Below are 56,124 nucleotides of genomic sequence, written 5' to 3' on the forward strand. Positions count from 1 at the left end.
CGACCCCGGCTACTGCGGCTCCGAGAAAAGCGACCCAGTGCATCGCCCCGCCAGCGGCGAGCAGCATGAACCCGCCAGCTTGCAACGTCCAGCCGATCATGATGACAAGCAGGTACTTCGTGTAGTACGCACGGGACATGTAGAGGCTGCCGAGCAGATTGCCCACCCCGTAAAAGCCCATCAGCATCGCGAGCGTACTGCCGTTGCCTTGTTGCATGCGCTCGGCCAGAAAAGGAAAGCCGACGCTGTAGCAAACTTGCCAGACGAGAAAGCCCATGTTGCTAAACAGCAAAATCAGGAACAACATCCGGCTTTTTTTCAACTCTCGCACGCCTGTGGCAATATCGCGCACATACTGTCCGGGAGTCATTTTGGCAGCCGGACCGTTCCGCGTATCGGTCAAAGAGACGCGAATCGCATACAAGAAAACGACAGACAGCAAGTAGCTCGTAGCGTTGACAAAAAACAGAGCGGAAAGCGGAACGATGGAAGCGATAAGTCCGATTGTCATCGGCGCTGCGATCCGAACGGTGCGAAAAGTCGTGTCCAGGATGGCATTCGCGCGTCCAAGCTGTTCGAGTGACACGACGGTTTTCAGCGCGACAGTGCGGGCTGGTTGAAACAGGCTGGAGAACAAGCCGAGTAAAAATTGCGCGACCAGAAAAAAGGAAAACTGCTCGATGCCCATGGCGGCCATGATGCCAACTCCGATCGCCACAAAAATACGGGCGACGTCGGCCCCGACCATCAGCAGGCGCGGATTGTACCGATCAGCCAGCACGCCGCCGATCAGGTAAAAAAGCAGTCCGGCCACCATTTCCGGTATGGCCAGCAAGCTGAGCGCCGTCCCTGACTTGGTCGCTTGCAGCAAGTACCAGAGCAAAGCAAAACTGTAGCATTGGTCGCCGATGTTCGCAGTCAATTGCGCCAGCCACAGCTTCAAAAAAGACGGATTCTTCCATAATGATGCCGATGGGTCCACAAGTAATCGCTCCGTAATCAGAAAGTTTTGATCTTAGCGTAGCAAGGCGGAGCAGGAAAGTAAAGGAGCCAGCGGGTGTGCTTTTTTTGGCAAACGTGGACGCATGGAAAAACGGCTTCTGTGGAAGAAGCCGTTACACCGTTACCCTTGTGTGGTGTTGTCTTCGCGATTGTGCTGATTGTGTTGCTGGGAAGAGCCTTGGTTGCTTTCGGTATGCGTATCATCCGCCACCGTGCTGCTGGTCAGTCCGCTGACAGCCAATCCTTTTTGGTTCAAGTTTTTCGCGCTTTTGAATTTGGACATCGCGTGTTCCCCCTTTATAACGTGGCTTCTTTATTTACGATGTCTAGCTTGCGGCATAACTACTCGCCCCACATTTTCCCGCAGGGCGACTGTCTTTCCTAAAGGCGCAAGGTATACTATAGAAAGAAAATGCTTGAGTGATAAAGGAGGGGATGGCATGGGGAAGTGTGTCATCATCGTGGAGGGGAAGACAGACAAGGAGCGATTGCTTCGCGTACTGGCCGAGCCTGTGACCATCTTTTGCACGTTTGGCTCCTACAGTCAGGAGAAAGGCGAACAGCTTCTGGCCCAGGCAGAATCGGCGGAAGAAGTGTATTTGTTTACAGATGAAGATGACAGCGGAAAAAAATTGCGGGCGAGCTTATCCGAAGACTTCCCGCACGCCGGACATCTGCACACTCCGAAAATGTACCGGGAAGTGGCAGACACGCCACTTCCTGTTCTGGCGGAAATATTGGAACGGGCCGGATTTGCCGTGATCGTGCCGGCTCCTTGATCTGGTACAGAGATCAGGGGATAAAACCTCCCTCCATCGGCTATAACAGTAGTAAATGGATTGGTGGAGGTGCAAAGACACTTGCGCGGCTTGATGACGTTTTTGAACAGGATGAACATCCTGGTATGGCTTGTGGGTATTTTTATCGCTCATGCGCTGCTTTATCTCGCCTTGGGAACAGCTACGTGGCTGGCAACTTCCCTTTTGGCGACCGCTTTTTACGGGATTATTCTTTTGGTAGGCAAACTGATCGCCAGTCGTTATCCTGACAAGGAAGAGAGCAGATAAAAAGCCGGCTATGGCGCAGCCGGCTTTTTTCCTTTTGGCTTCACCAGCCGAGATATTGCATCGCCAAAATCAGTGCTCCCAGTACCCAGACGTAAACGGCAAAGCCTTTCATCGAGCCTGTGCTGATGATTTTCAGCATCCAGCGAATGGCGACGTACCCGGCTAGTCCGGCGCAGATTGTTCCGACGAGCATCGGGATCAGGAGGGCGGTATGGAGTGGCGCCGCCGCCAGCTTGGCTGTTTGCAGCACACATGCCCCGAGGATGGCTGGCAAGGAAATCAAAAAGGAAAAGCGGGCAGCGTCAGCCCGATCAATCCCGCGCATGAGCGCTCCGGCTATCGTCAGTCCGGAACGGGAGATGGCGGGAAGAATCGCCGCTCCTTGCAAAGTGCCGATGATCAGGGCATCCGCATAGCTGATGTCGTCGAACTTTCGCTGGCCGCGCCGCATGGACTCTACAGCCCAAAGAATCGCCCCTGTCGCGAGAAACTCCCAGCCGATGGTGATTCCGCTGCGGGAAATTTCTTCAAAATAGTCCTCGAACAACAGGCCAATCGCCGCAGTCGGGATCGTTCCGACCACGAGCAGCTTGGTCAGCTTGGACAACGGGTTCAAGACGATATAGCGGATTTGCGGCCAAAACACGATGACGACAGCGATCAGCGTGCCGAAATGGAGCATCGTGTCAAAAAGCAGCCCGACCTCCTGCATGCCAAACAGCTTTCGGAACAAGACGAGGTGGCCTGTGCTGGAGATCGGCAAAAATTCAGTCAAGCCTTGAACAATCCCGAGAAAAATATGTTCAAGAAGTACGAGCATGGATAGCGGTCACTCCTGTCTGTTGGCAAAATGAAACCGGGGTACAAGCCGGGTCTTACTGTCATATGTATGTTCGCGAAGACGAGACTTGCCTTTTTTTAGGCGGAAGCTTTGTTCTCGCGAGAAAAAAGTAGTGGTATTTTCCTGGCCGGGATGGGTATAGTTAGTGTGCATATAGGAAGAGAGTGAGGAAGAAAGAAGCATGTACAAAAAGACAAAACGCGAGCCGCAGAAGGTTGCTGCTGCTGCTACTGGCAATTTGCAGGCGGGCATGACACTGGAAATGAAGGTGGCGCGAAAGACCGAGATCGGCTATTTCCTTCGCGCGGGCGACGACGAAGTTTTCCTGCACGAAAAGGAAGCGCACGAACGGTTGCATTTGGACGATGAGGTGGAAGTGTTTTTGTACCACGACCACGAGAATCGATTGGCCGCGACGATGGATATGCCGTATGTCGGCATGGGCGAGTATGGCTGGCTGGAAGTTGTGGACATTTCCCCGCGCATGGGAGTTTTCCTCGATAACGGGATCAAAAAAGATTTGCTTCTGTTCGTCGACGACCTGCCCAAGCTGAGCGATGAGTGGCCGCGCCCGCGGGATCAGATTCTCGTTACGTTGAAACAGGACAAGCTCGGACGTCTGCTGGCCAAGCCTGTGACAGAAAATGAAGTAACCAAAATTGCCGCCATGGCAGGAGCAGAGATGCTGAACAAGCAGGTGGAAGGCACGGTCTACAAAGTCATAGCGGCAGGCGCGTTTTTGCTGACGGAGGACGAGCATATTTTGTTCATTCACCGCGATGAGATGGTTGGCCGACTCCGTTTGGGCCAGACTGTGACCAGCCGCATCAGTTATGTGCGCGAAGACGGCAGGCTGAACGGTTCCATGAAGGAACGCAAAGAAGTGCAGTACGGCGAAGATGCCGACAAGCTGCTGCGCTATTTGATCAATCGGGACGGAGCCATGCCTTATACAGACAGTACCGAACCGGATATCATCCGCGAAAAGTTCCAGATGAGCAAATCCAGCTTCAAACGTGCGCTTGGCAAGCTCATGAAAGAGCGTCGGGTGGAACAAGTAGACGGGTGGACGAAAATCGTTCGTCACGAGGAAGATTAATAAAGCGAAACCCTCTCAGGTGCGCGCACTGCTTCAAGCCGAAGCCAAGCGCCAGAGAGGGTTTTTTGTTATTGTGGCGAGAGAATGGAAAGAATTGTAACACTTGACTAAAAAAACTGCAAATTCCCATTGAAAAATATAGTAAAATAGGAAAGGCAACGTAGGTGAGTGGAAGAGTAGGCAGGCGGATTGCCTGACGCAATTGTCTATCTATTTAGAAAAAGAGGGTCGCTCAAAGCGCTGTGCTTTTGTGCGTTAAGCTGCTGCATTGTCAGTTCGCGCTGTCATGCTTCCTCCGTTTGCTTTCAGACAAAAAAAGTTCATCCATTCCCTTCATAGAAAAGCAAAAAGAAGACGAGGATATGGCAAGGGTGACTTTTGGAGTGAGGATGCAAATGTGGTAAGATATTTCTATTGTTGTTTGGGGAGGGAAGCATGTGAGCGAACTACGCAATCCATGGCAGTTACTATACCGGGTCTATCGTCACGTTCAACCTGTTCTGGAGCGGGAGTTTGCGGCTTGGTACCGAAAAGCGCAGGCCATTCCGAATCCTGAGCTGGGAAAACAGGCGCAAGACAGCATGAACTCCAAAAAGTTTCACTGTCAGGGTGGATGTGTGTACGCCGCACAGGTCATTCCTTACGTGGAGACGATTGTGCCGTTGATCGTAGCTTATCAGACGATCAGCGACTACTTGGACAATTTGTGTGATCGAAGCACGTCACTAGACCCCGAGGACTTTCGTCAGCTGCATTATTCCATGCAGGATGCATTGACGCCTGGCGCGCCTCTGCGGGACTACTATTTATATCGGGAAGACAAGAATGATGGCGGCTTTTTGGCGGACTTGGTGCAAACCTGTCAACGATATGCGGCCAAACTGCCTGCTTACAGCAAAATTCAATCCAAGGTACTGACCTTCTCCTGTCTGTACAGCGATTTGCAGGTGCACAAACATATCGCGCAGCATTTGCGTGAGAAAGCGTTGCTCGATTGGTGGGACGATCACAAGGAACGCTTCAGTTATTTGCAATGGCAAGAATTTGCGGCGGTCACTGGCTCGACGATCGGGATTTTCGCTTTGTTTTGCCTGGCGACAGATGAAAAGGTAAACGAGGAAACAATCGAGGCAGTCAGCGAAGCGTATTTTCCTTGGCTCTGCGGATTACATATTTTGCTTGATTACTTGATCGATCTGGAAGAAGACAGACTGGGCGGAGATTTGAATTTTGTCAGCTATTACGAATCCGAGCAGGTAGCGACGGAGCGCTTGCAGTTTTTCATAAAACAAGCAAAGGCAAGCGTTAAACGCTTGCCAAATCCTGCATTTCACCGTATGATCGTGGACGGGTTGGTCGCATTTTATCTGGCAGATCGCAAAGTAAACCGCAGCCAGCCACACATATATACCATCGCTAGACAGCTGCTGAAACAGGCAAAAGGACTGCCTTCTGTCCTGTTTTACGTGAACAGCCTGCTTGTACGGCGATAACGGAGAAGAGGTTAGCGCATATGCTTGCGCTTGTACGAAAAGCCAAATCCCATCAATGAGAAGGCAACAACGATACAACCAAGGATACCGAGGGGGCTTTTTTCCCCGATGGAAATGCCAACTCCGATGAGACAGGCGGTTACGCAAAATGCCAAAGTCAGTGTTACCATTTGATAACGATTCATCGGTTTGTAACCTCCTATCTGTCAATGTTCCCATTATACCTTATTTTCCGCGAAAAGCATCCAGGGAAAGATTCCGGAAAACCTAGTAAATTTTTGTACGAAGTGGTGGAGAACGTAGATGGAAAGCATTATACAAATTAGAAAAGGGAATCAATTGGTGGAAGGCCACGTGACATACGAAGAAGGAGATTTAATCGAAGCGGTCTTCCCCCAACACTTGGATGTGACGGTCGGTGATCAGATTCCATGTCTGTTGACCGCTGATTATGAAACCATCAGCAACTTTGAAGCAGTCGTCGTGGCGCGGGACAAAAATCGGCTGTTTTTGTTCCATTCGCCAACGGCCAGCGAGTTTCGCGAGCAACGCAGGCGCTATCCCCGCTTCGATATGGAAGTGAAGGGCTGGATTCAATATCCGACCCAAGAGCCGGATTCGTTTTTTTCCGTATACAGCCAAATGGTGTATTTGGTGAACCTGAGCCTGGGCGGACTGGCATTTCGGGCGGACAAACCTGTTCCCGTCGAGCAGGCGCTTGTCTTTTCCTTTGAGTTGTACGGGCGCAACAGACCGGATGGGGTCGTAATCTCCGAGTTGCAAATTATTCATGAGCGGATTGAAGCGCCGCATTATTTTTACGGCTGCACGATCAAAGGGATCAACGCGCGACATTTCCACAATTTGCGCAAATACATTTTGCACAGGCAGATTGAGGAGCGCCGAAAAGTGAAAATCGAATAACTCATTTCGTGAATTGGTCAGCGGGACCAATTTTTTTTTGCAATTGACAACGGCTTCCCATTCGTTACTACCTCATTCCGATCCTGATCTTTCAGTCATTTGTTCACTCGGAAGTGTCAGTGCAATCGCTGGCTGTCATTGTTCTGCATTTTTTCATGACGACGCTGCTCGTATACGGGCTGTTGAGGCTGGTGGCCGGACGACTGGGCTGGCGGGATGACATGCTAAAATGGAATGTGCTCGCTGCTACTTTGGCGAATGTCGGTTACTTCGGTTTGGCTGGTCTTGCCTGTCCTGATCGCCTGGCCGCTCGCCATGTGGATGAGCGAGAATCCAGTAGAGAGAGCGGTGATGATCCTGATGTTCGGGATGCCGACCTCTTTGAACCTGTTGTTGCTGGCAAAGGATCAACGGCAAGATACGAACGGGTTTGCGATGATTATTTTGCTGACGACGGTCAGGGCCTAAACGAAGTTATCCCGCTTGTCGAGAAGAGGCAGGAGAAGAATTTGCTGCCCGATTTCCCCAAATCCAGCGTTGCAGCACAATGGCAATTCCCCCGACAGCTGCGACGAGCAAGCCTATCCATAAAAAGCTTTTCGCCGGACCGAGCCAGGTCATCAAACCGCCGCCCATGAGCGGTGCGACGATAAATGTCACGCTGGAAAGCGAATCAATAATGCCCCGTACGCGTCCGAGTGCGTGTATGGGCGTTTCTTTTTGAATGAGGTAGTTCAGCCCTACGGAAGTCAACCCTGTCCCGATGCCGGCGAGCAACGAAGCCAGCAGCAGCCAGTAGATGGCCGACCCTGGCTGGAAGAGGCCGATCCAGGAAAAGCAGATGCCAATCAGCAGAACGCCGCCGCCAAGCACCCAGCCGTACGAGCGAATCTGGCCCAGCCGATGCAGCCATGTGATCGTCAAAAGCGCACCGAGTCCGATGACACTGACCGAGTAGCCGACGATCTCCGGACGATTCGGCACCTTTTCGCGGAAGATGACAGGAAGCTGCGCGTCTGCCAATTGAATCGCCATCATGGCGAGCAGCGAAAAAAGCGCGCTTACGAGCAAGACCCGATTTTGCAAAAAGACAGCCCAGCCTTCCTGCCAGGCGACGCGAAGCGAAACGGCTTTTTCTCCCGAGTCCGAGGCGGATTTGGGAAGGCGTCTCTCCACATTGCGAATCGTCAGCATGAGCAAAGTAGAGACGACATAGCTCGCGGCGTTGATCATGAGACAAATCGCGGGTGTCAGGATCGCGGCGATCGTCCCGCCGATCAACGGCCCGATCAGCTTGGCGGTTTGATAAATGCCTCCGTTCAAGGAAGCTGCCCGCAGCAGATGTTCAGGAGAAACAATTTGCCGCGTCAATGTCTGGTGGGCAGGATCGTTGAAGACGGAAGCGCAGGAGCGCAGGGCGATGACGAGCAGAAACGACAGCGGGTCAGGCATGGCGAGCAAAAGCAAGGTGAGGCTGGCCTGAACCATGTTGGCCGTCATGATCATCCGGACTTTGTGCACCCGATCAGCCAGCACTCCAGCAAATTGTCCGAGCACAATACCGGGAGCAGCATACGCAATCGGCAAGAGAGCCATCGTCATCGGATCGGCCTCCCAGACGTAGCCCAAAAAAATGGCGACAGCAATAAAATCGAACCAGTCTCCCAGCGTGGAAAGACCGTACGCAGTAAGCAGTGTCCGAAACGCCTTGTTTTTCTGTAACAAAAAAATCCCTCCATCGCATCGTGCTGATTTGATGATAAAAGGGATTTGTCAGAGGATTATCAAAAGCGGACGGACAGTTTGTGGATGATCGACTTTTTCAACTGCTCGAATTGGTATTGCGAGGATAAATCGTCCCACATTTTCTGATAGCGGCTCTCCCATTTGGCATCGCAGGGGAAGCGGCGGAAAAACAGCAGAATGTTGTGTACGGCGTAAATCAGGTGCGGGACAAATTGGGTGGACCGGATGACTTCGACACCTTCATCGACCAGCCGCCTCGCTTGAGCTGTCTCTTGACGGTGATATTGGCAGAAGCCTTGCAGCACTTTGAAGCTGCCCAGCTCCCGTTGCATCGGAACCTTTTGCAAAATGACAGAAGCTCTCGCCAGCTTGCTCTCGGCTATCTCAACTGAATCGGACAAAAGCTCCATCCAAGCTTCCTCTGCCAACAAAAAAAGCGTGAAGCTTTCCGAATCCATTTGTTCCACGATTTTTCGCGCGCGGACCGCCTGCTCTCTGGCAAGCTGTTCTTCACCCGCCTGGATGTAGAGGGCGACGGCGTTGATTTGTATTTCGTCGCGAAATATTTCCGGCATCTCCGCTTGTCTTTTCCCTACCTCCTGAAACACATGGATCGTTTTGCGCCCATCCATTTCCGTCATGTGGTAGAGGTGAAACAAATAAAACAGCTTTTCGCTCATCGGTGAATCCGTGTCCTCGATAAACCAGGCAAAATCCCCGACGACAAAGCGGATGTACATGGCGTAAAAAGGGTCCAGCTGAAATCCGAGAATTTCTTGATTGGCTGCGAGAGTCTGTAGGGCTGCGCCCATCCCCATTCCATGGTAGGTGGACAGCATTTGCCGGATGTGATCGGAAAAGTTTTCGTTCAAAGCATGGAGCTGGGGCGGCGGCTGATGCTGCTTCCATGTCAGGCGGTAGCCTACCCCTCGCACTGTGTCGATGGTGAATAGATGGGACCATTTTTGCAGCTTTTTGCGCAGCCGATAAATGTGGTCGTCAATCGTCCGGTCTGTCGGATTTTCCAGCGGCCATACGGCGTCGAGCAAATTTTCCCGGCTGAAGGTCCGGTTTTTCCAGCTGTACATGTATTTCAGCAAGGTGTATTCTTTTGGCAAAAGAACAACGTTTTCCCCGCCGTAACGAACTGCAAGCTGGTCATCCTGCCATGAGATCAATTCCATCTGAACGACTCCTCATCAAGACCGTATTTCTTCATCTTATTGTAAAGGGTGCCCCGTGAGATGCCGAGCAGCTCGGCTGCCGCCTTTTTGTTTCCGTACGTGCGTTCCAGAGCTGCGATCACGCGCTCTTTTTCCGTCTGTCCGGGGGGATGATGCATCGCCAACGGATTTGCCGGGACGTGCACAGGACGCGTTGCTGCCGGGGCGCTGTACGTACTGTTTATGGACGCAAAAGCAGCGGGAGGAATCTCTTCATGCTGGGAGCGAATCGCGCTTGGCAAATGCTCCGGGGAGATGACGCCGTTTTCTTGCAGGATCGACAGGCGTTCAATGACATTCCGCAACTGCCGAATATTGCCTGGCCAGCTGTAGTCGAACAAAGCCTGCATCACCTCTGACGCGATGCGCGGCACGGCTTGCTCATGCACGACGGAATACTCGTGGATGAAGATTTGGACAAGCTCCGGCAAATCTTCGCGTCTGGCGCGCAGCGGGGGAATTTCCAGCGAAAAGACGTTGAGCCGATAATACAAGTCTTCGCGAAAACGGCCGTCTGACACCATCTGTTCCAGTTGGCGGTTGGTTGCTGCTACGATGCGGGTGTTGACGGTGATCGGCTCGGTTCCCCCTACGCGGTAAAATTGCCGCTCCTGCAGGGCGCGGAGCAGCTTGACTTGCAGCTCCAGCGGAAGCTCCCCGATTTCGTCGAGGAAAAGCGTGCCGCCATGGGCCAGCTCCAGCTTGCCTGGCTTGCCTTTTTTCTCCGCTCCGGTAAAAGCGCCCCCCTGGTAGCCGAACAGCTCGCTTTCAAACAGCGCTGCCGGAATCGCTCCGCAGTTGATGGCGACAAAAGGCTTCTCCCGCCGTCTGCTGGCTTGGTGAATCGCTTTGGCAAACAGCTCTTTGCCCACGCCGCTTTCGCCGTAAATCAGCACGGTGGCGTCGGTTTGGGCGACCTTTTTCGCAGAGCTGATGGCGGCCTGAATGGAAGCGGAATGCCCTTTGATCACGTAAAAAGGATCATCCGCCGCCTGAAATCGGCTCATTTCCTGCTGCAAGTTGTGCAGGTGGGCGGTCGTGTGCGCCAGCTCCTCATTCAGCCGGACAAGCTCGGTAATATCCTGTTCAATCGAGATCGCCCCGATGATCTGCCCATCCTGGCGAATCGGTGCGGCATTGATCAGGACGTGGCTGTCCGGGCGAGGAATATGGTACACCCGTTGAACAGACGTGCCCTGGCGCAAGGCGTCCAAAAGGCGGATGGACTCGCTGGCAAAGTGCTCGTCAAGCGAGGTGCCAAGCACTTGATCCCGGTCGATCTCGTAAATGGTTTCAGCGGCCCGGTTCCAATACTGGACGATATTGTTGGAGTCGACGATCGTAATGGCTTCGCTCATCGTGTCCATCAAGGTGCTGAGCAGGACAGACTGGTTTTGCGTCAAATTGACAAAGGCGGCCAGCAATTGATTCGGCAAAACAATGCCTGTTGCCCGTCGTTCCCTATCGACCGTGACCAATGTGGGCGTGGGAGTAGTGGCGAGTGCCAGGCGGATATGTTCCAGACACTGGGCAAGCGTCGCGGTCGCGGGAACACAAATCACCGCTACATCACGCTCGCCGTCGCGCCATACACCCTCCTTTTCGCCTTCGCGTATTTTAATATCAAGAGGATTGACTGGAATTGCCAAGTCCGAGACAACACTATCCAGTGAGAATAGAGGTTTCAAATCGTCACTTCCTATCCACACTAACAGGTAAAAGGGACTGGTCATCTGCTTAGCCCTTACCCGTCAGTAATTGTAACTAATCAGAAGTGTACAAGAATAGACACGAAATGTACATATGTGTTGAAGTGTATGTACAGCAGTCGTGCTCCATCATGATTGGCAAAGTCAAGATATCACGGAACCAGGCTGTGTTGGCACGGTTTATGCTAGTACAAATGATGCAGAGTACGTTGAGGAGGAGACAGTCAACGATGGAACAAGCTATGAAGGATTTTTTCTTATTCTTATCCAAAAATAAAGCGATGAATGCGGCTGCGAAAAAATGGGGTCTGCGCTTCGGGGCCAGCCGTTTTGTATCCGGTGTCACGATTGCAGAAGCAATCGCTGCTGTACGCAAGTTGAACCAGCAAGGTCTTGTTTGCACACTCGACCACTTGGGTGAATTTGTTTTCAGCCTGGAAGAAGCAAACGAGTCAGCTGACTACTGCATCAAAACATTGGAAGCGATTCACCAATCCGGTGTCGATTGCAACCTGTCGCTGAAAATGACTTCGCTCGGTCTGGATATCAGCCGCGAGCTGTGCATGACAAACATGAGACGCATCCTCGATGCAGCGAAGAAAAACGGCAACTTGTTCGTGCGGATCGACATGGAAGATTACGCACACAACCATGTGACGATGGAAATCCTGAATGAGCTGCTGGAAGAATACGACAATGTCGGAACGGTTATTCAAGCTTACCTGTACAAGGCTTCCGATGATATCGACAGCCTGAAAGACAAAAAGGTGAACTTCCGTCTGGTAAAAGGCGCTTACAAAGAGTCCGCGGAAGTCGCTTACCCGAACAAGCCGGATGTAGATGAGAACTACAAAAAAATCATCAAGCAACACCTGCTGAATGGCGGATATGCTGCCGTAGCCACACACGACGACAACATTATCGCTTATGTCAAACAACTGGAAAAAGAATACAACATTCCGCGTACACAGTTTGAGTTCCAAATGCTGTACGGTATCCGCACGCAATCCCAGATCGACCTGGCTCGCGAAGGCTACAAAATGCGCGTATACGTGCCATACGGAAATGACTGGTACGGCTACTTCATGCGTCGTCTGGCAGAAAGCCCGGCAAACGTGAAGTTCGTGCTCAAAGGAATGTTCTCGAAGTAAACCGCATACAACGCGTGAACCACACCCCTGGAGCTTTTCAGGGGTGTTTTGTGTTAGGATGAAGCCAAGAATCTGCCTTTGAGTGAAAGGGGTTATTTTCGTGCACGCATTCCAGATCCCGCTTATGCCTCCGTACTCCTTCGAACGACTTTTTCAACGGCTGCAAACTCATCCTGATCCCCAACTGGAAGTACAAGCAGAAAACAATCTGCTCAGGCGCGTTTTTCGGGTCGGGTCACGCCCGGTTTTGACCAGCTTGCAATTTGTGGGAAGTATCGATCAGCCAGTCTTGCAGGTCGGGACGACTTCGGCTTTGTCAGCAGAGGAACGAGACGAGCTGGTGCGCACGATCCGTCACGTTTTTTGCGCTGACCTCGACCTTTTGCCGATTTATGAACAAATGCAGGAAGAAGCTGAACTGGCTGTTCTTGTCAAACGGTTTCGCGGCCTGCGCTTGATGCACGACTCCGATCTGTTCCAGTCGATGGTCAAAACGATTATCGGTCAACAAATCAATCTGACCTTCGCGGCGAATTTGACGCAACGGTTGCTGGCATTGGCAGGCGATGAGGTCGTGGACGAGCGCGGGGTGAAGTTTCTCGCTTTTCCTACCGCGGAAGCAGTCGCCAGGCTCGCTGTGGAAGATTTGCGTCCCTTGCAGTTCAGCCAGCGCAAAGCGGAGTATATCATCGACTACGCGCGTGCGATTGTCGATGGAACCGTGGAGCTGGAGCGGCTGTGGGCGATGGAAGACGAGGAAGTTGTGGCTCATCTGACTGCCTTGCGCGGAATTGGCCGCTGGACAGTGGAGTGTCTCTTGATGTTCGGAATGGGCCGTCCCAATTTGCTGCCCGCCGCCGATATCGGACTGCGCAACGGGATTTCGCTTGTATATAAACTAGATACAAAGCCGGATGAGAAAGAAATTCGCCGCATGGGAGAACGCTGGGAACCGTGGCGAAGCATATATTCTCTATACATTTGGGAAGCGGTAGGCGCCGTCAAGCGCAAAGAGGTCTGGGAGGAATAATTGTCACCTTTGACGAAAAATTCTTTACTTTTCAACAAATTACAGTTGATAAATGAAGAAAAATTAAGTTATACTAATAAAAATTTTATAAAAACCAACAATATGGTGGGGAGTAACATGAGAGATTTAACAAAGAGAGAAACCATTACTGTAGGACTTATGCTGTTTGCTTTGTTTTTTGGAGCCGGAAACATGATTTTCCCGCCAGCGCTTGGACAGGCAGCGGGTGAAAATGTATGGATTGCCATGCTCGGCTTTATTGTGACCGGGGTGGGCTTGCCGCTCCTCGGGGTGATCGCCGTAGGATTGGGCGGCGGCAATCTGCAAGCGTTGGCAGGGAGAGTTCATCCTCTGTTTGCAACCGTCTTTACGTTTATTGTGTATTTGTCGATCGGGCCATTCATGGCCATCCCGCGAACAGGTACGGTTACTTACGAAATGGGCGTTCTGCCGTTTTTGTCTGAATCGGCAAAAGGAAGCCCGCTTCCGCTGCTTGTGACCACGATTGTTTATTTTGCGATCACGTTTTGGCTGGCATTGAATCCGAGCAAGCTTGTAGACCGAATTGGGAAAGTTCTGACTCCTGCTTTGCTGATCATTATTGGCATCATGTTTTTCAAATCGCTCCTTCAACCGATGGGCGAGGTAGGAGTGGCGACGGGAGATTACCAGCATACCGCCTTTTTCAAAGGGTTTGTCGAAGGCTATCTTACGCTGGATGCGTTGGCCGCGATGGTATTCGGTATCGTCGTCACTGCTGCTGTAAGGGAAAAGGGCATCACTGACCCGAAAAAGCTGACATGGTCGACCATCAAGGCGGCTGTCATTGCAGCGATCGGCTTGGGGCTTGTCTACCTGGCGCTGGGATACATGGGGGCGACCAGCTATTCATTGGGACAGTCCGATAATGGCGGACAAATTTTGACGGGCGCTGTCCAGCATCTGTTTGGTCCGCTCGGCAATCTGTTGCTCGGCGGCGCGGTATCACTCGCTTGCCTGACGACTTCTGTCGGGCTGGTGACGGCATGCAGCCGCTTTTTCTCCCAGCATATCCCGGGTGTTTCCTACAAGACAATGGCAATCATTTTGAGTGTGTTCAGCGCGGCTGTTGCCAATGTAGGGCTGACGCAGCTGATCGCGATATCCGTTCCGGTACTCATGGCGATTTATCCGCTGGCGATTGTCTTGATGCTCGTATCGTTTTTCCACAAATCATTCAAAGGCTACGCCGCTGTTTACCAGGGGGCGATTATTGCCACAACGGTGGTCAGTTTGTTGGATGGATTTGCGCAGGCTGGCATCAAGATCGCGGCGCTCGCGCCGATTTTGGAGCATTTGCCGCTGCACAAGGAAGGGATCGGCTGGCTGCTTCCTGCCATCGCCGGAGGGCTGATCGGCTATCTATGGGGCAGCTTGCGTCCCGGTCGCAAAGACGGACAAAAAGTGTTGGAGCAAAAACTGGGCAAGGTGTAGGCTTTGCTTTGCCGATCGATCAGATGAAGAAAAGACGACGCGCCGCCTTGCAAAAGGGTCTGGCGCGTTTTTTGTCGCTTGTTCACTTCCTGCTATTCCCGGACAGTTAGGACTTCTATCCGTCCACAACGAGGATGATCTGTGTTACCATGGGAAAAAGCTGTAGCGTCTGCAACGGCACCTTTTTCCTATGCCGTTCAAAGGAAAGGAGGTTGTTAGCCATGGCCCAAATGAAGGTCCTCGTAGCTGATGACGATCCAAATGTACGCGAAATCATTCGCCTTTATTTTGAAAAACAACAGTTCGAGCTTGTCGTCGCCAAGGATGGACGGGAAGCTCTTGCCCTTGTAGAGACGGAACAACCCGATGTTTTGATTCTGGATGTCATGATGCCGCAAATGGACGGTTTTGAGGCGTGTCGGGAAATTCGCAAAAAATGGGATACGCCGATTATTATGCTGACGGCAAAAGATGAGGAATTTGACCGTGTGCTCGGTCTGGAGCTGGGAGCGGACGACTATGTGACCAAGCCGTTCAGCCCGCGCGAACTGGTGGCGCGAATCAGGGCGATCATGCGCCGCCTGCAGCCAAAGCCGAAGGTCGAGGAGGATGCGCCGCGCATTTTCAGCTTTGAGCAGTTGACGATTGACCTGGACAAGCGGGAGGTCATCGTCGCGGGAGAAAAGGTCAGCTTTCGCCCGAAAGAATTTGATTTGCTCGTGCAGCTGGTTAAATCGCCAGGCAGCGTATGGTCGCGCGAGCAACTTCTCGAACAAGTGTGGGGCTTCGATTATTTCGGAGACGTCCGCACCATCGACGTTCATATCAAAAAGATCAGACAACGGCTGGAAAATCTCCCGTATGAGTGCATCCACACAGTCTGGGGGATCGGCTACAAGTTTGGGGTGGAGAGCTGATGCTGGGCACTTCCAAAAGCATTTTCCGCCGTCTGCTGTTCAGCTTTTTGGCTACTGTGCTTGTCGGACTGGGCATTTCCGGCATCCTGCTCTCCTTTTTTGCGAGGGAGTACATTTACAATTCCAAGGAAGAAGAATTGCTGCGGATGGCGAAAAAGGTCAACGTCGCGATTCACGACAGCAATCGGGTGAACAAGGAGTTGCTGGACAAGCTGGCGATGCTCGACGAATCGTTTGACACCCGGATATGGCTGTTCAACAAAGAGGGGAAAATTGTCGCGACTTCGATGAAGGACGAAGTTTTCACCGGAAAGTCGGTCGCTGTCTCCATCGCAGACAACGTGCTGAAAGGCAAAAATGCGGTCACGGAATTGAAAATCGAAGGACTGGAGGACCCGATGCTCTCAGTCTCTGTGCCGTGGGGCGAGGGGGAGCAGGTGTACGGGGGAATCATCCTGCATGCTCCAATCGAAGGGATCGAGAAAACGTTCGGGCAAATGCGCGAGTCGATTTTATGGGCTACGCTGTTCGGCGTTGTGCTGTCTACGGCGATGGTTTCCTACTTGTCCTGGTCGATTTCCCGCCCGTTGCGCACGATTGAGCGGACGGCTGCGGAGATCGGCAGGGGCAATTACGCAGAGCGCGTCCAGGTCGATACGCACGATGAAATCGGCGATTTGGCTCACACGATCAACACGATGGCGGAAAAGCTGGAAAAGGTCGAACAGGAGCGGCACCATCTGGAACAGGTGCGCAACGACTTTCTCGCCAATGTGTCGCATGAGCTGCGCACGCCGCTGACGGCGATGCAAGGATTTTTGGAGGCATTGCAGGACGGACTGGTAGAAGATGAGGAAGCGCGGCAAAAGTATTACGCCGTCATGTACTCGGAGACGATGCAGGTGAATCGTCTGGTCGACGACTTGATGGATTTGATGAAGCTGGAGAACAACGAGGTCAATCTCGCCAAGTTCCCGGTCGATGTGGCAGAGGTCATGAACCGCGTAGCTTTTTCATTCCGGCAAGAGGCGGAAGAAAAAGGGCTTCAACTGGTAGTCGAGGCCGAAGCGGAGCTGCCGCGCATCTACGCGGACAAGGATCGGGTCGCGCAAATTTTGAAGAACCTCGTGAAAAATGCGCTGAAATTCACTACGGCTGGCGAAATCCGGATGACCGCCGGGCTGCAGGAGCAATGGATGCGCATCCAGGTGCAGGATACGGGGATGGGGATTGCTGCGGACGATCTCGACCGGATTTGGGAGCGATTTTTCAAGGTGGATCGCGGTCGCTCCAAAAACAATAAAGGTACAGGGCTTGGACTTGCCATCGTCAAAGAGCTGGTAGAGCTGCACGATGGCGTGTGTCGCGTGGAAAGTGTGCCGGGGGAAGGCAGCACCTTTACTATTTTGTTGCCGATCATGCCGGTATCGCCCGTATCGCTCGTCAAACAGGGACCATGACGCTGCTTGCGGTCATGGTCATACTTTTTTCATAATTAGATCATGGTTTTTTCCTATTCTCCTTACAGAATGGTTATCTTTGCCCGTTACGATGTTCTTGTGACGGCGAGAAGGTCACGAAGCCAAGGATGAAAGGAGAATGAGCATGAATAAAAAATGGATTTCCATTGCAGCTGTCGCATTACTCCTGTCTGGAAGCCTGGTTGCCTGCTCCAGCACAACAGGGACGCCTGAACCAGCGACACAACAAGAAGGCACCAGTCAAACGACACCAGCTACAGGTGATGGACAATCGAGTGACAACTCGGTTTCGGAGGACAAATCGACGTCTGATGCATCGAGCAACAGCTCTGATGCGACAACAGGCGGCTCGGATAGCACAAGCACGTCATCTGACGCACCAGCGGCTGACAGCAACAGCTCAGACAGCAAGTCTGACGCAGGCGCTGCTGGAACGACAGGAACGGAAAACAGCGGATCAGCCGATCAGTCTACATCAACTGATACGAGCAAGCAGTAACGATTCGATTCGCCAACTGGAATCACGTTTGTAATGTTTGTTGAAACTCCTCTACTTCCCTCCCGTTTTATATAAATGGTTGACGGCTCCGTGCTGTCCCGGCTGTCGAGAAAGTCTCGGCAGCTATTTTTTTTGCTGTGGCATCTGATCTGGCTGAACGGGAATCATCCGGCGGAGAAAGAGCGTCCAGCATGGGTCACTATAGCGCACGCGTAAAGGGCTACTCCATCAAAAGTGGAGTAACCCTTTTTTCTGCACAGCCTAGCTGGTTTCGATACACGCATATGTATTGGAGAAAATCCGTTTTTCGAGATCGTTTTTCTTTCACTGGGTGTTGTTCCAACATGGATAGCAGTCGGCTTTTCAAATGGTCAGGGAGCAAAGCGCGTCATCCATATCCATCTGCTTTTTGTCTGATTTTACGATAAAATGGAAAAAAGGCGAGGGGGGAACATTGTGATTACATATCCGGTCTTGAAAAAAGGCAGCACAATCGGCGTAACGGCTCCATCGTCCGGGGTGCCGGCTGAATTGCATGAACTGCTTACACTTGCCTGCAAACGAGCGGAGGAACGGGGCTATTCAACCGTTTGCAAAGACACAGCATGGACGCAGCAAAAAGCAAGGTCGGCTGATGCAGCCATCCGCGCAGCAGAATTTAATGCCATGCTTCGCGACGAAAACATCGATCTGATCATCCCTCCATGGGGTGGCGAACTGTTGATTGAAATTCTCGATCAGCTCGATTTTGAAGCATTTCCGGCCAAATGGGTGCTTGGCTATTCCGATATCAGTCTGTTGTTGCTTGCGATTACATTGAAAACGGGTGTAGCCACGGCTCATGGCACCAATCTGATCGACTTGCGCGGGGAGAGCATGGATGCGACGACAGCCCAATGGGAGGCTGTACTTTCGACCAAAACAGGCGAGCAGGTTGTACAAGAGGCGTCCGAATACTACCAGGCAGAGTGGCAGCACGACAATCCATCACCTTATGTGTTTCACCTTACTGAGCCGACTCGTTGGAAAACGACCGAATCAGAGCCAGTACATGTGACGGGGAGGCTGCTTGGCGGTTGCATAGACACGATCCGGCATGTGATCGGAACACCTTACGGGGATGTAGCGCGGTTTCAACAAGCGATGATTCAAAATGAACAACTGCTGTGGTATTTGGAAAACTGTGAATTGTCGGCTGCCGACTTGCGCAGATCGCTTGTCCAGATGAAGCTGGCAGGCTGGTTCGCTCACTGTGCCGGGATCATGTTTGGACGCAGTGCAGCGAATCACGCTGTTCAGGGCTATACAGCAGAGGACGTGTACCAGGAGCTGGCGGATGAGCTGCGAATCCCGATTTTGTACGATATTGATTGCGGACATATGCCTCCGCAAATGACGTTTGTCAATGGAGCGAGAGCCACGGTCGATATGGCTGAGGGAAGAGCGAAGGTTACGCAACATTTTTGCCCGTAGCGGCATGGAAAAAAGGACAGCGAGCGAGTTGCCAGCTGTCCTTTTTCGCGTTTGTTTATGATCTTTTCGCTAAATCGGCGGCTTCAGTGGCAGTGCGCTTGCGCAGATTGGACAAGGCTACGCCGAGAAAAATGAAGGCAGCTCCAACGAAAAAGCTGGTGCCCAGGTGTTCGTGGAGCAACAGCCAGCCGAGAAAAGCTCCGACAATCGGCTGGACGAAAAAGAAGCCTGCGCCACTGCCAGCTTGCATAAGCTCAAAGCCCTTGTTCCACAAATAAAACGCTCCGGCAGTCGAGATTAGCCCGATATACAGGATGCCCCCCCAAATCTCCCAGCCAAATTGCCACGATATCGGGGTGACAGATAGCTCCCAGAGCATGACAGGACTTGTGAAGACGAGCCCGAACAAAGCGACATACGTTGTGACAAGCAGCGAGGAATAACGCTGCGTCGCTTTTTTGCTAAGGACGGTGTACAGCCCCCAGCTTACAGCTGCGACCAACAGAATCAGGTTTCCCGTCAATGACGATTGGGCATCCGCCTGATCTGGCACACCGATTACGATGATCACGCCAACCGTTGCAAGCACGATTCCGGCGGCTTGCTTGAAGTGAATGCTTTCTTTCAGCAGCCAGACGGCAAAAATCGCAATAAAAGCTGGAGACGCGGAAGTAATCAGGGCGCCCATATGCGCCGTAGAGAGCTTGGTGCCGAGAAATTGGGCTGCAATCGAGATCGTGACCCCGACAAAAGCAATGCCCATGAGCAACGGATAATCTCTTTTCTGAACGACTTCCTTGCGGGCCAAAGCGAATGCTCCCAACACGAGCAAAGCGATGCCGAATCGCAGGATCAACAAAGTAAACGGCGGAATGACTTCCAGTACGACTTTGCTCACGACATACACGCCGCCCCAAATCGCTGCCGCAAGTGTCAGGCAGATGGCGCCAAGCAATGACTGTTTCCATGGTGAATACGACATAACAACAATCCCTCCCGGAATGATCTGATCCGTACAAATAGGCTTGTATAGCCGGGAGGCAGGAAAAAAGACGCTTCCTCACCGACTAGGCGAGGACAGGCACATCACATTCATACAGGTGGCGCTTCATTGTGATTCACCTCCTTGTTAGCGGGATGAGAGTTCAAGCTTCAAGCCATTTGGCGACCAGCAGGACAGGCTGTGTCAACTGCCCGACAGGTGCTTCTACTTGACGATACTGCTCGTAGCCAAGCTTGCCCCAAAAAAGCAGCGCTGGTTCATTGTACGCGATAATACCATGGTGAATGTGTTTGGTGCCGCGCAATAGGCAAAAGTCTTCAAACAGCTTCACCGCTTCTGTTCCCAGCCCTTTTCGTTGCCAGGACGCATGCAGAACGAGCAAACTGACCCAGCTTTTCGCATCGTGCTCGCTGGAGAGGACGACGTGCATCACACCGACGGGAGCTTCCTTTACCGTCAGCAGGAGCCAATAGCCATGGGGGATCGCCAGCGCAGAATGGTACTCCGCTTCCAACTCGGAAAGGCTCATGGTGTCGGTACGGGAGCGCAGCAAGTTGTACTGTGGATTGCTGTTGTACATATCGAGCACGTACGGCAGCTCAGCACGCTGCATCTCGCGGATGACGAGTTGTTTTCCGGAAAAGGACAAGGTCATCTTGCGCCGCCGTATTTGCGAATCAGGCCGATTTGTCCGCCATGATACCCCATATGATAAATCAGGCGACCGAGAGCCTGACGGGGAGTCAGCGTGCCGATGGGAGCTTCGCATGCCACATCCCAGGCAACCTGTGGCAGAGTGGTCAAAGCATCGACGAGATAATCGTAAGACGCCTCGCAAATAGCTAAAAGCCCATTCATATCAGTAAAATTGCCTTCGTCCTTGACTGGACCAATCGTGGCCAGAGAGGAGATATAATCAGGAAGCGGACGCGCAAAAAACATGGTACAGAAGCGAAATTCGACCTCGGCGATATGGCGAATCAAAAAGCCAATGGAGTTTGATTCGGGAGCGAGCTTCAATGGCAGCTCGTCAGCCTTAAGGTTCGAAAGTGTGTTCAAATAGCGGGAACGGGCTGTTTGCAGAGAAGGCAGCAATTCTTGCTCGAACATGGAACCATCCTTTCACGTACCGTAATAGGCGCTTGTCCTTTCTTTTATTATAGGAGAATCAACGGGAAAGAACAGCGTGATCATTCGGAAAATTTTGAATGAATGTTCACTCAGTTGCCGATTTTCGTTATACTAAAGAAAACAACAGCCAAGGAGTGAGAGAAAATGGCCCATCGCTTTGCGTTTACCGTGCAGTCTACGGATATTGATGTAATCGGTCATGTGAATAATGCCAAGTATTTGGAGTATATGGAGTGGGCGCGTTTTGACTGGATCTGGCAGCTCGGATTTACACTCGATGAATTGAAGCGGCGGGCCATTATGCCTGTGGTCGTGAATATCAATATCAACTATCGCAAAGAGCTGCGGATGAGAGAAGAGGTTTATGCGATTACGACAGCGCTGCGGGTGAAAGAAAAAAGCTTCGTGATTCGCCATGAGCTGTTCAACATACATGACGAGCTGGTGGCCGATGCGGATGTCACGATGGTGATGATCGATGCCAACACGAGGCGGTCCATATTGCTGCCGGAGGAATTGAGAGAAGCTCTGGAAAAAGAGTTAGCTGCGAAGTAAATCGTACGGCAATCGGCGATGAAAAAGCCGATCAGCTAGGCTAATCCTGCTTGAGCACAGGGATATCTTGTTTCAACTCCGAAACAGTGCCCTTAGCTCCAGCACTTCCTTTATCAAAGCATCCAGTTTGGCGTTTGTTTTATCCTTTCGATCCAAAAGAGCGCGAGTAACCAAACGAAGCTCATTCATTCCTTCCAGCAGCTGGTCAAGCTTCTCTTCTGACATGTCAATCCTCCTCCTTTTTCGCAAATGATGCCAAAAACGTGATGGCGGCTCTCATAATCCGTTACAATGATCTTAGCAAAAGACAGAGCCTTGCGCAGGTATTATTTAGAGGAAAAATGGAAGAGGAAGTGACCTACATTGTCTCGATTCAGTACGATCCTGTTTGATCTCGACGATACGCTGTTTGACTTTTCCGCTTGCTGGGAGCAGGGGATGCAGCAAACGATTGCCACTCATGCATTAACAGCAGGCATGGATGCTGCCGGACTGCTCTCGGCGCTGCGTCGCCACGGTGACGATCTGTGGATCGACGTCATTGCGAAAAAATACGATTTCACGCAGTATCGCCAACTGCGGATGCAAAGGGCAATGGCTGATTTCAACCGGATCATCGAAGCCCGGGACGTGGACGATTTTCAGCGTGCGTACCAGGCGGCGTGTCTCGATGCCGTACAGCCTGATCCATCCGTGCAACAAATCGTTGCGCAGCTGGCGGAGCAGCACAAGCTTGGCATCGTCACCAACGGCCCGGTTGATATGGCGTTTATCAAACTCGAACGTTTAGGGTTGTCCTCCTATTTTCCGCAAGATCGGGTGATTATTTCCGAGCTTTTGGGCTATCACAAGCCAGACCCGCGCATTTATGCCACGGCACGGGAACGGCTGGAAGCAGCGAGCGGCGAAGTTTTGTTTGTCGGCGATACGTGGGAAGCAGATGTCGCCGGAGCCATCGATGCCGGCTTTAGCGCGATCTGGCTCAACCCGAAAGGAAAGACGGCGACCACAGACCACAAGCCGCTGGCCGTGATTGAGCGCCTCGATCAACTGCCGTCTTACTTATCATTCATGTGATCTGTTGCGCCGAAAAAGACAGCTTCGTCCCGGAAAAATGTCGGGATAAAAGCTGTCTTTTTCGTTTACTCGCCTGCACCGCGTTCTGTCCATTTCTTCCGGACGATGATGATCAAGTTCACGGTAATCACTCCGATCAGGAGCCATGTGGAGGGAGTCCACAAGTCGTCATTTTTGAAGATAATCCGATAGACAAAGACAGTGGACAAAATCAGTAAAATCATTTTGCTAGACATGGGTATCATCATCCTGCATAAAGATTTTTTCCAGAGAGGGAACTTCCACATTCACACCGTAAATATCCACGCGTTCCTGTACGAGCGCGCGTACCAGCGCGGCGACTTTTTGTTCCTCATCCACTTGAAGCGAAAAGCGACCATCCCCCCAACTGAGGTTGCGACCGAGCGATGCGATAAATGCGTGCAATGCAGGGTGCTCGTCAGTGGCAAAAGCGGAGTGGCGAACTTGTACCTGCCGCCATGTCTGTTGCGCTGCCTGCAACTCGTCGAGGCTGCCGAGCGAAGCGATTTTTCCGCTTTTCATGATGGCGATGCGGGTGCAAATCTTTTCTACCTCATGCAAGTTGTGCGAGGTCATAAAAATCGTTTTGCCCTTCTCGTGCAGACGGCGCAGCAGCTCCTGAATGTGCAGGGCGGATTCGACGTCAACGCCAGAGGTAGGTTCATCGAGGAACAAAATTTCCGGATCGCCGATCATTGCCTGGGCAATTCCGAGTTTCTTTTTCATCCCGAAAGAAAAAGTTTTTGCTTTGCGCGAAGCATGTTCAGCAAGCTCTACCGCTCCGAGGATGCGCATGCACTCCTCATTCGTCAAGGTAACCCCTTTGACACGGGCAAAATAGCGCAGATGATCGGCAGCCGACAGAGAGTCGTAAAAAGTGGAATAGTCCGGCAAGACGCCAATGCGCCGTTTCCATTGTTCATCACGGACGTCCTGGCCAAACATCTCGATTTGTCCGGAAGTCGGGCGAATAATCCCTGTCAGCATGTTGATAAAAGTAGACTTTCCGGCTCCGTTTCGCCCGAGAAACCCGAAGATTTCCCCGCTTTGTACAGACAGGCTTACTTGATCGACGACGGTGCGGTCACCGAAACGTTTGCTCAATTCCAGCGTTTGAAAGACGGCCATTAACAATCCCTCCTTTGGAACAAGTACATGGAAGCGCCGAGAAACAGGACGACATAGCCCCAGATGACTCCGACCCACGCGCCGCCTTTTTCCAGGTAAGTAAACGGAGTCAAGTAAGCGATCCACTGTGCAGCAGGCTGCTCGGAAAACGTGCTCCACAATCCAAGACCCGGGAGCAGCATCGCCACGACAATACCGAGAAACATCGTGTAGCTCGGGCGCGGAACTACGAGAGACAGCAAGAGAGCCAGCGAAATGCAGTAGACGAGCAGCGACAAGCAGTGCAAAAAGGTTTTGGCGTCAAACGTATGCACAGTAGCGAGTACGACGCCAAAAGTAATCACGAGACAGCTCAGCCAGAAGCAGAGGATTCCGAGAAATTTCCCCAGGATGATCTTGTTCCGGGAAGTGCGGGTGACGAGAAAGCGAATCGTCCGGCCTGCCAGCTCACGGTTGATGACGTCATGCGACAGACTAAAGACGAAGAGCGGTCCCAAAAGCATAATCAATACAAAAACGCCCAAGGCGTGTCCCTTCGCCAGTTCTTGTTGGGGGATCAAAGTTGCCGCCTGATTGACCAGATCGGAAACCCAATACGACACGCCGACGATAAAGGCGATCGTAATCAGTGACTTGATACTTTTGAACAAACGAAAATATTCATGCCTGCAAATAGCCCACATAGTGTTATTCGCTCCTTTCTCCTACAGCATAAAGGATGAATCTTTCCTCTACGAAAACGCAACCTTACCATTACCTTATCTTTTATAATGGCTGCCCCCGCTCGTGATATGATGAGGGGGAAAAGGGAGTGAGAATGTGGAACAAGAAGCGAGAATTTTGCTGGTAGATGACGAGGAAGCGATTTTGCACATGCTAAAAACCGTTTTGCAAAAAGAAGGCTTCGTACATATAGATACATGCACAAGAGCCGAACAGGCGCTGCGGATGGTCGAGGAACGCCAATATGACTTGCTGATTCTCGACGTCATGCTGCCGGACAAAAACGGCTTTGAGCTTTGCTCCGCTGTTCGCCAGCGCACGAAAGCGCCGATTTTTTTCCTGACGGCGAAAGGAACCGACTTTGACAAATTGAGCGGCTTTGCTCACGGGGCAGACGATTATATCACCAAGCCTTTTCATCCATTGGAAGTCGTCGCCCGGATGAAGGCGCACTTGCGCCGAACGCTGGGCGGGCCAGCACCTGCGCCGGAAGCGAAAATTTACGACTTCGGCCGTTTTCAGGTCAATGCGGAGGCAGCCGAGTTAACCGTGAACAACGAGCAGGTTGACTGTCCGGCGCAAGTCTTTTCTTTGCTGGTGTTTTTTTGCCAAAATCCGAATCGCGTGTTCACCAAAGAACAAATTTACGATCACGTCTGGAAGGACGAGTATGGGCTGTTCGATGAAAATACGGTGATGGTGCACATCCACAAGCTGCGCCAGCGAATCGAGGAAAATCCGGGACAACCGAAGTATTTGCTTACCGTCAGAGGATTGGGATACAAGCTGGTGACGCCAGGGAGACAGGCATGAATCTGCGCAAAAAGCTGATCATCCAATACGTTCGCCAGTTTTTCGGCTTTTTGCTGGTTTTGCTTCTGTGCCTGATCGGCTCGCTCATCGTTTTGGGCTATCGCCTCATGAACGAGGAGCTGGAAACGGATCTGTCCCGCTTGGTCGCTTCCGATTTGCGCATGCAGCTCGAATGGGAGCAAGACAAGATAAGTGTCAACGACCGAGTGAAAAAAAGCGTCGATAGCCACAACGGCTGGCTGCAGATTATCGATCCGAAAGGGACGCTTTTGTATGCGTATCGCACCCCGGCGACTATCCCGCAAGCGTATGAGCCGGGAGAGTGGATCACGCAGACGCAAAACGACCAGGCTTCGGCTTACTACGTGAAGCATTGGGTGGTAGAACAGGAGCTGTCGGAGCAAAAAGTAATCGTGCTGTACGGGACGCCAGCTCCGGAAAACGCCTTGATGGCGCAGCTTTTGGCAGCAAAACCGACAGCTGGCTCCCCGGTTCCTGCCGAGCTTGCGAACAGCTTCTCCCGGGAAAAGGGCTGGTACGCCATTTATGATCGGCAAGGCAAGCTCGTCGCGGAGTACAACGCAGCAGATGCAGCCAAGCAGCTCGATCTGATCCCGATTTTACAGAACGGCAAAGAAAGTCGAAACGTCCCTGTCATCACCACTAGCCGCTACGACAAGGCGAGCGGTTTTACGTATATCGTGGGTGTTGCCAACCCGTGGTATCGCCCGGGAGCTGCGGCTGAGTCCGTCGACAACATGATTGCCTATTCGTTTTTGCAGGTGGGCGCCGTCCTGATTGTGTCTGTGCTGCTGGCGGGCAGCTGGTATGCGCTGCGGGTCGGGAAACCGCTTTTGCATATGGTGAACTGGCTGGGCAACCTGGCGCAAGGACGCTATGCAGAGCCGATTGGCAAAAACGGTCGGCGCATCGGAACGACGCGAAAAGGCAAGCGGAAAAAGTCGTTCGCCGTCTTTCAGGACATTTTTGACGCGTTGGCGAAGCTGAGCCATACTTTACAGACCAATGAAGAACGGCAAAAAGACATCGAGAAAACGCGCGAAGAATGGATATCCGGGCTTTCCCATGATTTGAAGACGCCGCTCAGCTCGATTTTTGGCTATGCGACCATGCTGGAGTCGGAGCAGTACGAGTGGGGCAGGGCGGAAGTAAACCAGTTTGGCCGAACGATCCGGGAGAAAGCCGATTACATGAATGGCTTGATCGAAGACTTGAATTTGACGTACCGTTTAAAAAATCACGCGCTGCCGCTGATGAAAGAGCCAGTGTCTGTCGTGGAGGCGATCCGCAGAATGACAGCTGACCTGGTAAACGAGCCGAGCGCGTCTGGGCACGAGATCGAGTTTGAGGCTCAAGAGGAAAAAATCGTGGCGCTGCTCGATCCGAAATGGTTTTCGCGGATCGTCATCAACATTTTGACCAATGCGATCCGGCATACGCCAAAAGGGACGCTTGTGCGCGTAGAGGTCAGTCTTGCTGCCCCTGACAGCTTTGCAGTTCGCATCGCGGACAATGGTCCGGGGATGGACGAAAAAACAAAAGCGAGCTTGTTTGAACGCTATTATCGCGGGGGGCACACCAAAGAGGATACGAGCGGAACCGGACTGGGGATGGCTATCGCCAAACAGCTTGTTCTCGCCCACGCCGGGAACATCGAGGTCAAAAGCGAGCCGGGGAAGGGAACAGAGGTAGTGATGACGTTTCCTTGCCAGACGCAGACAGCAAGTCATGGCAGCCTGCCGACAAAGACATAAAAAAGGTGCCGCTGATAGTCAGGCGGCACTTTTTTTTGCAGAGCTTCTTAGTGAATGGCGTTTTTCTTGAACTGCCCGCCGCGTACATCGTGGATGTTGCCGACTGCCAGGAAGGCATTCGGATCAAGCTCCTCGACGATCAGCTTCAGCTTGGCTTCTTCCAGACGGGTGATGATGCAGAAAATGACTTTCTTGTCATCTCCGGTATAACCACCCTCCCCTTTCAAGTAGGTGATACCGCGTCCCAAACGGGCAACGATGGCGTCTCCCAACAACTTGTGGTTTTCGCTAATGATCCAAACGGATTTGGATTCCTGGAAGCCTTCGATGGTCAGATCGATCATTTTGAAAGCAATGTAATAGGCAATCAGCGAGTACATCGCGCGATCCCAACCGAATACGAATCCGGCACTGCTCAAAATGAATAGGTTGATAAACATGACGATCTCACCAACGGAGAACGGAGACTTTTTGTTAAACAGTACCGCGATAATTTCCGTACCATCCAGAGAGCCGCCGTAGCGCAGAACAAGTCCTACTCCAATCCCCATGATAATACCGCCGAACACCGCAGCAAGCAGCGGATCATCCGTCAGTCCGGGAACGGGATGCAGCAGAGTGGTTCCGAGGGACATGATACTTACCCCGAAAAGCGTAGAGATTGCAAAGGTCTTTCCGATTTGCTTATAGCCGATTATGAGAAAAGGCAAGTTAAGCAAGAATAGGAAGATGCCAAGAGACAGAGATGTGAGATGCGAGGCAATGATGGAGATACCTACGATTCCTCCGTCGATGATCTTGTTCGGCACCAGAAAAATCTCCAGAGCCACAGATACAAGGGAAGCACCGACGAGAATAAAGAAGATTCTCTTCAGCAACTTTCCAATGGGTAATTTTTGATGAGTCGATTGTGCATTGAGTTGTTCCATCGTTTCTCTCCCCATTGTGAAATTTTGTACCTTTTTATTATAACATTCATTTTTGCTTGACTACTGCTCAATTGCACATTACACAAAAAAAATAAGCAAATTCTGATATGTATAATTGAATTTTGGCCGCAGATCAATCGGTCATAATCAAATAAGGGCACTCTCCGGTCGCCAGCACGATATCGAGGTCGATTTCTACCGTTGAGCCTTCGCTATTGAGGACGAAGAAGCGCTTGGAGAACGTCTGGCGATAGTGGCAAAGCAGTTGGGCGAACGGCTCCCAATCCGCTTGCAGCATGTTGCGGTTCAGCTCAAAGACGACGTTTTTCGCTTGGGTGGAGAGTACCCGTTCCATGCCGAGAAAAGCTTGGTATTCGCCGCCTTCAATATCGACTTTGACGAAATCAATGCTCTGGTCTGGCGGAAGCAGATCGTCGACGGCGACAGCGTCCACTTCGAGCTGGTCAAATTCATCCAGATAGTGCTTGTGGTAAGCTTCATTGTGTTGTTGCAGCGAGCTGTTGCCGAGGAAGCGACGGGAGGCGTAGAACGAAATGCGCGACTTCCGGGAAAAGGCCGCCAGCCGATAGCTCTGTACGCGGTCGTGAAAATAGTTGATAGAGAGATTGTCCAGCAGAAAGGCATGGCAGCGCGGGTGCGGCTCTAGCGCAAACAGCTTTCCGGTCGGTCCGATCAATTGACCGAGCAAAATGGTAAAATAGCCGATGTGGGCACCCAGCTCTACAACGACCTGACGAGGCTTCACCTGCTGGCAAAAATAGCGGGTCAGCGGGCTCTCATGGGTTCCGTTTGCCGCAAGCTCAACGCCCACACTCAAGTCTTCCGAGGGACTAAGCAGCTTTTTGCCATAGCAAGTCGTGAGCAAAAGCCGATTGTTTCCCAAATAGACAGGGGAATGCATCCAGAAATCAGCTCCTTGTCGCATTTTTGCCAATACAGTACAGCGTATGTACAGCAGGACGTTCTGAGACGTGTTGCTTTTTTGCGCAAGGCATGGCGCAAAAAAGCAGCGGATTTGTCCGACTGGCTCGGTGTCATGAGGCTGTCTTGGCGGTGTGAGCATCATTTTGCGGGCGCCGTGACGATGACTTGACATATATACTGCATACAAACAGCAAAAAGGCCGCCCTTGATGGACGGCCTTGCTTTTTATTCTTTCGTAGCAGCTACTTCAGAAGCAGCTTTATTGGATGCATGGTGATCCTTGTATTCATCAGGGCCGATGATGCCAGCTGCGCGATCTTGTTTCTCCAGCTCCAGTGCTTTTGGCACAGACAGCCAGTAAGAGAGCGCGATTGCAATGACACCTGCGCCGAGCTTGCCGAGCATGACAGGCAAGATGATGTTAGGCTGGAAGTTCGCAGAGAAGGACAAGTGGTCACCCAGCAAGAACGCTGCACATACGGCAAACGAGATGTTTACCACTTTGTCTTTTGGCGGCATGGAACGCACGAGACGGAACATCGCCAAAATGTTTGCGACAGTTGCCAGAAGCCCCGCACTGCCTGTTGGGCTAAGACCCAGCTTGTTACCGAGTGCTTCCAGTGGCTTCGCCGCGTATTTACGCAGCAAGTATACCATCGGGAACGCACCGCAGAGCATGATACCGATATAACCGGCTGTTTCCAGGGCGCGGTACTGGTCTTTCGGGTCGGCGATGATCGGATCGAAGCCCCAAGCGCCAAAGAGGGTAGTAAAGATGCCAGTAAAGTATTGCACGATCGAGAACACGAGTACGAGTTTGATACCAGCGTCCATTGTTTTACCGAAGATCATGAATCCGCGAATCATCAGGTCAGGCATGAAGCGCAGACCAGCGGCAATCGCTATTACGAAAATGAGGATAGGAGACAAGTTCAGCAAAACCTGGCCGATTCCGATTGCAAAAGCGTAGGTGGAGTCAGCATTCGTAGAGATTTCAGCACGCACTTGCGCATTGGTCAAAGAGAGAATGGCACTGGTGATAAAAGCGCCGATCGGAACAGTCAAAATCCCGGACATGACGCCAAGCGCCATGTATTTGTGGTCGCGCTTGTCCAGCATGGCAAGTCCCATCGGAATGGAGAATACGATCGTGGCACCAGCCATCAGACCGACTACCATTGCCATTACCCAACCCTCGGTCGAGCTTTTCAAAATGTTCGCCAATTGGTATCCACCCATGTCAGAGGCCAAAATCGCGGTCGCTGCCAGGGCAGGGTCGGCGCCAATTTTGTGGAAAATCGGCGATACGGCTTTTTCTACAAACCAGGAAATATAAGGGAGAGAGGCCATGATACCGGCAGCAGGTACGAAGATGTAACCGGTTGAGTGAATCCCTTCCATGAACTCCTTGCCAAGCCCTTCATCGCTGTTGCGGATTGCTGCGATCGCACCGATGACTGCGCATAGCATGATGATGTAAATAATGACACTTCCAATGTGCTCCATGGACAACCCCACCTTTTTGAAAGATGTAAACAATAAAAGCGCTTAGGAATCCCTGAAAACAGGATGTACCTAAGCGCCTTTGCTTATTTTGTATGGACTTGTTTAAACAGCTTTATGATTGCTAACCATCTGGAACCGCTTTCAAACAAAGTTAGAAAATAAGCGAAGGAATCACTATCATTGCGTAAAATTTTGAAAACTTCATGCTGGAAAGCGCCATTGCTTTTCGCTGCATTATAACGTGATTATATGGGGAGCGTTGACTATTGTCAACAGCTCTTTAGGGACAAAGTCCGAATTTTATAACGCCGATCGACAAAAAACGACTTTTTCCGCCTGAAAAAGGCAGTAAAAAAAGCCGCCCCGCTATGCAGCAAGGGCAGCTTCGTGAGTCAATTACAGTTTTACAACGTTCTCAGCTTGTGGGCCGCGGTTGCCTTCTACTACGTTGAACTCAACGCGTTGGCCTTCTTCAAGAGTTTTGAAGCCGTCGCCAGTGATTGCGCTGAAGTGAACGAATACGTCGTTTCCGCCTTCAACTGCGATGAAACCATAACCTTTTTCAGCGTTGAACCATTTTACTGTACCTGTTTGCATGGGTGTTACCTCCAACAATATTAAAATGAATATGCAACTTTTATTTGTGGATAAAATAAAATTCACACATTGTGAAAGGTTCAAACATAACTGTAAACCCTTTACAATATGTGAACGCTTTTTTGAAACATCTTTTGTTTAAGTTAATACTACCACAGACAAATGCGGAAATCAATCGCTTACTTTAATATCTTCCCGGTAAAATATAGACAAAGACGGCGAAAAGCTGAAATGGCTTCGCGCCGTCTTGTCATGAGCCGTGAAAAAATTAGGCGAAGAACTTCACGCGCTCTTCGATTGGCTGGAACTGTTTCTCGCCAGGCTGCGCGGTTGGCTTGCCGAACGGCATTTGCGCGATCAGCTTCCACTCGCTTGGGAGGTTCCATGTTTGTTGCACTTCTTCATTGATCAGCGGGTTGTAGTGTTGCAGGGATGCACCGAATCCTTCTGTTTCCAGGGCAGTCCACACGACGAATTGCAGCATGCCGGAGGATTGCTCGGACCAAACCGGGAAGTTGTCTTTGTAGGCTGCGAATTTTTCTTGCAGACCTTTCACTACGCTTTGGTCTTCGAAGAACAGAACCGTGCCGTAGCCATTGCCAAATGCGTTCATTTTTTCTTCCGTAGGAGCGAAGTTTTCGGCTGGAACGATTTTGCGCAATGTTTCTTTTGTGAGGTTCCACAGTTTATCGTGTTGTTCGCCCAAAAGCACAACAACGCGGGCGCTTTGCGAGTTAAAGGAAGATGGAGTATGCTTTACGGCTTCTTCAACAAGCTCGCGGATGCGCTCGTCAGAAGCAACGGCTTCCTTGCTGATTCCATAATAAGTTCTTCTGTCTTTAACGGCTGTAAAAAAGTCTTTGCTCATGATCATTTACCTCCAGGAGATTGTGTTTTATTTACATAGTGGATGAAAAAAGTTGAACTTATTCAACATAATTAACTTACGTTTCGTAACCTAATATATTTTATTAGAAGCACATTGTCAATACCTTTCCGGCAAGGAAGGTGCAGTTTCACTATCAGTATTCCCAATCTCAGTGTAAGTAATTTCCTTTCGCTATACAAACAAGTCAAACACTTTACAGCAAAGAAAAGTAGCGATAACGTGGAGGAGGAAAAAGTTTTTTCAAACAGGATGAAAACAAGCAGGGAGAGCGGAAGGAGGGCAGGCGAAAAGATGCTTGATCAGCAAAAAAAGCAGCGCATCCTGATCGTTACATCGGTAGCGGTTGAACGGGATGCGGTCATCGCAGGTATTGGTGAAGATGAGCGGTTCACCTTTTTGATCGGAGGCGTGGGGCCAGCAGCTGCGGCTGCCAGCACAGCACGGGCTTTGACCGAAGCTCGCTACGATCTGGTCGTATGTGCCGGAATATGCGGCGGATTCGTCGGACGCGCAGATGTCGGTTCGCTCGTGGTTGCCAGCGAGATTGTGTGCGCCGATTTGGGGGCCGAGACACCGGATGGTTTTCACAGTGTGGACGAGCTAGGGTTTGGTTCTGCGCGCGTACCAGTCCCGGATGAGCTGGCAGAGCAGGTGGAGCAAGCCATGTTGCAGGCGGGCTTGCCTATTTATCGCGGGCAAATTTTGACGCTGTCCACGGTGACGGGAACGGCGCAAACGGCGCAGGCACTGGCAGAAAGAATGCCGGGGGCGCTCGCGGAGGCAATGGAAGGCTACGGCGTTGCCATCGCCGCGCAAGCAAGCGGAGTGCCTGTACTGGAGATCAGAACAGTTTCCAATGCGATTGGTCCGCGCGACAAGTCGGCTTGGCGGATCAAAGACGCTCTGGAAGTTTTACAAAAAGGAAGCGCAGTATTGCGGGAGGTGCTGTAGATGAAGATTGCATTTTCACCGTGTCCGAACGATACATTTGTCTTTCACGCCTGGGCGCATGGCTTGATCCCTGGCGCACCGGAACTGGACATCATGTACGCAGATATTGACATTACGAATACGCTTGCGACGCGGGCGGAAGGCCCGGAAGTGATGAAAATTTCTTACGCCGCCTTGCCGTGGGTGCTGGACAAGTATGCGCTGCTTCCGTGCGGAGGAGCTTTGGGCAGAGGGTGCGGCCCGCTTGTCCTGACGCAAGGCGATTCCGGCGCGAGTGCCAACGATCCGGCCCGGCTGTCCGGCAAACGGGTGGCGGTACCGAGCGAGCGTTCCACAGCTTACTTGTTGTTCCGCTTATGGGCAGCGCAAAACGTCCCGGGAGGCGTCGGAGAAATCGTCGTGATGCCGTTCCATGAAATCATGCCAGCTGTACGAGACGGCAAAATCGACGCGGGGCTGGTCATCCACGAAGCGCGCTTTACTTATCAAAACTACGGTCTTTCACTCATGACCGATCTCGGCAACTGGTGGGAGGCGGATACGAATCTGCCTATTCCTTTGGGAGCGATCATCGCGCGCAGATCGATGGATTTGGAGTCGCTGGCGAACTGGACGCGGGCATCGGTGGAGTACGCTTGGGCGAACCCGACAGCATCCGAGGAGTATGTCATGTGCCATGCGCAAGAGTTGTCTGTTGAGGTTGCCAAGGCACATATTGACTTGTACGTAAACGAATTTACCCGAGACTTGGGCGAAGATGGCTATGCGGCGATTACTGCCTTGCTCGGTCGTGCAGCCGAGGAAGGGCTTGTCCCGCGCTTCGATCTGTCGCTGCTGCGCGGATAGACAGGTATGGAAAAAAGAAAACGAAAAGCACAGGGGCTGCGTCTCTGTGCTTTTTGGCGTCCATGGCAGGAAGAGCGGGGGAGAGATTGCGGAGAAGCGCTGCATTTGTCATGGAGTTGAGCTGTGATGGGGCTAGGCGGGCATGATGATGCCGCAGGCGAGTCTTTTGCCGCTATTCCCGGATGGCTGTGTCCGGTAGTCGTCGGGATTTTGGTGAATGATCACTGATCTTCCGACGACATCTGCTGCCCTGAACTTGTTGGTAAAAAAGCTCATTCGCGTGTACCCGTCATTGGAAAAGAGTACGGGGAAGTCGCCGGCATGGTTGCCGTGCGGCTGGTTGGTCGGGTTCCAGTGGCTTCCCGCTGCGGTAAAAGGATCGTCGGCATTGCCGACTGTGCACACGCCGTGGTCGTGCAGGTGAAAGCCAAAAGGACCGATCGGCTGTTGATTGCCGGATGCAGGCTTGTAGGGCGGTAAACCGATCGCTTCCACATACACCTCTGTCCCGTACGGAACGTCCGTGAAGACGACATAGCCGTTCAGGTTCGGAGCCAGCGGCCCGCCCTGAATTTGCGCATAGGCTTGTGTCGGCGCAGCCGGGTATGAGGAAGAAATCATTCTCGCGTCGTAAAAATAAGGCGAATACCCGTTCATTTTCACATCCCCCTCACGATGGAATGGTTACGATGATCATCCTATGTAGCAAATGGGCGGATGGTTCATCGACGAACGAGTCGCTTATGTTGACGCTGATAATTATTATCATCTACAATCAGATGGACTTCCCCATGAGGGACAAAAGGTGAGTAAACGATGAAAAGAGTGCTTTTGATTGAAGATGAAAAAAACATGGCAAGATTTATCGAGCTTGAATTGCGCCACGAATCGTTTTCCGTCGTTGTCGCTGATGACGGAAAAACAGGACTGGAGCTTGCGCTAAAGGAAGAGTGGGATCTCGTACTGCTCGACTTGATGCTGCCGGAAATCGATGGGATCGAAGTGTGCCGCGCCATTCGCGAACGCAAAAAAACACCGATCATCATGCTGACGGCCAGGGACAGTATCGATGATCGCGTCTCGGGTCTGGACAGCGGCGCAGACGACTACATCCCGAAGCCGTTTGCCATTGAGGAGCTGCTTGCGCGAATGCGGGTCGTGTTCCGCAGACAGGAGGAACAGACCGACCTGGCGCGGACGAAGCTTGCTTTTCGCGAGCTTGTCGCAGATTTGGAAGCCCGCACGGTAGCAAAAGCCGGCCAAACGATCGAGCTGACGAAAAGAGAGTATGATCTGCTGGTGGTGTTCATGAAAAACATCAACCGCGTATTGCCCCGCGATGTGCTGCTGGACACGGTATGGGGATACGAGTCGGCGGTGGAAACGAACGTGGTCGACGTGTACGTGCGCTACTTGCGCAACAAAATCGACTCGGCACAGGAAGGCAGCTACATTCAGTCCGTTCGCGGAATCGGATACGTGATGCGCAAATGAAAAAATACACCCCGTCGCGCCTGTCCAGACTTCCGATCAAATGGAAGCTGACCCTTTGGTCGTCCGTGCTGCTGTTTTGTGTGTTCATCGTCTACAATACCGTCCAATACTTTTTTGTGGAAAAATGGATGATCCATCAGGAGGAACAAGCCACCGAAAAAACGATGCGCGAGATTCTCAATTTTGCTCTGGAAAGGGAGATTTTCTTTGAGGGGGCCGATCTCGACGAAATGCGCGGCTTCCTGCAAAAAATCAACCAGCAAGACCAGCGAATCCGCATCCTCGACGAACAAGGAAACCCGGTCGCTGTCGTGTCCAATGGCATCGAGGACAGCCTGGCAGCCACAATCACAGGCTCCCCGCACGAACAGTGGCGGAGCATGCACGTCAAAGGCAATCTGCTGTTGATGGAGCGCCCGATCACGATTTTTCAGTTTGACGGCACGGTGGAGATTGTAAAAAACATCAACGAATTTGAGCAACTGAGCGGAGCGCTGTTTCAATTTATGGCGATCGGCTGTCTCGTTGCGGTTATCATCAGCGGCCTCGGGGGGCGGATGCTGGCTCGCCAGCTGGTGAAGCCGCTGCAGGCGATGAATCAGACGATGAAAAATGTGAAGCAAAAAGGGCTGGCTGAGCGGATCGCCTTTTACGACAACCACGATGAGATCGCTACGACGATGAACATGTTTAACGTCATGATGGACAAGGTCGAACGTTCTTTTCAACAGCAGCGGCAATTCGTCGAGGATGCCTCGCATGAATTGCGGACGCCAATCGCGATCGTCGAAGGGCATTTGGGCATGCTGCATCGCTGGGGCAAGCATGACCCTGCCGTTCTGGAGGAATCTTTGCAAATCTCGATTCAGGAGCTGGCGAGGTTAAAAGCGCTGGTAGAAGAACTGCTGGCACTGACGCGGGCGGAAAACTTGCAAATGGATGAAGCAACGGCTGTGTGCGAGCCGGAGCAAGTCATTTTGCAGACGATCAAAAAAGTGAATGTGCTGCATCCGGCTTTCACCATGGAGCGTGACTTGCGAGAGCTGTCAGGAGTGAGGCTCGCGATATCGGTGGAGCACCTGGAGCAGATTTTGCTGATCCTGCTCGACAACGCCGTCAAGTATTCGCGGGAACGAAAACGGATCGCTGTGCAGGCGACGGTGCAAAATGAAAGAGTGTGTCTCGCCATCAAGGATGCAGGGATTGGCATTCCGGCAAAAGACTTGCCTTTTGTCACAGATCGCCTGTATCGGGTAGACAAGGCACGAAACCGTAAAAGCGGCAGCGCAGAAGGGAACGGGCTTGGTTTGTCGATCGCGAAGCGGCTGGTCGAGCGGTACAACGGGGCTTTGTCCATCGAGAGCATCGAGCAGGAAGGGACGACTGTAAACGTCTTCTTGCCGATTCGCGCGGGCGTGCAATGAGGACGAAAAATGTTTTTTTGATTTTCTCATCGTTTTCTCATTTTGTTTCGCTAGAATAAGCCTTGTCGATTGGAAATGATATTCATTATCAAAACAACCGGAGTAAAGGGGACGAATCAAGATGAGAAAAACAAGCATGCTCGGTCTCATGCTTTTTACGATGCTGACCGTGCCGTTCATGGCAGGCTGCGGTGCCGGACAAGGGCAAGGCGAAGGCAGCGCGAATCAGCCGCAAGCCAGCACGGAAGCGCCAAAAGCGGACGAGAAGGCAAGCAAGGATCAGGTTGTCAACGTATTTACGGCCAGACACTACGAGATCGACAGCAAGCTGTTCAGCGAGTTTACCAAGCAAACCGGGATCAAGGTCAACGAAGTAAAAGGAACTGCCGAGGAGCTGGTTGAACGCCTGAAGCGCGAAGGGGAAAGCTCGGAAGCGGATTTGTTCATCACCGTGGATGGCGGCGTGCTGAACTATGCCAAACAAAATGGCGTTCTTCAACCAATCACTTCCGCCGAGGTAGATAAAAACGTGCCGAGCAAATGGCGCGATTCCGACAATGAGTGGATCGGCATGGCGACCCGCGCTCGCGTCATCGTGTATGCAAAAGACCGCGTGAAGCCGGAGCAGCTGTCTACTTATGAAGATTTGGCGAGCGACAAATGGAAGGGCAAAGTGCTGGTGCGTTCTTCTTCCAACTTGTACAACCAATCGCTGGTCGCTTCTTTCATTGAGCTGAACGGCGAACAGGCTGCCCAGGACTGGTCAACTGGCCTCGTCAACAATCTGGCTCGCAAGCCGGAGGGCGGCGACCGTGATCAGGCAAAAGCCATCGCTGCCAAGATCGGCGATGTTGCGATCATGAACACGTACTACGTCGGGCAAATGCTGAACTCCAAAGACGCCGAAGAAGTGAAGGTCGCAGAAAATATCGGCGTATTTTTCCCGAACCAAACTACGACTGGCACACATATGAACATCAGCGGCATCGGCCTGACCAAGCACGCCAAAAACAAAGACAATGCCATCAAGCTGGTGGAATACATCACGGGCAAAGAAGGCCAAACGATGTTGACACAAGGCAGCTTTGAATTTCCTGTCAACGCCGAGGCAGAGCAGCCTGCGCTGTTGAAAGAGTGGGGAGAGTTTAAAACACAAGAACTGAACTTTGCCAAGCTCGGCGAGAACAACAAAAAAGCCGTTGAACTGATGAACAAGGCAGGGTGGAAATAAAAGATGACGGGAGCTGCGTTGCGAAGAAGCCTGAAACGAAAGTGGAACGGGTGGGTAGCGCTGAGCGTGACAGGGGCCGTTTTGGCCCTTCTCCCGTCTCTTTATATTTTGCTCGGACTGTTTGCTCGAACGACCGAGAACTGGCAGCATATTCAGGAATACATGCTGCTGGACTACGCGCTGCAATCGCTCTTGCTTGTGCTGGGAACCGTGTCCTGTACGATCGTCGTAGGCGTTTCGCTGGCTTGGCTGGTAGCTGCCTACGACTTTCCGCTGCGGCGTTTTTTTTCGTTCGCTTTCGTACTGCCGCTGGCGATCCCGCCGTATATTGCCGCGTATACGTACGGCAACATGCTGAGCTATACGGGAAGTATTCAAACTTTTTTGCGAAATGAATGGGGATTGGCTCCCGATCAGCGCTATTTTGACATCATGTCCATGAAGGGCGCTATTTTTATTTTCACGCTGTTTTTGTTCCCGTACGTGTATTTGATTGCGAAAACATTCATGGAGAAGCAGAGCGCGGCTTTCATCGAGAACGCCCGCTTGCTGGGGAAAAATTCGTTGCACATCTTTTTGCGCATCGTGCTGCCGCTCTCGCAGGCTGCGATTGCCGGCGGGGCAAGTCTCGTTGCGTTTGAAGTGCTGAACGATTTTGGCGTCACGAAGCACTTTGGCATTCAATCGTTTACGGCTGCCATTTTCAAGACGTGGTTCGGCATGTATGACGTCGATTCTGCAATTCGTCTGGCGGCCTGGCTCATGAGCTTGATTATCGGGATTTTTGTGGTCGAACGGCTGGTGCGCAGACGCAAAAAGTTCAGTTCCCCGACCAACCGCATGACGCCATTGCGCAGGAGAAAGCTGAAGGGACTGCCCAAGTACGCGGTGCTGTGCTTTTGTGTCGCGGTCGCAGCTTTGTCTTTTTTCATTCCGGTCGCGCAATTGGCAGTTTGGGCGACGTGGACGTACAAGGAAGTGCTGAACGACGTATTTGTGCAGCTTTTGACCAATACATTGCTGATTTCCTGTATTTCCATCACGCTCTTGATGATTTTGGCTGTCACAGTGGCAAATGTCATTCGCTACTCGCGAACTTCCGTATTTTCGCTGGTCATGACCAGGCTGATTTCCATGGGCTATTCGATCCCGGGAGCGGTATTGTCCATCGGCGTGCTTGCCGTCGTGATTTCACTCGACAAAGAGCTTGCGCCGTTGTACGCCTGGCTGGGCTTCGCGGAAGGCAAGCTGGTCATCAGCATGTCGCTGTTCATGCTCATTTTCGCGTACATCATCCGCTTTCTCGCGGTCGGCTACAACGCAGTGGAAGCGGGGTTTGAAAAGACGGGAAACCGTTATGCGGAGGCGTCCCGCTTGCTCGGCATGGGGATGACGCGCACTTTTTTCAAAGTGGATTTGCCGTTGATCAAGGGCGCAGTAATTACCGGGTTCATCCTCGTGTTCATGGAGATCGTCAAGGAGCTGCCGCTTACTTTGCTGCTTCGTCCTTACAACTTCGAAACTTTGGCGACGAAAGCGTACCAATACGCCAGCGATGAGCAGATTCATCAGGCGTCGATTCCTTCGCTGCTCATCATCGGTGTCGGCATCGTTTCGGTTTACTTTTATCACTGGCTGGGGGAGAGGCAGGCAAAATGAGCTTTTTTCAATTGGAGAACGTCACATTTGGCTATGATACGGGGAGCGGGCCTGTCGTGCGCGATTTTTCGCTGCGCATGGAGCAAGGGGAGATCGTCGGGATACTGGGAAGCAGCGGCTGTGGAAAAAGCACGTTGCTGCGCTTGATCGCCGGGCTGGAAGCTCCTGCGGGAGGGCGGATTTTGATCGCTGGAAAAGTGCTGGTCGATCCGCGGCAGTTTGTCGAGCCTGAGCATCGTGGGGTCGGGATGATTTTTCAAGATTACGCTCTGTTCCCTCATCTGACCGTCGAACAAAATATTTTGTTTGGACTGCATCGGCTGACCAAAAGGGAACGGGAACAACGTCTGGGGGAAATGCTGTCTCTCGTACAGATGGAGGGCTACGGAAAGCGGTATCCGCACGAGTTGAGCGGCGGACAGCAGCAGCGGGTAGCTTTTGCCCGGGCTTTGGCGCCGCGTCCCGCGATTTTATTGATGGATGAGCCATTCAGCAACCTGGACGCGGATTTGAAAAAGAAAATACGGGAAGATTTGAAGCAGCTGCTTCGCCACGCGCACATCACGACGATATTGGTGACCCATGACAAGGAGGATGCGGAAACGATTTGTGACCGGATCATCCGACTGGCTCGGTGACGGGCAAAGTGTCGCTTTCTCCTCAAAAGTGCAGCATACAGCAAATAGATGGTGTATAATGTGCTTGTAACGATTGCAGTTTACGGTTGGCCTGTCGGCAAGAGCCGTTGAATAAGAGGAGGATGTACGATGAAAGTAGAAGTTTGGTCTGATTTTGCCTGCCCGTTTTGCTATATTGGCAAGCGTCAACTGGAAGGAGCTTTGTCGCAGTTCCCGAACAAGGATCAAGTCGAGGTTGTTTACCGCAGCTTCCAGCTCGATCCAACCATGGAGCGCGATACGAACATGGACATGCATCAGGTGCTGGCGTCCAAATACGGCATGTCGCTTGAGCAAGCAAAAGGCATGAATGACCGTGTAGCTCAACAGGCAAAAGGTGTCGGTCTGGACTATTACTTTGACACGATGATTCCGACGAATACGTTTGATGCGCACCGTCTCGCCCACTATGCGGCTACTCACGGCAAAATGACGGAGATGAAGGAAAGACTGCTGAAAGCGTACTTCACGGAATCGCTGCACTTGGGAGATCACGAAGTATTGGCGCAGCTCGCTTCCGAGGTTGGACTGGACAAAGAGGAGACGCTCGCCATGCTGGCCGGAGACGAGTACAAAGACAAGGTGCAGGAAGACAAGCAAAGAGGTGCCGATCTTGGCATCAACGGCGTGCCGTTCTTCGTTTTCAACAACAAATACGCGGTATCCGGCGCGCAGCCTGGAGAAGTGTTCCTGGGAGCGCTGAACAAAGTATGGGAGGAAGAACAGGCTGCTGCCCCTCTCCAGTTTGTCGGCCAGGATGAAAAAGAAAAGACAGCCGGGGACAATTGCGCGGACGGTTCCTGCAAGCTGTAAACGACAGGTTGTGTGAGCATGAAGCTGAATCGAATTGATCAGATAGCCAAGCCGCGCTTTCGGATTGCTGTTCACGTACTGGTCTGGCTCGCCCAGAGTGGCGGAGTGCTGTCGAGTGCTACGATTGCGGCCCAAGTCAAGACACATGCAACTTTTTTGCGGCGTGTCATGGCCCAGTTGACCCGTGCCGATATTGTGGAGGCAAAAGAGGGGCGCGTTGGTGGCTACTATATGACGAAGTGCCCGAAAGAGTTGACGCTGGCCGATATTTACCGCTCTCTCCCGGAAGAACGTGAGGAAGACAGCCAGGAAGAGCTGGATTGCGGCGAGGTTGGCGTGCAGCTCGATCGGCATTTGGAGTCATTGATGAATCAGGCTGAGCAGCAGCTAATCTTGTTCCTCGAGCGGTATACGCTGGCAGATGTCATGGACAGCATCGGCTTTGGCCAGGTAGAACCGAGCGAAGAATTGCTGGAAATCAAACAGGAAGGCCGACTCTTGTAATGGGAGTCGGTTTTTTTGTGGAAAAAACAGGATATTGCATTTTTTTGCCGAAGCGTTTTGCAGAAGAAGTCCAAAGGAAAAGGAAGAGAGCGCAATGGCATATACATTCGAAGATTTGTACGAAGCAACAGAAATAGACGATTTCGATGAGGTCAAACGGATCTTGCAAAAGCAGCCCGATTTGATTCATGGCAAGGACGAGTATGAGTTTTCCATCTTGCATGCGGCGGTGATGACTGAAGACGAACAGTTGCTTGAATGGTTGATCGCAAAAGGTGCCGATGTTCACGCCAAAAACGATGAGGGCATCACGCCGCTGCACATCGTCTTGTACCCGGAGATTGCCGCCCTGCTGATTCGGCATGGGGCGAATGTCAACGCTGCGGCGCATGACGGAAGTGCCCCGCTGCACACACAAGTGTCTGACGGGGAGGAACGGCTGGATGTCATCGAGGTGCTGCTTGCGCACGGAGCGGATAAAACGCAAAAGGACGATCGTGGTCAGACTCCGCTCGATATTGCCCTTGAACGCGAGGAAAAAGAGATCGCTCAATTGCTTGGACAAGCGGAGTAAGGCTGCGCTCATTGCGGATGACCGCGCCTACTCCCAGTCGGGGCAGGGCTTCTTTGGTTATGTTCACTGCCATAACTGTGCTTCTTTTGTTCGTAAAAATTCAGCGACGGCATCGTGACCTTGCCGGATGGCCAAGGAATGGCAGCCATTTTTTACCGAAGACGAGTTTCCGTCAGCGGATAGTGGCTACGTACATGTTGCTTGAAGGTCGCATAACTGCACTCGTATACATGGGAATCGTGGTCGCTTTCGCACAGAAGAGTCATCCCGAGACGGCGGGCAAACCGATTGCCGGCAGCCGTTAACGTATCAATGATGATCGAATGGATGCGAGTGCCGCTTCGTTCGACCTCATCCAGCACGTCGAGATAATGGCGGAGCATGATAGGCAGGGCGCCACTTTTCCGATAAGCATCGGCGACAACGACGCAAGACAAATAGTAATGGGCCGACTCGTTTGGCAGCTTCGGATCGTCCATATCCGCTGTGGTCATGAGGCTGTCGTTGAAACGTCCCGCTGCGATCTGCTCGTAGATGTGTTTCTTGACTGGAAGCAGATTCATGAAAGCGACAATCCGTCCGTCATCCTCCATGGCGACGATGCTGTCAGGCCGATAGCGATACCAGTTATAGCTTTCCTCGTACGGTGTGATGAACTCGGCGTCATAGTAGGCAAGCTCCAACTGCTCCATCTGCCGAAAATGCTCCAATTGCAGCTGCTCTTGTTTTTTCATGGTTGTGCTCTCCTTGATCAGACTCGATGATGCGTGGTACAAGGTTGTCTGAAGTCATTGGGTGTTGGAAACTAACTAGCATTTTAGCATAGAGCGGAAGCCGTTGTGAAAGAATGGAAAACATTCCGATCAGAGAGTGAGTCATGAAAAAAGAGGGGGAACGGCTCCCCCTCACGAAAAAGTTTTCCGTTATTTGTCCTGCAAAATACCGAGGTACTCTTTCCACGGGCCTACGTCTGTCGTGTATCGTTTTGCCATCACGCGAACGATTTGGGCGATGTGCGTCAAGTCGTGGACGACCCAGGTGGAGATCAGCTCCCGCACTTTTACCGGACCGAATGCCGGGTGCAAGCCGGTCAGCTCCAGGTGCTGGTCAGGATCAATCAGCTCGGTCAGTCTGGCGATATTTTGCAGGCGAATCGTCTTGAAGTCTTGCAATTTTTCTTCCAAAGATGTCTCGGCCTGATTGTTCAGATGGGCAAAACGGTCAAACGGAGGGAACGGCTCGCTCTCGCCCGCGAGCAAAAGATGTTCCAGTCTCGGTATCCAATTCGTTCGTTCCGCTTCGATCAGGTGCTCCAAAACTTGCAGCGGGCTCCACGTATTTTCGCCTTCCGTGCAGTTGAGCCATTCGCTCGAAAGTCCTCCGAGAGTATGCTGCAACGTCTGCGGTGTGCGCTCCAGCATCCGGGTAGCCTCACGCATTGTGAAATTCATCGAATCGCCCCTTCTGATCCGTATCCGGATAAGTGTTTATGCGCCAAAACGCTGGCGATACCCACAGCGTTTGCACAATTCCTCGACAGCTTCCCTCCGTGAAAACCCTTCGACGATGGCATTGGCCCGCTCGCCTTCCACAATATCGGTAAACGTTGTCTGCTGAATGTTGCCCAGCTTGATGACTCCTTCGCCGTCTAGACAGCAAGGAACGACTGTCCCGTCGACAAGAATGGCAGCCTGACTGCGCAGCGCGTGGCAAAAGCCGCGGCCCTCGTCGCTTGGAGCTGTCATGCTTGGCCACTGAAACTCGTGATCCTGATTCAAATATACGCGCTCGGCGATTTTCACGCCGCTGCCGGGCACGACTTTTTCTTCAATCTGGTAGTCCAGGCCAAACTCTTTTTCAATCATCTCCAGCGTCTGGCGGTTTCTGCTCTTTTGAATGTTCGTGATGTTGTCCTGGGTCAAATTCCAGAGGCGAAAGGAAAAGATGACGTTGTGTTCCGCAGCATCGCGGACAAAAGAGAGAATTTCCCGCAAGTAGCCTTCGCGGTCGGTGGAACCGATATGGCCGTCAAAGCTGTGCAGGGAGAAGTTCATTTGCCGCAGGGCAGGCTTCCCCAACAGCTTATGCCGATTTTTCGCGATCAATGTGCCGTTGGTCGTGATGTTGACCTTGAAGCCTTTTTCGTGGCTCACGTCGAGCAACTCGTCAATTTTGGGATGCAGGAGCGGCTCTCCTTTTACATGCAAGTAAATATGCCGGGTATGCGGCTTGATCTCATCGAGCCGTTTTGCGAAGTTTTCCACCGAGATAAACGTAGCCTTGCGCTCGGTCGGCGGACAGAACGTACAGGCGAGATTGCAAATACTCGTGATCTCTATATAAACTTTTTTAAATGTTTTCAAGATCGTGTCTCCATTCCAGTTGTCCTTTGTTAGTAGGCAGGTATACCTCACATAGTAACATAGGAGGGGAAAGAGGGGGAGCGGTGTATTATGGCGGGAAGTGCTGCCACAGGTTGAAAATGCCTGGCTGCCGGGAAGCGGATGTTTCCTCTGCAATGAGAGCGCGGCATTCCATGTGTCTCAAAAAAACAAGAAGTAACCGTCCGCCAAAGTCCAGCGAGTCGGTTACTTCTATATATAAAGGTATAAAGGGAAACGATCAGGCTATCGCGCCGTTTATTTTTTCACGCTTTCAATATACTTGGTCAGGTACTCCTTCACTTTTGTCGGATCGGCTTTCAGCTCATTGCCTGTTTTCACGAGCGGGCTGACGGTCGAGAAAGCTTTGAGTTTGTTGTTTTTATAGAACTGTAAGATTTCATCCTGATTGATCGAATAAAGCACAGCTTTTCGCAAATCCTCGCTTTTGGCGACTTCCCGATTTTTCGTGTTGAACAGCAAATACGTCACGCCGTTGCTTGGCAGAGTTTGCAGCTTCAGCTTGCTTTCGCCTTTGACAATATCGTACTTCGTTTCCGGCACGCCGTAGTACACATGAATTTCGCCGCTGCGCAGGGCGGAAAGCGAGCTGTCTGCATCTTTGATGAAGCGAACGGTAATTTGCGAGACTCGCGGTTCATGCTCGGTGCCCTTCATGTAGCCAGGGTTTTTGTAGAAGACGCCTTCGTAGTCGTTTTTGTAAGCCAAAATATACGGGCCGCTTGCGTACAGCGTGTTGTTGTACTTGTCGCCTTCCGTTACCGTATTTTGATCGCCATACGGGATGTCTTTGTTTTTATCAAAAGTGGCCACGTCGTACGTGTTGATTTTCTCGACTTGCTGCTTGGATACGATGCCTCCCGACTGGTGAGCCAAATAGTTCAATACTTGAGGGAAAGGCTCGGTTGTCGTCAGCTTGACTACTTGATACTTGCCTTCTTTGTTGTTGGCCTGGTTTTTGTCGGCAACGAGTGCGGCAATTTTTGCGTTCAAGCCTTTTTCCAGCGCTTCTTTTACTGTTCCGTTGCCGCCGACTTGCTTCACGGCTTCCAATGCTTGCAGGTCGGTTACGATCTCGGCGTTTTTGATATGTTCATGCAGGGTGTAGGTGCGGTGATCCGGGACCGAATTTTTGTCTTTTGCCCGCAGCAGGGAAAAGACAACGTCTTCCGCGCCTACGCGTTCGCCGGAATCAACGGCGGCTTTGTTTTCCACTTTGGCGAAGTGGATATCGTCGCGGAGCAGGAAGTAGTATTCGGAATTTCCGTCAGCGATGCTGTGGTTGAGCGACAGCGACCCTTTGGACGTAATCACGTCATCATCCGTCAGATTGACGAGACGGACATACATATTCGTGTTGAGCATGTTGATGGACCCGTCATTGCCCTTGATCGGGTCGAGCGATGTCAAGGTGGACGACGCCTGTTGCAAAATCAGCGGTGCGCTGGCACGTTTGGACTTGTCCACAAAATCAAGCTCTTCCCACGGCAAGGAACGGGACTTGGACAGCCGGATCGATTTCTCGTCGACGACTTCCTTGTTGAACGCCTGACTTTTCAACGAATTGTACAACGGCACGATGTAGGCTTTGTCCGTTACGAGGCGTTGCTCGAATTTTTTGTAAGTCTCACTGAATTGGTCCGGTGTTTGTGTCGCCGCTTCATCAATCAGTTTGTCGATCTCGGGATCGGCCAATTTGCTGTAGTCGCCGCCTGTCTTGAACAGGGAGCGAACCGCATAATCGGGGTTTCCGGTCACGGTCGTCCAACTGGACAGGGAGATATCGTAGTTGCCTGCGTCTTCCTGGGTCTTGAAGCTGCCGTAGTCGGGTTGCAGGTTCAGCTTGACGTTAAAGCCGTTTTTGGTCAGCTGATCGCGGATAATGTTGAGATCGGATTCGCCAGAGCTTTGTCCGAGCAATTCGATCGTAATGCCGCCTTGTCCTTGCGGTGCAGGGGAAGGGGCGGTGTTGTCGCCGACGGCTTCGCTTTCCGTCTGCACGCTGCAAGCGCTCATGGTGAGCGATAAAGCGAGTCCTAAGGTGATCAAAGCACGTTTTTTCATGAATGGTTCCTCCTGAACATGACTGTTTTATCTATCTGAAAATTGGCAAACGAAACGGAAGCGGTGCTGCAGCTAGTCGGTCTTGGGGTCGAGCGCATCCCGGAATCCGTCTCCGAGAAAGTTGAAGGACAAAACCAAGAGCATAATGGCAAGCCCCGGATAAATCGCCAGGTAGGGATGAGACTCCAGATAGGCACTGCCCAGCTTCAAAATGTTCCCCCACTCCGGAATGTGCGGCTCCACGCCAAGCCCCAAAAAGCTCAGGCTGCTGGTGGAAATGACGGCGCTGCCGATCGTCAGCGTCGATTTGACGATCATCGGCGCAAGCGAATTGGGAACGATGTGCTTGAAAATGATGGACATGTTCGACGCGCCGAATGCCCGCGCAGCTTCCACGAACTCAAAGGTAGAGACTTGGAGGACGTTGGCGCGCATGGTGCGGGCGTAGACCGGAATCGTCCCTGCGCTCAGCGCCAAAATCAGGTTGACCGTATTCGCGCCGAACGCAGCGATAATCGCAATCGCCAAAAGAATCACGGGAATGGCGTACAAAATATCCAGAAACCGCATGATGACGTTGTCCGTGCGTCGGCCGTAATAGCCGGAAATCGCGCCGAGAATGCCGCCGATTACCAGCGGAATGACGGTCGAAGCGACCCCGACAATCAACGAAATCCGGGCGCCGAAGACAATTCTGGAAAACAGGCAGCGGCCGAAGTTGTCTGTTCCGAGCGGATAGGCCAGGCTGGGGGATTGCAGGATCGCCCCGTAATTGTTCTGCACGGCTACGTTGTAGCTGAACGTAAAGGAACTGCAAATGGACAAGGAAAACAAAAAGATGACGAAAAACAGGCCGAGCATCGATGTTGTATGACGGGTGAGCCGTTCCCAGACGTCCTCCCACTTCGCTACGGCGAGGCTGTTGCTCTGGCGAATTTTTGCGAGCAGATTCAGTCCCAACAGCAGCGCAAACAGATTGCCCGTGACGGCGGTCAAAATAAGCGGGTAAGCGAGAAACTTCATCCAGGAAGGAACGTGATGTTCACTTCCGTATTTCGCAACGAGCCAGAAAACGACCAAATCAAACAGGAAGATCGCGAGCAGAAGGAACATGGCAGCCAAAAACGTATTGGCGACATACGGCTTGAACAAATTCAACGCAGAGACGGCAATCACGGCCAACTGCGTAAGCACCATGTACACCGCAAAAGTGTAGTCGGATTTCTTGTGTTTTTTAATGAGAGTGAATGCAGATGTAACTACAAACAAATTTCCGGTCAAAATGCTGAGCAACTGCACATATCCGCAAGCTCTCGTGGAGTTTTTGATCTGTCCGTCGACCAAGATGTCTCTTTTGATCATGGCGGTAAGGATGATTTGGAAGACGGTAAAAAGGGCGTAAGCCGAAAAAGCCGTGAACACGTAGGGCTGGACGGCCCCGTTGGCAAAATCGTAGCTGTTCACTAACAGGATGACAGACAAGCTCAGGGAGAGAATCCAGGCAAAGCCGGCCTGGTTGTACTCCAGGGAGTCTTTTAGCTTGTACTGGTTTTTTTGTTTACGATCATACGTCGTTGTCATGTAATAACACCCGCTTTAGTCTTGTTTCATCCTCGACCGGATTCTGGGATCGAAAAAGGCGTATAAAATGTCCACGACAACGTTGGCTAGCGAAATGACGATCGCTGTATACACCACACCGCCGATGATGCCGGGAATATCGGGGATGAACTGGACGTCCACGATATAGCTGCCGATCCCGTTAATGTTGAACACTTTTTCCGTTACAGAGGAGCCGCCCATCATCGCGCCAAACTGCAAGCCGATGACCGTGATGATCGGAATGAGGGCATTTCGCACCGCATGCCCGAGCAGTAGTTGTCTCTGGCTCAAGCCTTTTGCCCGGGCGGTCAGCATGTAGTCCTCATGTATCACTTCCAGGGTGGAAGAGCGCGTCATTCTGGCAACGGATGCCGTCAAGCTCGTTCCCAGTACAACGACTGGCATGAGGATCGAGAGCCAGTTCTGGGGACTATAGCTTGCCGGCAGCCAATGGAGCTTGATCGAGAACGTCAAAATGAACACAAGCCCTTGCCAGAAGCTCGGAATTGACAAGCCGATCAAGGCGATAAACATGAAGGCATAATCGAAAAAAGAATTGCGTTTGACAGCGGAAATGATTCCGAGCGGCAAGGCGATTGCTACTGCCAGCAGCAACGAGGTGACTGTCAGCGTAAGCGTGATCGGGAGTTTTCTGCCGATGGTTTCCGTAATCTCCTCATTGCCTACGAATGAGTTGCCCAGATCGAAAGTGAAAATTCCTTGGATGTTGTTCCACAGCTGAACGAGATAAGGCTGATCAAGCCCATACCTGTGATTGAACGCCGCAATCTGCTCGGCTGTAGCCGTCTCGCCCAAAATACTGGCGGCCGGGTTGAGCGGCGAGAGATACAAAATCGTAAATACGGTAACAGCTACGCCCAAAATGACGAACACGCTCATGACGAGCCGCTCAAATATGTATTTGAGATACGGATTGCTATAGAGCAACAGCAGCACATACATGAGTATTCCGGGAAGCAGTGATACAGCCAAAAACAGCGGGCTTTCCAGGAGGGACTGGAACGTGCCGGCAAAGCTCGGTCTTTTTTGATCGGCTTGCTGAAGCAGTTGCTCTGTTCGCTCCTTGAGTGCTGCTTGAAATTCCGCTTCCACTGCCTTTTCGACTTGGCTGTCCAGTTTTTGCGGACTGACTTGCTGCCCGAAAAAAACGTGCTTTCGCAGCAGTTGTTCCTTGATCTCCGCTCTCAGCTCGTCCTTGTAATGGGCAGCCGTCAGCTCGCGTTTTGCTTTTTCCAGTTCGGACGAGTACAAACCCGTTTTTCTTCTGTATAAATAGACAAGCCATACAGCAAGCGTAACGGGAGCGCCTAGTAGCAAAAGCAGCAGGCGATAGGGCGGGTAGCGAAACATTTTGTTGCAGGTTGTGCTGAAGATGGGTGCTATAGCTGGCGCTGGCGTGTCACCATTTCGCGTTACTTCTGTCCTCACACTCTGATATTCCTCCGTTCGTTTTAAATTGAATAATTCCGATAAGTTTAGTATATTTTATGGTAGCGAGAATTTATAGTCAATAGCAGGTGAGAGAAAATATGGAATCTATTTTACAAGTAAACAATTTATCCGTATCGTTCCAATCCCGCGGTGAAGAGATTCGGGCAGTGCGCGGCGTAAGCTTTGAGGTGAGGAAAGGAGAAACGTTGGGAATCGTAGGGGAATCAGGCAGCGGCAAGAGTGTGACGGCCCGCTCCATCATGCGTCTGCTGCCTTCGCCGCCTTCTTTTATGAAGGAAGGAGAGATCGTTTTTTTGGGCGAAAACCTTGCGCACAAGACAGAACAGGAGATGGAAAGCATTCGCGGCAAGGAGATCGGCATGATTTTTCAGGACCCGATGACTTCTCTTAATCCTACTATTAAAGTCGGTATTCAAATAGCGGAGGGCATCATCAAGCATCAGAAGCTGCCGAAAAAAGAGGCGGAAAAGCAAGCCGTGGAAATGCTGAAGCTGGTCGGCATCCGCAACAGTGAAGCCCGCTATCATCAATACCCGCACGAGTTTTCCGGCGGCATGCGCCAGCGAGTGATGATTGCGATTGCTCTGGCTTGCCATCCCACTTTGCTGATCGCGGATGAGCCTACGACAGCGCTTGATGTCACGATCCAGGCGCAAATCTTGACCCTGATGAAAAACATGCAGAGCAAGCTCGGCACTTCCATTATCATCATCACGCATGACCTTGGCGTCGTAGCGGGCATGTGCGACCGTGTTGTCGTCATGAAGGACGGAGAAATTGTCGAGACGGGAACGACGGAAGAGATTTTTGCCAATCCGAAGCATCCGTACACGTTGAAGTTGTTAAACGCGCTTCCGCGTCTGGACGAGAAGAAGAAAGCGAAGCCTGCCCCGCTCATTTTGACCAGACCGGACAACGATCGGCCGTTTATCGAAGTCCGGTCGCTCAAAAAGCATTTTGACATGGGGAAAGGAAATATCCTGAAAGCGGTTGACGGGGTCAGCTTTCAGATTAACAAAGGGGAGACATTGGGCGTCGTAGGCGAATCCGGCTGCGGCAAATCAACGACAGGCCGTACGATTTTGCGTTTGCACGAGCCGAGCGGCGGCGATGTGTTGTACGAGGGAATGTCGGTGAACCGCTTGTCAGCCAAAGAGATGAAAAGCATGCGCCGCTACATGCAAATGATTTTTCAAGATCCGTATGCTTCGCTGAATCCCCGGTTGAAGATTTTGGACATCATCGGTGAAGCGCTCGACGTTCAAAAGCTGGCAGGCAGCCAGCAGGAACGGAAAAAGCGGGTGGAGGAACTGCTTGATATGGTGGGGCTTGAACCTGCTTTTGCCCAGCGGTATCCGCACGAGTTCTCGGGCGGGCAACGCCAGCGAATCGGCATCGCCCGTGCGCTCGCTGTCGATCCGCAATTTATCGTTTGCGACGAGCCTCTGTCTGCTCTCGACGTCTCGATTCAGGCACAAGTCGTCAAGCTGCTGGAGGAACTGCAGCACCGTCTCGGCCTGACGTATTTGTTCATCGCCCATGATCTCTCGATGGTCAAGCATATCAGCGACCGCGTAGCCGTCATGTATGCGGGGAAAATTATCGAGCTGGCGGAAAGCGAAGAGTTGTATTCGAATCCGCAGCATGAATATACGAAGACTTTGTTGGCGGCGATTCCGATTCCCGATCCGCAGGTTGAGGCGAAGAAGAAGAGAGTGTTGGTGGAAGAGCAGGCGGGAGTGGACAAGTACAACCTGGAGCATTCCGAGCTTGTCGAAGTATCGAAAGGGCATTGGGTTGCGGTTCCAACCAGGTAGGGCGGGAGTGCTGCTCTCTTTTGGCAATGGGGGAATGCGGGCAGATGGTTCCCCTCCAGCATACATGGATGGATTGATTTCGCGGTGCCTCGTGTCTTTGCACAGCAGATTTCAGATGGCTTCGCTCCATGTTAAAATATACCTGTATTTCCATATCGCTTTTCGTTCTAGCCTTTCATTTCGTGACTAGCCACTCATGGATGAGGAGCGAAACAAGGGAGGTTGGATTACGGTGGAGTTTCTGTCATTGACGAAACATAACATAGAGTCTGAACACGTCTGCTGTGCATTTGGTGCCAAACAATACGAGAAGGCAGTTGCGGAAAAAAAGGACTGGCTGGATGAGCTTCACGTCAGCCGCAATTGAGTTTGGCAGAGAAAAAGGGAAAGGCAGGAGGGGGCTTCTGCTTTTCCCTTTTTCTTATAGCTGCAAAGGGCAAGAGTGGATACGGACGACCTGCGCAGGAGCCAGCAGCAACATTTTCAAGTCGCTTCCTCACAAATTCCGCTCCAACAATCTCCCCATTTGTTCAGCCAAAACCTTTTGCGAGACAGGACGATTATTTGCAAACCACCATTCCACCAGCCCGACCAGGGCGGAGGCTACAAACTGAATGATCACTCCTTGATCAAACCCCTGATTTTTCCCCTCAGTTACATTCACTTCTTTTTTTACTTCATCAATGAGATAGTCCAGAAATCGCGTGCGGAAATAAGGTGCTCCTTTACTGGTGAGCATCAGCGAAAAGAAAGCGTAATGTTCTTCAAAGTATCTGCTCCAGATTTCGGTGGCTTCGATAAACTCCAGTTCGGAAGAAGATTCACACAGTATCCGGAGCTGTTCGATGTGGGCCTCGATCAGCTTGTCCAGCAAGTCGTACTTGTCCATGTAGTGCAGGTAGATCGTGCCCCGGCTTACGTTGGCTTTGTCGGAAATGTCCTGAATGGTAATGGCATCGAAACTTTTTTCCGCCATCAGCTCAATGACCGCTTTTTTTACGGCTTCTTGTGTTTTGAGGATGCGTCTATCCACCTTCGCCATGAGTTGTCACCCATCTTTCTATCGATCATGTACAAATGATATCGATTTGTTCAGTACTAAACAAACGGCAGGAATCTAACAATTGTAGATTTGCTAGACATATTTATAATAATAGACATATGTTTAATAATATATCAACGTTTATTATCTTTTGCCGCACGAAAGTTACTGACGGAAGGAAGGGCGCTGGAAGAGCTTGACTGTATTCAAATAAAAACCTTCTATAATAGACGAACGATAAGGAGACTTCGACATGAAAACATCGATCACTTTTAAAAATGGTCTTTTGCATATGGCAGGCGATCTGTACTTGCCAACCGATTTTGACGAAGCGAAAAAGTATGCTGCGGTCGTGACTGTGCATCCAGGCGGAGGCGTCAAGGAACAAACGGCTGGCCTGTATGCACAAAAGCTTGCCGAGCAAGGATATGTTGCACTGGCATTTGATGCGTCTTATCAAGGGGAAAGCGGTGGCGAGCCGCGCCTGTTGGAAGATCCTTTTGCCAGAGTGGAGGATGTTCGCAGCGCGGTAGATTATTTGACCACGCTCCCGTTTGTCGATGCGGAAAAAATCGGGGCGCTTGGCATCTGCGCAGGCGGCGGTTATGCCGTAGCGGCGGCGCAAACAGAACGCCGGATCAAAGCGGTGACGACGGTCAGTGCGGTCGATATCGGTGCGATGTTCCGCGGGGAAGACAGTGCCGCGGTATTGCAAACACTCGAAGCAGTAGGAAAACAGCGCACGGCAGAAGCAACAGGCACCGAAGCGATGTTTTTGCACTGGGCGCCGAACTCGCTTGAAGAAAGAGCGCAAGCAACTTCCGTGCTCATGCAGGAAGCTTACGACTACTACCGGACTCCTCGTGCGCAACACCCAAATTCTACAAACCGCTTCCTGTTCAGCAGTCTCGACAAGCTCATGGCGTTCTCGGCAACGACCAATATCGGCACCTTTTTGACGCAGCCGCTCCTGTTGATTGCAGGAAGCGAAGCAGATACGCGCAGCTACAGCGAGCAATTTTTCGCTTTGTCGAATGGGCCGAAAGAACTCTTTTGGGTAGACGGCGCAACACATATCGCGATGTACGACATTCCTGAGTATGTGGCGCAAGCGGTAACGAAATTGACGGCGTTCTTTGGTGAAAATCTGTAAGGCTATAAGTATGCATGCAGAAAAAGGCTAAGCCCCCGCTTCCAACGGTGCTTGGCCTGTTCTTTGTGTTGGGCGATGCGAGCAGCCAATCAGCCGCTGTTACAATCAATTGGACAGCGCTGGCTAAGGTCTAGTAGACTAAGAAGCAAAACAGACAGAAACACGAGTGGACTTGAGGGGAGGGGCCTTGGTGGATATAGACGAGCATTTGCGGCTATGGGATCACGCTACTGTCAAAATACTGGATGTCCGGCAGGTGATGCTGGACCCGCACGAGAAGCGATCTGCCTACAGGCTGCCCGCCAGCTTTTTTCTCCTGGTCACTCGTGGACGCGCCTATGCAGCCGTGGACGGGGTTTTGCAAATGTTTGCACCGTTCAAGGTTGTGCACGGTGGCAAAGGGACACAACTGGAGATCGTCCAGACGCTTGAGGCACTGGAATACTATCTGATTTGCTACAAGGCGACAATGCCGCTCTCCTGCAAAAGCGAGCTGCTTCAGGCATTGGAACAACATCGGCCTTTTCATGCCCCATTTGCCATGGAGCCGCGTTCCCCTCTCGCGTTGCTTGATATCGTTCAAAATATGCAGGGACTTGTCGGGCAAGAGGGCCAATGGGAAAAATTGCGGATCAAGTCGTTGTTCTATCAATTTCTGTTGGAAGTATACGGACAACTGCGGGACGATCACAACCGAGTCACGACAACCGATCCCGTCACACAAGCCATGACGTATATGAAAACGCATTTTGCCCAACCGATCACAGTCGAGTTTCTGGCAGACATGTTCGGTTTGAGTCCTGGATACATGGCAAGACGCTTCAAAAGTCGCACAGGAACAAGCGTCATCGAATACGTGATTCAGATTCGCATTCAGCAAGCGAAAACATGGCTTTCGCAAACAGACGCTTCCTTGCAAGAAATTTCCTCGCGGATCGGGTACGAGGATGTGTATTATTTCAGCCGTTTGTTCAAAAAACGCACAGGACTGTCGCCAATCGAATTTAAAATGTCCCAACGTCAGCATAATCCATCTGCAAGGTCAGAATCGTCTATTGTCCCACTTTCGGCTCACTGGTATATTGATGATGTTAATAACGAGAATCATTATCATTATCTTGTGAAAAGAAAGGACCCTTCCTCCATGTACAAAATGACGAGATCTTCCTTGCCTTTAACCGGACTGTTGAGCCTGCTGCTGTTCCTGTCCGCGTGCTCGGGCGGGGCAAGCCTGAATGCCCAGCCTGTCAGCAGTCAAAACGCGAGCAGTGCAGAGGCGCAGACAAAATCGGCAGAGCAGGCGGTGGCGCAAACGAAAACGGTCAGCACGATTTTCGGAGACGTAGTGATTCCCGCCAAGGCGAACCGAATTGTCACGAACAATTTGTTGTCGTCGATTTTAGCTGTGGGAGTAACACCAGTCGGCGCACTAAAGCCTTACATTGACAACCCGTTCATCTCCCAGGATGTGGCTGGTGTCGAAAGCATCGGTGAGGAATGGACGGTATCGCTGGAAAAAGTCGTTGCTTTGTCTCCCGACCTGATTATTATTGATACGAACGACAAGAGCGAATACGAGAAGTACGCGAAAATTGCCCCTACCGTTGCCGTTCCGTTCGGGACGTTCAAAAACGATCATGAGGAAGTCCGCTATTACGGCAAGCTGTTGGGGCGTGAAGCCGAGGCGGAAGCGTGGCTGGCCGAATACGACCGCCGGGCAGAAGCAGCGAAAAAGAAAGTCGAGGGGCTGTTCCCCGCCGGAGAGACTTTTGCGCTCATGCGCTGGGAATCCGACTTCCGCATTCTCGGCAACAGATGGGGCAGGGGTGGACAGGCGATCTACGATATTTTGCAGTTGAACCCGCCACCGATCGTGAAGCAGGAGCTGTGGGGCGACACCCAGCAACTGTCCATCTCCGAGGAAGTGCTGGACAAATACGCTGGCGACCACATTTTTATCGTCAGTGGCAAAGACAACCGCCAGTTTGAATCGAACCCGATGTGGAAGCAGTTGAAAGCGGTCAAAGAAGGCAAGGTCTACTGGTTCGAATCGGAGCGCTACTCCTATTGGGACCCGATCACGACGATTGCCCAAGCCGAAGAAATCGCGGATATGCTGGTGGCGAAGTATCGGAAGTGATGGGGGATCGAGAAGCCCAAGCAGGGGATCATGCTTGG

Annotated in this window: 59 protein-coding genes (1 of these 59 cut by a window edge); 32 read left to right on the forward strand and 27 right to left on the reverse strand. The window is 51.7% G+C overall.

The window, feature by feature from the left end; translation table 11 throughout:
• Together NST23_RS04620 and NST23_RS04625 are read right to left on the reverse strand one after the other, a co-directional pair.
• Positions 1–982, reverse strand: partial view of an MFS transporter gene (locus NST23_RS04620; RefSeq protein WP_122966230.1) — the 5' portion only. It extends 263 nt beyond the left edge of the window; only the first 982 of its 1,245 coding nucleotides appear in the window; its start codon is at positions 980–982; its stop codon lies off the left edge, out of view.
• A 141-nt stretch (positions 983–1,123) separates the two neighbouring features.
• Positions 1,124–1,285 (reverse strand): hypothetical protein, encoded by a 162-nt coding sequence (locus tag NST23_RS04625; RefSeq protein WP_167470374.1) that lies wholly within the window; start codon positions 1,283–1,285, stop codon positions 1,124–1,126.
• A 157-nt stretch (positions 1,286–1,442) separates the two neighbouring features.
• On the opposite strand from NST23_RS04625, the gene NST23_RS04630 reads away from it, so the two are divergent.
• Positions 1,443–1,781, forward strand: coding sequence for a toprim domain-containing protein (locus tag NST23_RS04630; protein ID WP_122966229.1), 339 nt, complete (start codon positions 1,443–1,445; stop codon positions 1,779–1,781).
• 69 nt (positions 1,782–1,850) lie between these two features.
• Positions 1,851–2,069, forward strand: a complete 219-nt coding sequence (locus tag NST23_RS04635; RefSeq protein WP_229049826.1) for a hypothetical protein — start codon at positions 1,851–1,853, stop codon at positions 2,067–2,069.
• Between the two features lie 40 nt (positions 2,070–2,109).
• Here the strand turns inward: NST23_RS04635 and NST23_RS04640 are convergent, their stop codons facing one another.
• A complete protein-coding gene (locus NST23_RS04640; RefSeq protein ID WP_063230485.1) occupies positions 2,110–2,889 on the reverse strand; it encodes an undecaprenyl-diphosphate phosphatase in 780 nt (259 codons plus the stop codon).
• A gap of 202 nt (positions 2,890–3,091) precedes the next feature.
• Between NST23_RS04640 and NST23_RS04645 the strand changes: the two genes are divergently transcribed.
• Both NST23_RS04645 and NST23_RS04650 read left to right on the forward strand, forming a co-directional pair.
• On the forward strand, positions 3,092–4,009 hold the full coding sequence (locus NST23_RS04645; protein WP_280649095.1) for a CvfB family protein: 918 nt from the start codon (positions 3,092–3,094) through the stop codon (positions 4,007–4,009).
• A gap of 437 nt (positions 4,010–4,446) precedes the next feature.
• Positions 4,447–5,502, forward strand: a complete 1,056-nt coding sequence (locus NST23_RS04650) for a tetraprenyl-beta-curcumene synthase family protein (RefSeq protein WP_122966226.1) — start codon at positions 4,447–4,449, stop codon at positions 5,500–5,502.
• An 11-nt stretch (positions 5,503–5,513) separates the two neighbouring features.
• On the opposite strand, the gene NST23_RS04655 is transcribed toward NST23_RS04650, so the two are convergent.
• Positions 5,514–5,687 (reverse strand): DUF5325 family protein, encoded by a 174-nt coding sequence (locus NST23_RS04655; protein WP_217022472.1) that lies wholly within the window; start codon positions 5,685–5,687, stop codon positions 5,514–5,516.
• A gap of 118 nt (positions 5,688–5,805) precedes the next feature.
• On the opposite strand from NST23_RS04655, the gene NST23_RS04660 reads away from it, so the two are divergent.
• Together NST23_RS04660 and NST23_RS04665 are read left to right on the forward strand one after the other, a co-directional pair.
• Positions 5,806–6,426 carry a PilZ domain-containing protein gene (locus NST23_RS04660; RefSeq protein WP_063230480.1) on the forward strand — a complete coding sequence of 207 codons (621 nt, stop codon included), beginning with the start codon at positions 5,806–5,808 and terminating at the stop codon, positions 6,424–6,426.
• Between the two features lie 258 nt (positions 6,427–6,684).
• The gene (locus NST23_RS04665) at positions 6,685–6,894 is read left to right on the forward strand and encodes a hypothetical protein (protein WP_122966225.1); all 210 of its coding nucleotides are present in this window, start codon (positions 6,685–6,687) and stop codon (positions 6,892–6,894) included.
• A 6-nt stretch (positions 6,895–6,900) separates the two neighbouring features.
• Here the strand turns inward: NST23_RS04665 and NST23_RS04670 are convergent, their stop codons facing one another.
• Genes NST23_RS04670 through NST23_RS04680 form a run of 3 tightly spaced genes read right to left on the reverse strand, consistent with a single transcriptional unit; the run spans position 6,901 to position 11,083 of the window.
• The gene (locus tag NST23_RS04670; protein ID WP_173597116.1) at positions 6,901–8,151 is read right to left on the reverse strand and encodes an MFS transporter; all 1,251 of its coding nucleotides are present in this window, start codon (positions 8,149–8,151) and stop codon (positions 6,901–6,903) included.
• Positions 8,152–8,210: 59 nt separating this feature from the next.
• Complete coding sequence (locus NST23_RS04675) at positions 8,211–9,356, reverse strand: winged helix-turn-helix domain-containing protein (RefSeq protein ID WP_242772603.1); 1,146 nt, start codon at positions 9,354–9,356, stop codon at positions 8,211–8,213.
• Positions 9,347–11,083, reverse strand: coding sequence for a sigma-54 interaction domain-containing protein (locus tag NST23_RS04680; RefSeq protein ID WP_173598658.1), 1,737 nt, complete (start codon positions 11,081–11,083; stop codon positions 9,347–9,349). The genes NST23_RS04675 and NST23_RS04680 overlap by 10 nt, the downstream gene beginning before the upstream one ends.
• A gap of 251 nt (positions 11,084–11,334) precedes the next feature.
• Here NST23_RS04680 and NST23_RS04685 point away from each other — a divergent pair, with 251 nt between their 5' ends.
• The 7 genes from NST23_RS04685 (at position 11,335) to NST23_RS04715 (ending at position 19,128) form a co-directional block, all read left to right on the forward strand.
• Positions 11,335–12,255, forward strand: coding sequence for a proline dehydrogenase family protein (locus NST23_RS04685; RefSeq protein ID WP_063230470.1), 921 nt, complete (start codon positions 11,335–11,337; stop codon positions 12,253–12,255).
• A gap of 100 nt (positions 12,256–12,355) precedes the next feature.
• A complete protein-coding gene (locus NST23_RS04690) occupies positions 12,356–13,285 on the forward strand; it encodes a DNA-3-methyladenine glycosylase family protein (protein WP_122966221.1) in 930 nt (309 codons plus the stop codon).
• A gap of 117 nt (positions 13,286–13,402) precedes the next feature.
• Positions 13,403–14,758: a branched-chain amino acid transport system II carrier protein gene (gene brnQ / locus NST23_RS04695; protein WP_173597113.1), complete on the forward strand. Its 1,356-nt coding sequence runs from the start codon at positions 13,403–13,405 to the stop codon at positions 14,756–14,758.
• 221 nt (positions 14,759–14,979) lie between these two features.
• Positions 14,980–15,675, forward strand: a complete 696-nt coding sequence (locus tag NST23_RS04700; RefSeq protein ID WP_063230467.1) for a response regulator transcription factor — start codon at positions 14,980–14,982, stop codon at positions 15,673–15,675.
• Entirely contained in the window at positions 15,675–17,135 is a 1,461-nt protein-coding gene (locus tag NST23_RS04705) for a sensor histidine kinase (RefSeq protein ID WP_173597112.1), read from the forward strand. Before NST23_RS04700 ends, NST23_RS04705 begins: the two co-directional genes overlap by 1 nt.
• A 145-nt stretch (positions 17,136–17,280) precedes the next feature.
• Positions 17,281–17,655, forward strand: a complete 375-nt coding sequence (locus tag NST23_RS04710) for a hypothetical protein (RefSeq protein WP_122966218.1) — start codon at positions 17,281–17,283, stop codon at positions 17,653–17,655.
• 456 nt (positions 17,656–18,111) lie between these two features.
• Entirely contained in the window at positions 18,112–19,128 is a 1,017-nt protein-coding gene (locus tag NST23_RS04715) for a S66 family peptidase (protein WP_173597111.1), read from the forward strand.
• 55 nt (positions 19,129–19,183) lie between these two features.
• On the opposite strand, the gene NST23_RS04720 is transcribed toward NST23_RS04715, so the two are convergent.
• From NST23_RS04720 to NST23_RS04730, 3 genes are all read right to left on the reverse strand, one after another.
• Positions 19,184–20,110, reverse strand: coding sequence for a DMT family transporter (locus tag NST23_RS04720; protein ID WP_217022468.1), 927 nt, complete (start codon positions 20,108–20,110; stop codon positions 19,184–19,186).
• A gap of 163 nt (positions 20,111–20,273) precedes the next feature.
• On the reverse strand, positions 20,274–20,786 hold the full coding sequence (locus NST23_RS04725) for a GNAT family N-acetyltransferase (protein ID WP_173597109.1): 513 nt from the start codon (positions 20,784–20,786) through the stop codon (positions 20,274–20,276).
• On the reverse strand, positions 20,783–21,241 hold the full coding sequence (locus NST23_RS04730; RefSeq protein ID WP_217022467.1) for a DinB family protein: 459 nt from the start codon (positions 21,239–21,241) through the stop codon (positions 20,783–20,785). Before NST23_RS04730 ends, NST23_RS04725 begins: the two co-directional genes overlap by 4 nt.
• Positions 21,242–21,406: 165 nt before the next feature.
• On the opposite strand from NST23_RS04730, the gene NST23_RS04735 reads away from it, so the two are divergent.
• Entirely contained in the window at positions 21,407–21,817 is a 411-nt protein-coding gene (locus tag NST23_RS04735) for an acyl-CoA thioesterase (protein WP_063230461.1), read from the forward strand.
• Positions 21,818–21,889: 72 nt separating this feature from the next.
• Here the strand turns inward: NST23_RS04735 and NST23_RS04740 are convergent, their stop codons facing one another.
• Positions 21,890–22,042: a hypothetical protein gene (locus NST23_RS04740; protein WP_229049827.1), complete on the reverse strand. Its 153-nt coding sequence runs from the start codon at positions 22,040–22,042 to the stop codon at positions 21,890–21,892.
• Positions 22,043–22,180: 138 nt separating this feature from the next.
• On the opposite strand from NST23_RS04740, the gene NST23_RS04745 reads away from it, so the two are divergent.
• Positions 22,181–22,894 (forward strand): HAD family hydrolase, encoded by a 714-nt coding sequence (locus NST23_RS04745; RefSeq protein ID WP_173597108.1) that lies wholly within the window; start codon positions 22,181–22,183, stop codon positions 22,892–22,894.
• Between the two features lie 65 nt (positions 22,895–22,959).
• Here NST23_RS04745 and NST23_RS04750 read toward each other — a convergent pair whose 3' ends face one another.
• From NST23_RS04750 to NST23_RS04760, 3 genes are read right to left on the reverse strand one after another with little or no spacing between them, the layout of a single operon-like run.
• A complete protein-coding gene (locus NST23_RS04750; RefSeq protein WP_340963231.1) occupies positions 22,960–23,130 on the reverse strand; it encodes a hypothetical protein in 171 nt (56 codons plus the stop codon).
• Positions 23,123–24,043, reverse strand: coding sequence for an ABC transporter ATP-binding protein (locus NST23_RS04755; protein ID WP_340963234.1), 921 nt, complete (start codon positions 24,041–24,043; stop codon positions 23,123–23,125). Before NST23_RS04755 ends, NST23_RS04750 begins: the two co-directional genes overlap by 8 nt.
• Positions 24,043–24,726, reverse strand: a complete 684-nt coding sequence (locus NST23_RS04760; protein ID WP_122966211.1) for an ABC transporter permease — start codon at positions 24,724–24,726, stop codon at positions 24,043–24,045. Before NST23_RS04760 ends, NST23_RS04755 begins: the two co-directional genes overlap by 1 nt.
• 136 nt (positions 24,727–24,862) lie before the next feature.
• Here NST23_RS04760 and NST23_RS04765 point away from each other — a divergent pair, with 136 nt between their 5' ends.
• Positions 24,863–25,579, forward strand: a complete 717-nt coding sequence (locus tag NST23_RS04765) for a response regulator transcription factor (RefSeq protein WP_122966210.1) — start codon at positions 24,863–24,865, stop codon at positions 25,577–25,579.
• Positions 25,576–27,354, forward strand: a complete 1,779-nt coding sequence (locus tag NST23_RS04770; protein ID WP_242772579.1) for a sensor histidine kinase — start codon at positions 25,576–25,578, stop codon at positions 27,352–27,354. The genes NST23_RS04765 and NST23_RS04770 overlap by 4 nt, the downstream gene beginning before the upstream one ends.
• A 47-nt stretch (positions 27,355–27,401) precedes the next feature.
• Here NST23_RS04770 and NST23_RS04775 read toward each other — a convergent pair whose 3' ends face one another.
• Together NST23_RS04775 and NST23_RS04780 are read right to left on the reverse strand one after the other, a co-directional pair.
• Complete coding sequence (locus NST23_RS04775) at positions 27,402–28,283, reverse strand: YitT family protein (protein ID WP_173597104.1); 882 nt, start codon at positions 28,281–28,283, stop codon at positions 27,402–27,404.
• Positions 28,284–28,416: 133 nt separating this feature from the next.
• Positions 28,417–29,205 carry an FkbM family methyltransferase gene (locus NST23_RS04780; protein WP_122966207.1) on the reverse strand — a complete coding sequence of 263 codons (789 nt, stop codon included), beginning with the start codon at positions 29,203–29,205 and terminating at the stop codon, positions 28,417–28,419.
• Between NST23_RS04780 and NST23_RS04785 the strand changes: the two genes are divergently transcribed.
• A complete protein-coding gene (locus NST23_RS04785; RefSeq protein WP_122966206.1) occupies positions 29,200–29,397 on the forward strand; it encodes a hypothetical protein in 198 nt (65 codons plus the stop codon). The genes NST23_RS04780 and NST23_RS04785 overlap by 6 nt on opposite strands.
• A gap of 56 nt (positions 29,398–29,453) precedes the next feature.
• On the opposite strand, the gene eutH is transcribed toward NST23_RS04785, so the two are convergent.
• From eutH to NST23_RS04800, 3 genes are all read right to left on the reverse strand, one after another.
• Positions 29,454–30,734 (reverse strand): ethanolamine utilization protein EutH, encoded by a 1,281-nt coding sequence (gene eutH / locus NST23_RS04790; protein ID WP_063230453.1) that lies wholly within the window; start codon positions 30,732–30,734, stop codon positions 29,454–29,456.
• 396 nt (positions 30,735–31,130) lie between these two features.
• Positions 31,131–31,331: a cold-shock protein gene (locus NST23_RS04795; RefSeq protein ID WP_063230452.1), complete on the reverse strand. Its 201-nt coding sequence runs from the start codon at positions 31,329–31,331 to the stop codon at positions 31,131–31,133.
• 268 nt (positions 31,332–31,599) lie between these two features.
• Positions 31,600–32,199, reverse strand: coding sequence for a nitroreductase family protein (locus NST23_RS04800; RefSeq protein WP_122966205.1), 600 nt, complete (start codon positions 32,197–32,199; stop codon positions 31,600–31,602).
• Positions 32,200–32,511: 312 nt separating this feature from the next.
• Here NST23_RS04800 and NST23_RS04805 point away from each other — a divergent pair, with 312 nt between their 5' ends.
• Together NST23_RS04805 and NST23_RS04810 are read left to right on the forward strand one after the other, a co-directional pair.
• On the forward strand, positions 32,512–33,171 hold the full coding sequence (locus NST23_RS04805) for a futalosine hydrolase (RefSeq protein ID WP_281869570.1): 660 nt from the start codon (positions 32,512–32,514) through the stop codon (positions 33,169–33,171).
• On the forward strand, positions 33,172–34,017 hold the full coding sequence (locus NST23_RS04810; protein ID WP_122966203.1) for a 1,4-dihydroxy-6-naphthoate synthase: 846 nt from the start codon (positions 33,172–33,174) through the stop codon (positions 34,015–34,017).
• 132 nt (positions 34,018–34,149) lie between these two features.
• On the opposite strand, the gene NST23_RS04815 is transcribed toward NST23_RS04810, so the two are convergent.
• A complete protein-coding gene (locus tag NST23_RS04815; RefSeq protein ID WP_122966202.1) occupies positions 34,150–34,674 on the reverse strand; it encodes a superoxide dismutase family protein in 525 nt (174 codons plus the stop codon).
• A gap of 159 nt (positions 34,675–34,833) precedes the next feature.
• Here NST23_RS04815 and NST23_RS04820 point away from each other — a divergent pair, with 159 nt between their 5' ends.
• The 8 genes from NST23_RS04820 (at position 34,834) to NST23_RS04855 (ending at position 42,393) form a co-directional block, all read left to right on the forward strand.
• Entirely contained in the window at positions 34,834–35,511 is a 678-nt protein-coding gene (locus NST23_RS04820) for a response regulator transcription factor (protein WP_122966201.1), read from the forward strand.
• A complete protein-coding gene (locus tag NST23_RS04825; RefSeq protein ID WP_340963236.1) occupies positions 35,508–36,935 on the forward strand; it encodes a HAMP domain-containing sensor histidine kinase in 1,428 nt (475 codons plus the stop codon). Before NST23_RS04820 ends, NST23_RS04825 begins: the two co-directional genes overlap by 4 nt.
• 121 nt (positions 36,936–37,056) lie before the next feature.
• On the forward strand, positions 37,057–38,166 hold the full coding sequence (locus NST23_RS04830; protein ID WP_122966199.1) for a Fe(3+) ABC transporter substrate-binding protein: 1,110 nt from the start codon (positions 37,057–37,059) through the stop codon (positions 38,164–38,166).
• A gap of 3 nt (positions 38,167–38,169) precedes the next feature.
• On the forward strand, positions 38,170–39,825 hold the full coding sequence (locus NST23_RS04835; RefSeq protein WP_340963240.1) for an ABC transporter permease: 1,656 nt from the start codon (positions 38,170–38,172) through the stop codon (positions 39,823–39,825).
• Positions 39,822–40,463: an ABC transporter ATP-binding protein gene (locus NST23_RS04840; RefSeq protein ID WP_122966197.1), complete on the forward strand. Its 642-nt coding sequence runs from the start codon at positions 39,822–39,824 to the stop codon at positions 40,461–40,463. Before NST23_RS04835 ends, NST23_RS04840 begins: the two co-directional genes overlap by 4 nt.
• Before the next feature lie 129 nt (positions 40,464–40,592).
• Positions 40,593–41,315, forward strand: a complete 723-nt coding sequence (locus tag NST23_RS04845) for a DsbA family oxidoreductase (RefSeq protein WP_173597098.1) — start codon at positions 40,593–40,595, stop codon at positions 41,313–41,315.
• A gap of 18 nt (positions 41,316–41,333) precedes the next feature.
• A complete protein-coding gene (locus tag NST23_RS04850; protein ID WP_173597097.1) occupies positions 41,334–41,819 on the forward strand; it encodes an Rrf2 family transcriptional regulator in 486 nt (161 codons plus the stop codon).
• A 94-nt stretch (positions 41,820–41,913) separates the two neighbouring features.
• Positions 41,914–42,393 carry an ankyrin repeat domain-containing protein gene (locus NST23_RS04855; RefSeq protein ID WP_173597096.1) on the forward strand — a complete coding sequence of 160 codons (480 nt, stop codon included), beginning with the start codon at positions 41,914–41,916 and terminating at the stop codon, positions 42,391–42,393.
• Between the two features lie 152 nt (positions 42,394–42,545).
• Here NST23_RS04855 and NST23_RS04860 read toward each other — a convergent pair whose 3' ends face one another.
• The 6 genes from NST23_RS04860 to NST23_RS04885 form a co-directional block, all read right to left on the reverse strand.
• On the reverse strand, positions 42,546–43,127 hold the full coding sequence (locus tag NST23_RS04860) for a GNAT family N-acetyltransferase (RefSeq protein WP_173597095.1): 582 nt from the start codon (positions 43,125–43,127) through the stop codon (positions 42,546–42,548).
• Between the two features lie 189 nt (positions 43,128–43,316).
• A complete protein-coding gene (locus tag NST23_RS04865) occupies positions 43,317–43,844 on the reverse strand; it encodes a DinB family protein (RefSeq protein ID WP_173597094.1) in 528 nt (175 codons plus the stop codon).
• Positions 43,845–43,880: 36 nt separating this feature from the next.
• Complete coding sequence (locus NST23_RS04870; RefSeq protein ID WP_173597093.1) at positions 43,881–44,756, reverse strand: radical SAM/SPASM domain-containing protein; 876 nt, start codon at positions 44,754–44,756, stop codon at positions 43,881–43,883.
• A gap of 276 nt (positions 44,757–45,032) precedes the next feature.
• On the reverse strand, positions 45,033–46,859 hold the full coding sequence (locus NST23_RS04875; protein ID WP_340963243.1) for an ABC transporter substrate-binding protein: 1,827 nt from the start codon (positions 46,857–46,859) through the stop codon (positions 45,033–45,035).
• A 72-nt stretch (positions 46,860–46,931) separates the two neighbouring features.
• Entirely contained in the window at positions 46,932–48,440 is a 1,509-nt protein-coding gene (locus NST23_RS04880; RefSeq protein WP_217022460.1) for an ABC transporter permease, read from the reverse strand.
• A 15-nt stretch (positions 48,441–48,455) separates the two neighbouring features.
• A complete protein-coding gene (locus NST23_RS04885; RefSeq protein WP_340965161.1) occupies positions 48,456–49,832 on the reverse strand; it encodes an ABC transporter permease in 1,377 nt (458 codons plus the stop codon).
• A gap of 179 nt (positions 49,833–50,011) precedes the next feature.
• Here NST23_RS04885 and NST23_RS04890 point away from each other — a divergent pair, with 179 nt between their 5' ends.
• Together NST23_RS04890 and NST23_RS04895 are read left to right on the forward strand one after the other, a co-directional pair.
• On the forward strand, positions 50,012–51,751 hold the full coding sequence (locus NST23_RS04890; RefSeq protein ID WP_340963245.1) for an ABC transporter ATP-binding protein: 1,740 nt from the start codon (positions 50,012–50,014) through the stop codon (positions 51,749–51,751).
• A gap of 232 nt (positions 51,752–51,983) precedes the next feature.
• Entirely contained in the window at positions 51,984–52,118 is a 135-nt protein-coding gene (locus tag NST23_RS04895; protein WP_423751973.1) for a hypothetical protein, read from the forward strand.
• A 129-nt stretch (positions 52,119–52,247) separates the two neighbouring features.
• Here NST23_RS04895 and NST23_RS04900 read toward each other — a convergent pair whose 3' ends face one another.
• Positions 52,248–52,793 carry a TetR/AcrR family transcriptional regulator gene (locus tag NST23_RS04900; RefSeq protein ID WP_280649074.1) on the reverse strand — a complete coding sequence of 182 codons (546 nt, stop codon included), beginning with the start codon at positions 52,791–52,793 and terminating at the stop codon, positions 52,248–52,250.
• Between the two features lie 253 nt (positions 52,794–53,046).
• On the opposite strand from NST23_RS04900, the gene NST23_RS04905 reads away from it, so the two are divergent.
• Both NST23_RS04905 and NST23_RS04910 read left to right on the forward strand, forming a co-directional pair.
• On the forward strand, positions 53,047–53,946 hold the full coding sequence (locus NST23_RS04905) for an alpha/beta hydrolase (RefSeq protein WP_173597092.1): 900 nt from the start codon (positions 53,047–53,049) through the stop codon (positions 53,944–53,946).
• Between the two features lie 190 nt (positions 53,947–54,136).
• Entirely contained in the window at positions 54,137–56,086 is a 1,950-nt protein-coding gene (locus tag NST23_RS04910) for an AraC family transcriptional regulator (RefSeq protein ID WP_122966187.1), read from the forward strand.
• The last annotated feature ends 38 nt before the right edge of the window (positions 56,087–56,124 follow it).

The organism is Brevibacillus sp. FSL K6-0770 (genome assembly GCF_038000275.1).
Classification (GTDB): Bacteria; Bacillota; Bacilli; order Brevibacillales; family Brevibacillaceae; genus Brevibacillus; species Brevibacillus parabrevis.

Bases quoted from the DNA above. Each gene is read 5' to 3' on its own strand.
- NST23_RS04625 (WP_167470374.1), bottom strand. From the start codon at position 1,285: ATGTCCAAATTCAAAAGCGCGAAAAACTTGAACCAAAAAGGATTGGCT.
- NST23_RS04630 (WP_122966229.1), top strand. From the start codon at position 1,443: ATGGGGAAGTGTGTCATCATCGTGGAGGGGAAGACAGACAAGGAGCGA.
- NST23_RS04640 (WP_063230485.1), bottom strand. From the start codon at position 2,889: ATGCTCGTACTTCTTGAACATATTTTTCTCGGGATTGTTCAAGGCTTG.
- NST23_RS04645 (WP_280649095.1), top strand. From the start codon at position 3,092: ATGTACAAAAAGACAAAACGCGAGCCGCAGAAGGTTGCTGCTGCTGCT.
- NST23_RS04655 (WP_217022472.1), bottom strand. From the start codon at position 5,687: ATGAATCGTTATCAAATGGTAACACTGACTTTGGCATTTTGCGTAACC.
- NST23_RS04660 (WP_063230480.1), top strand. From the start codon at position 5,806: ATGGAAAGCATTATACAAATTAGAAAAGGGAATCAATTGGTGGAAGGC.
- NST23_RS04665 (WP_122966225.1), top strand. From the start codon at position 6,685: ATGTCGGTTACTTCGGTTTGGCTGGTCTTGCCTGTCCTGATCGCCTGG.
- NST23_RS04675 (WP_242772603.1), bottom strand. From the start codon at position 9,356: ATGGAATTGATCTCATGGCAGGATGACCAGCTTGCAGTTCGTTACGGC.
- NST23_RS04685 (WP_063230470.1), top strand. From the start codon at position 11,335: ATGGAACAAGCTATGAAGGATTTTTTCTTATTCTTATCCAAAAATAAA.
- brnQ (WP_173597113.1), top strand. From the start codon at position 13,403: ATGAGAGATTTAACAAAGAGAGAAACCATTACTGTAGGACTTATGCTG.
- NST23_RS04700 (WP_063230467.1), top strand. From the start codon at position 14,980: ATGGCCCAAATGAAGGTCCTCGTAGCTGATGACGATCCAAATGTACGC.
- NST23_RS04705 (WP_173597112.1), top strand. From the start codon at position 15,675: ATGCTGGGCACTTCCAAAAGCATTTTCCGCCGTCTGCTGTTCAGCTTT.
- NST23_RS04710 (WP_122966218.1), top strand. From the start codon at position 17,281: ATGAATAAAAAATGGATTTCCATTGCAGCTGTCGCATTACTCCTGTCT.
- NST23_RS04720 (WP_217022468.1), bottom strand. From the start codon at position 20,110: ATGTCGTATTCACCATGGAAACAGTCATTGCTTGGCGCCATCTGCCTG.
- NST23_RS04725 (WP_173597109.1), bottom strand. From the start codon at position 20,786: ATGACCTTGTCCTTTTCCGGAAAACAACTCGTCATCCGCGAGATGCAG.
- NST23_RS04730 (WP_217022467.1), bottom strand. From the start codon at position 21,241: ATGTTCGAGCAAGAATTGCTGCCTTCTCTGCAAACAGCCCGTTCCCGC.
- NST23_RS04735 (WP_063230461.1), top strand. From the start codon at position 21,407: ATGGCCCATCGCTTTGCGTTTACCGTGCAGTCTACGGATATTGATGTA.
- NST23_RS04740 (WP_229049827.1), bottom strand. From the start codon at position 22,042: ATGTCAGAAGAGAAGCTTGACCAGCTGCTGGAAGGAATGAATGAGCTT.
- NST23_RS04750 (WP_340963231.1), bottom strand. From the start codon at position 23,130: ATGTCTAGCAAAATGATTTTACTGATTTTGTCCACTGTCTTTGTCTAT.
- NST23_RS04755 (WP_340963234.1), bottom strand. From the start codon at position 24,043: ATGGCCGTCTTTCAAACGCTGGAATTGAGCAAACGTTTCGGTGACCGC.
- NST23_RS04760 (WP_122966211.1), bottom strand. From the start codon at position 24,726: ATGTGGGCTATTTGCAGGCATGAATATTTTCGTTTGTTCAAAAGTATC.
- NST23_RS04770 (WP_242772579.1), top strand. From the start codon at position 25,576: ATGAATCTGCGCAAAAAGCTGATCATCCAATACGTTCGCCAGTTTTTC.
- NST23_RS04775 (WP_173597104.1), bottom strand. From the start codon at position 28,283: ATGGAACAACTCAATGCACAATCGACTCATCAAAAATTACCCATTGGA.
- NST23_RS04785 (WP_122966206.1), top strand. From the start codon at position 29,200: ATGCATCCAGAAATCAGCTCCTTGTCGCATTTTTGCCAATACAGTACA.
- NST23_RS04780 (WP_122966207.1), bottom strand. From the start codon at position 29,205: ATGCATTCCCCTGTCTATTTGGGAAACAATCGGCTTTTGCTCACGACT.
- eutH (WP_063230453.1), bottom strand. From the start codon at position 30,734: ATGGAGCACATTGGAAGTGTCATTATTTACATCATCATGCTATGCGCA.
- NST23_RS04795 (WP_063230452.1), bottom strand. From the start codon at position 31,331: ATGCAAACAGGTACAGTAAAATGGTTCAACGCTGAAAAAGGTTATGGT.
- NST23_RS04800 (WP_122966205.1), bottom strand. From the start codon at position 32,199: ATGAGCAAAGACTTTTTTACAGCCGTTAAAGACAGAAGAACTTATTAT.
- NST23_RS04805 (WP_281869570.1), top strand. From the start codon at position 32,512: ATGCTTGATCAGCAAAAAAAGCAGCGCATCCTGATCGTTACATCGGTA.
- NST23_RS04810 (WP_122966203.1), top strand. From the start codon at position 33,172: ATGAAGATTGCATTTTCACCGTGTCCGAACGATACATTTGTCTTTCAC.
- NST23_RS04815 (WP_122966202.1), bottom strand. From the start codon at position 34,674: ATGAACGGGTATTCGCCTTATTTTTACGACGCGAGAATGATTTCTTCC.
- NST23_RS04820 (WP_122966201.1), top strand. From the start codon at position 34,834: ATGAAAAGAGTGCTTTTGATTGAAGATGAAAAAAACATGGCAAGATTT.
- NST23_RS04825 (WP_340963236.1), top strand. From the start codon at position 35,508: ATGAAAAAATACACCCCGTCGCGCCTGTCCAGACTTCCGATCAAATGG.
- NST23_RS04830 (WP_122966199.1), top strand. From the start codon at position 37,057: ATGAGAAAAACAAGCATGCTCGGTCTCATGCTTTTTACGATGCTGACC.
- NST23_RS04835 (WP_340963240.1), top strand. From the start codon at position 38,170: ATGACGGGAGCTGCGTTGCGAAGAAGCCTGAAACGAAAGTGGAACGGG.
- NST23_RS04840 (WP_122966197.1), top strand. From the start codon at position 39,822: ATGAGCTTTTTTCAATTGGAGAACGTCACATTTGGCTATGATACGGGG.
- NST23_RS04845 (WP_173597098.1), top strand. From the start codon at position 40,593: ATGAAAGTAGAAGTTTGGTCTGATTTTGCCTGCCCGTTTTGCTATATT.
- NST23_RS04850 (WP_173597097.1), top strand. From the start codon at position 41,334: ATGAAGCTGAATCGAATTGATCAGATAGCCAAGCCGCGCTTTCGGATT.
- NST23_RS04855 (WP_173597096.1), top strand. From the start codon at position 41,914: ATGGCATATACATTCGAAGATTTGTACGAAGCAACAGAAATAGACGAT.
- NST23_RS04860 (WP_173597095.1), bottom strand. From the start codon at position 43,127: ATGAAAAAACAAGAGCAGCTGCAATTGGAGCATTTTCGGCAGATGGAG.
- NST23_RS04865 (WP_173597094.1), bottom strand. From the start codon at position 43,844: ATGAATTTCACAATGCGTGAGGCTACCCGGATGCTGGAGCGCACACCG.
- NST23_RS04875 (WP_340963243.1), bottom strand. From the start codon at position 46,859: ATGAAAAAACGTGCTTTGATCACCTTAGGACTCGCTTTATCGCTCACC.
- NST23_RS04880 (WP_217022460.1), bottom strand. From the start codon at position 48,440: ATGACAACGACGTATGATCGTAAACAAAAAAACCAGTACAAGCTAAAA.
- NST23_RS04885 (WP_340965161.1), bottom strand. From the start codon at position 49,832: ATGTTTCGCTACCCGCCCTATCGCCTGCTGCTTTTGCTACTAGGCGCT.
- NST23_RS04890 (WP_340963245.1), top strand. From the start codon at position 50,012: ATGGAATCTATTTTACAAGTAAACAATTTATCCGTATCGTTCCAATCC.
- NST23_RS04900 (WP_280649074.1), bottom strand. From the start codon at position 52,793: ATGGCGAAGGTGGATAGACGCATCCTCAAAACACAAGAAGCCGTAAAA.
- NST23_RS04905 (WP_173597092.1), top strand. From the start codon at position 53,047: ATGAAAACATCGATCACTTTTAAAAATGGTCTTTTGCATATGGCAGGC.